Origin of the sequence: Streptomyces melanosporofaciens (genome assembly GCF_900105695.1) — a bacterium.
GTDB lineage: Bacteria > Actinomycetota > Actinomycetes > Streptomycetales > Streptomycetaceae > Streptomyces > Streptomyces antimycoticus.
The window spans coordinates 1,604,386-1,660,164 of record NZ_FNST01000002.1 but is presented as its reverse complement, the minus strand read 5'-3'; the positions used below and the strand labels follow the sequence as shown (position 1 = coordinate 1,660,164).

Below are 55,779 nucleotides of genomic sequence, written 5' to 3'. Positions count from 1 at the left end.
TCCGGCCAGTCGATCCCGCTGCACCAGCGCGGCGTCACCCATCTGCGGGGCGGCGGCCGTGGCGACCTGATCGTGCATGTCGAGGTGACCACCCCGACCAAGCTCGACCCGGAGCAGGAGGAGCTGCTGCGGCGGCTGTCCAAGCTGCGCGGCGAGGAGCGCCCGGTCGGCGAATTCAAGCCTGGACAGCAAGGGCTGTTCTCGCGGCTGAAGGACGCGTTCAACGGGCGGTGATCCGGTGGTGAGCCCGTGTGGAGGGCATGGCACGATGTGGCCATGTCCTCCGCGCTGACCGATCTTTACCGGTACCCGATCGTGCAGGCGCCGATGGCGGGTGGAGCCTCCTGCCCGCAGCTCGCCGCCACTGTCTCCGAGGCCGGTGGCCTCGGTTTCCTCGCTGCCGGCTACAAGACGCCGGAAGCGATGTATGAGGAGATCAAACAGCTCCGAGGGCTGACCGGACGGCACTTCGGTGTCAATCTGTTCATGCCGCAGCCGTCCAACGCCGACACGGCAGCCGTCGGGGCCTACCGGGCGCGCCTCACGGGCGAGGCGGCCTGGTACGAGACTCCGCTGGGCGACCCGGACGCGGGTACGGACGACGCGTACGACGCCAAGCTCGCCGTGCTCCTCGACAACCCGGTTCCGGTCGTCTCGTTCACCTTCGGCTGCCCGACCCGTGCCGTCCTCGACGCCTTCGCCCAGGCCGGTACCCGCACGATCGTGACCGTGACCTCGCCCGTCGAGGCGCAGACCGCCCAGTGGGCGGGCGCCGACGCCGTCTGTGTGCAGGGCGTGGAGGCCGGCGGCCACCAGGGCACGTACAGCAATGACCCGGCCGTCGACGGAATGGGCGCCGGACTCGGTCTGCTGTCGCTGATCACGCTGGTCCGTGAGTACGTCCAGATCCCGATCATCGCGGCGGGCGGGATAATGCGTGGTTCGCAGATCGCCTCGGCGCTGGCCGCGGGCGCGGCCGCGGCCCAGCTGGGGACCGCGTTCCTGGTGTGCCCCGAGTCCGGGGCGAACGCCCTGCACAAGCAGGCGATGACGGATCCGCTGTTCGGCCGGACCGAGCTGACCCGCGCTTTCTCCGGCCGCCCGGCCCGGGGCCTGGTCAACCGCTTCATGCGCGAGCACGGCCCGCATGCGCCCGCGGCCTACCCCCAGCTGCACCACATGACGTCCGGCCTCCGTAAGGCGGCCGCCAAGGCGGGCGATCCGCAGGGGATGGCGCTGTGGGCCGGACAGGGGCACCGGCTGGCGCGCGAGCTGCCCGCCGCCCGGCTGGTGGAGACGCTCGCGGTGGAACTCGACGCCACGCGGTCCGAGTTGGGCCTTCAGGCCCAGCGGGGTGCGGTGTCGTGACCGCCCCGGTGTTCGTGGCCGACTCCCTGGCGGGTGCGGCCGCGGGGGGCCGGGTCCGGCTGGAGGGCCCGGAGGGGCGCCACGCGGTGTCCGTAAGGCGGCTGCGGGTCGGTGAGACCGTGGTGCTGACGGACGGCCACGGCAGGGGCGTCCAGGGCACCGTGGCGGCCGTCGAGGGCAAGGACCGGCTGCAGATCGCGGTGGACGAGGTGCGCCGGGAGCCGGCCCCGGACCCGAGGATCACCGTCGTCCAGGCGCTGCCCAAGGGCGACCGGGGCGAGCTGGCGGTGGAGACCATGACGGAGACCGGTGTGGACGCGGTCGTTCCGTGGTCGGCGTCCCGCTGCATCACCCAGTGGAAGGGCGAGCGCGGCCTCAAGGCGCTCGGCAAGTGGCGGTCGACCGCGCGCGAGGCGGGCAAGCAGTCCCGTCGGCTGACCTTCCCCGAGGTCGCTGACGCGATGACGACCAAGCAGGTGGCCCGGCTTCTCGCCGAAGCCGCGTTCGCGGCCGTGCTCCACGAGGAGGGAGCCGAACCCCTCGCGACGGCCCAACTGCCTGCGAGTGGCGAGATCGTGCTGGTCGTCGGGCCCGAAGGGGGCGTGTCCCCCGAGGAGTTGGCGGCCTTCGCCGAGGCGGGCGCGCGGCCGTACCGGCTGGGCCCGAGCGTGCTGCGCACCTCCACGGCCGGAACGGCGGCCGCCGCGCTGCTGCTCGGCCGCACCGGCCGCTGGGGATGAGAGGGCCCGTCTGAGGCCCTCTGGGATGAGTAGACCCTCTGGGGACTCTTCGCGCTTCTGTGCCCCCGTACCTGGCCGAGGACGGCCTTCCGATACGCGACGGCCGATGGGAACCTATCCCCTATGGGGGTATTGAGTCAGGCACGACGGGGACGGGCGCTCTTGTCCGTCGTGGCGGTCGGCGCGGCGGTCGCGGTGACGGCGTGTGAGCCGACGGGCGGCGGCGTCAGCTCGGTGACGGTCGCGATCACCACGGACCAGGTCGTCACGGAGGCGCTGGAGCGGGGCGGTGTCGGCGTGCGCTGGATGAGCTGTAACGCCGAGTTCAAGAACGGCCATACGGCCGGTGCTTCGCCCTCGCGGAGCGAGCGGTCCGGGGAGACCGACGCGCGCGTGGACTGCCACGGCAGGACCGACAGCGACAAGGACATCAGGATCAAGGGCCGGGTGACCTACGTACGGGCGGACCACTGCGTCCGGGGCGATGTGACCGGCGAGGTGGACGGCCGGAAGGTCTTCGAGGCGCAGGTGATCGGGGAGTGCCAGGGCGGCGGCCCGGACGCCGACAGCCCCCGGCCGACCTTCAGTCATTCGTGGGACCGCCCGAGCACCAAGAGCCCGCAGCCGACGCGTAGTCACCCGTGGGACCACCGGACCACCGAGGCCCCCCAGCCGACCCGGAGTCACCCGTGGGACCGCCCGGGCACCGAGGCCCCGCAGCCGACCCGCAGCCACCCCTGGGACCAGCCGACCATCGAGGGCGGCGCCGGTCAGGCCGGCACCGGGGACGGCGCAGGCAAGGGCGGTACCGAGGGCGGCGGTCAGGGCCAATAGGCCGCGATCTCTCCCGCCGGCAGGGGCTCCCGGTACCATCCGGACCGTATGTGCCGACGATCCGTAAGGAGCCACCGGTGGCGGGAGAACCGCAGGCCGACTGCCTGTTCTGCAAGATTGTCTCGGGGGAGGTGCCGGCCACCGTCGTCCGCGAGACGGACACCACCGTCGCCTTCCGCGACATAAACCCCCAGGCACCCACGCACATCCTGGTGATCCCCAAGGTGCACTACCCGGACGCGGCCTCCCTCGCGGCGGCCGAACCGCAGGTCGCCGCGGATGTGCTGGGCGGGGCGGGCGCGGTCGCCGTCGATGAGAAGCTCGTCGAGACGGGCTACCGCGTGGTGTTCAACACCGGCTCCGGCGCCGGCCAGACCGTCTTCCACGCCCATGCCCACGTCCTGGGCGGCCGCGGGCTCAACTGGCCCCCCGGATAACCCTTGTCCGCACGGGAACTGATCGTCCTCGGCACCGCCAGCCAGGTGCCGACCCGGCACCGCAACCACAACGGCTATCTGCTGCGCTGGGACGGTGACGGCCTGCTGTTCGACCCCGGCGAGGGCACCCAGCGCCAGATGCTGCGGGCCGGGGTCGCCGCCCATGACATCAACCGGATCTGCGTCACGCACTTCCACGGGGATCACTCGCTGGGCCTGGCCGGGGTGATCCAGCGGATCAACCTCGACCGGGTGCCGCACCGGGTGACCGCCCACTACCCGGCGAGCGGACAGCGGTTCTTCGAGCGGCTGCGGTACGCGACCGCCTACCGCGAGACGGTGGCGCTCACCGAAGAGCCGGTCGCCGGTGACGGCGCGGTGCTGGCCCGCACCCCCGCGTACACCCTGGAGGCGGCCCGGCTCTCGCACCCCGTCGAGTCCTACGGCTATCGCCTGATCGAACCGGACGGGCGCAGGATGCTGCCCGGGCGGCTCGCCGCGCTCGGCGTCCGCGGCCCGGACATCGGCCGGCTGCAGCGGGAGCGGGCGCTGGAGATCGAGGGGCGTACGGTCACGCTCGAAGAGGTCAGCGAGGTGCGCCGGGGGCAGCGCTTCGCGTTCATCATGGACACCCGGCTGTGCGACGGCGTCTCCGAGCTGGCGCAGGGGTGCGATCTGCTGGTCATCGAGTCGACCTTCCTGGACGAGGAGGAGGCGCTGGCCGTCGAGTACGGGCATCTGACCGCCGGGCAGGCGGCCCGGGTCGCGGCCGGGGCGGGGGTGCGGCATCTGGTGCTGACGCACTTCTCGCAGCGCTACGGCGATCCGTCCGACTTCGAGCGCCAGGCGCGGGCCGCGGGGTTCGAGGGGGAGCTCACGGTCGCCGAGGACCTGATGACGGTGGCGCTGCCCAAACGGCGCTGAGGGCGCCGGGGCGGGGCGTACGGGCCCCGCGGGGACGGTGATTCCCGCGCCGCGGCTCGTGGAGACGGCGGACGCCCCGAGAGGGTGACGCCTGCCGGTCCCCGGCCCGTTGTCCGTCCCATCGTGCACACTGTCCGCACCCGCATCCGACGACGGAGGCGGACCGGTCAGACCTGGGAGAGCGCGGTGACGACACACAACGGCGACAAGCTCACAGCGGGTTACCCCCTGCTCGACCCGCTCGAGGCCGTTCGCCGGCCCGGTGACCCGGCGTGCGACGTCTATCTCACCGGCACCGTCTTCCTCGACATCATCTTCACCGGTCTGGACACCGCCCCCGTCCGCGGCACCGAGTCCTGGGCCCGCGGCATGGGGTCGAGCCCCGGCGGCGTCGCCAATATGGCCACCGCCCTGGCCCGGCTCGGCCTGCGCACCTCGCTCGCCGCCGCCTTCGGCGACGACCACTACGGGGACTACTGCCAGGACGCCCTGGACCGCGGCGAGGGCATCGATCTCTCGCTCTCCCGCACGATCCCCGGCTGGCACTCCCCGGTGACCGTCTCGATGGCCTACGAGGGCGAGCGGACCATGGTCTCCCACGGCCATGAGGCCCCGCCGCCCGAGGAGCCCGCGCCGAGCTGCCCGCCCCCGGCCCGCGCCGCCGTGGCCTCCCTGGTGCCCGGCCGCGGCCAGGAGTGGGTCGCCGAGGCCGCCCGCCGTGGCAGCAGGGTCTTCGCGGACGTCGGCTGGGACGACACCGGCCGCTGGGATCCGGCCGACCTCGCCGAGCTGGAGCACTGCGAGGCGTTCCTGCCCAATGCCGAGGAGGCGATGCGCTACACCCGCACCGACTGCCCGCGCGCCGCCGCCCGGGCCCTCGCCGACCTGGTCCCGCTCGCCGTCGTCACGCTCGGCTCCGAGGGGGCGTACGCGGTCGACGGCCGCACCGGCGAGACCGCCGAGGTGCCCGCGATCTCCGTGGAGGCCCTGGACCCGACCGGCGCCGGGGACGTGTTCGTCGCCGGGTTCGTCACCGGCACGCTCGCCGACTGGCCGCTCGCCGACCGGCTGGCCTTCGCCGGGCTGACCGCCGCGCTGTCGGTGCAGGAGTTCGGCGGCTCGCTGTCCGCGCCCGGCTGGGTCGAGATCGCCGCCTGGTGGCAGCACGCCCGCTCCTACGACGACCAGCCCGGCCGCGCGCTGCGCCGCTACGCCTTCCTCGACCGTCTGCTCCCGGCCGCCGCCCGCCCCTGGCCGCTGCGCCGGGCCGTTCCGACGATCGGTTTCCGCCAGGCGTAGCGCCGGAGCCCCGACCGAGGCCCCGGGCCCTGGAGCGGCCGGGGCGTGGGAGCCCCAGGTGGGTGAGGTGATGAGTGGATGAGGAGTAAAAGGGCTCGGGTCTTGTCGGTGCTCCGTCGTACCCTTGTAGCCAAGGTTGTCGAGCGGCGAGAACCCTTGTGCCAGGAGGTAGAAGCAGGCCAGAGAGCCGGCCCATGACGCAACCAACCACAGCACCGCAGGCGCATGCGCAGTTCACGGTCCCGAACAAGCACCCCATGGTCATGGTCCTGGGATCCGGTGACGCGTTGCTGCGTGTGATCGAGAACGCGTTCCCGGCGACCGATATCCACGTACGGGGCAACCAAGTCAGCGCCACCGGGGATCCGAAGGAAGTCGCCCTGGTCCAGCGTCTGTTCGATGAGATGATGCTGGTGCTCCGCACCGGTCAACCGATGACGGAGGATGCGGTGGAGCGCTCGATCTCCATGTTGCGCGCGGCCGAAAATGGAGAGGGCGGAGGACAGGAAACTCCTGCCGAGGTGCTCACCCAGAACATCCTCTCCAACCGTGGCCGCACCATCCGTCCCAAGACGCTCAACCAGAAGCGCTATGTCGATGCCATCGACAAGCACACGGTCGTCTTCGGCATCGGCCCGGCGGGCACCGGCAAGACCTATCTGGCCATGGCCAAGGCGGTCCAGGCGCTGCAGTCCAAGCAGGTCACCCGGATCATCCTCACCCGGCCGGCGGTCGAGGCGGGGGAGCGGCTCGGCTTCCTGCCCGGCACCCTCTACGAGAAGATCGACCCGTATCTGCGGCCGCTCTACGACGCGCTGCACGACATGCTCGACCCCGACTCCATCCCGCGCCTGATGGCCGCGGGCACGATCGAGGTCGCGCCGCTGGCGTATATGCGCGGCCGGACGCTCAATGACGCGTTCATCATCCTCGACGAGGCCCAGAACACGAACCCCGAGCAGATGAAGATGTTCCTCACCCGGCTCGGCTTCGACTCCAAGATAGTGATCACGGGCGACATCACCCAGATCGACCTCCCCGGCGGGACCAAGAGCGGTCTGCGCCAGGTGCGGGAGATCCTGGACGGCGTCGAGGACGTGCACTTCTCCATGCTCACCAGCACCGACGTGGTCCGTCACAAGCTGGTCGGCCGTATCGTCGACGCATACGACCAGTACGACAGTCGCAACGGAAAGTAATCACAAACCCCCATGGCGATCGACGTCAACAATGAGTCCGGTACCGATATCGACGAGCGGGCTGTGCTCGACGTCGCCCGCTACGCGCTGGCCCGGATGCGTATCCACCCGCTCTCCGAGCTCTCGGTGATCGTCGTCGACGCCGACGCCATGGAGCAGCTGCACATCCAGTGGATGGACCTGCCGGGGCCGACCGATGTCATGTCCTTCCCGATGGACGAGCTGCGCCCGCCGGCCAAGGACGACGAGGAGCCCCCGCAGGGCCTCCTCGGGGACATCGTGCTCTGCCCCGAAGTGGCCAAGAAGCAGGGGGAGGAGGCGCCGACCGGGCACTCCATGGACGAGGAGCTGCAGCTGCTCACCGTCCACGGCGTCCTCCACCTCCTCGGCTATGACCATGAGGAGGCGGACGAGCGCGCCGAGATGTTCGGCCTGCAGGCCGCCATCATCGACGGCTGGCGCGCGGAGCAGGGCGTGACCGGCCCCTCCCCGGCCCCCACCGTCCGATGAGCGCTCAGCTCGTCACCGCGACCGTCCTGCTGGTCGTGGTGGCCTGGCTGGCGGCCTGCGCGGAGGCCGGTCTCGCCCGCACCACCCGGTTCCGGGCCGAGGAGGCCGTGCGCTCCGGGCGGCGCGGCAGCGCCAAGCTGATGCTCGTCGCCGAGGACCCCACCCGCTATCTCAATGTGGCGCTGCTGGTCAGGGTCGCCTGCGAGGTCGCGGCGGGCGCGGTCGTCACGTTCGCGAGTCTGCGCGAGTTCGACGAGACCTGGAAGGCGCTGACCGTCGCGATCGGCGTGATGGTCCTGGTGTCGTATGTGGCCGTCGGCGTCTCCCCGCGCACCATCGGCGCCCAGCATCCGCTCAACACCGCGACCGTCGCCGCCTATGTGCTGATCCCGCTGGCCCGGGTCATGGGCCCCATCCCGCCGCTGCTGATCCTCCTCGGTAACGCGCTCACGCCCGGCAAGGGCTTCCGTAAGGGCCCGTTCGCCTCCGAGGCCGAGCTGCGCGCCCTGGTGGACCTCGCCGAGCAGGAGTCGCTGATCGAGGACGAGGAGCGGCGCATGGTCCACTCCGTCTTCGAGCTCGGCGACACCCTGGTGCGCGAGGTGATGGTGCCGCGCACCGACCTCGTGGTCATCGAGCGCTTCAAGACCATCCGGCAGGCCCTCACCCTCGCGCTGCGCTCCGGCTTCTCCCGGATCCCGGTCACCGGGGAGAACGAGGACGACATCGTCGGAGTCGTCTACCTCAAGGATCTTGTCCGTAAGACGCATATCAACCGCGAGGCCGAGACCGAGCTGGTCTCCACCGCGATGCGGCCCGCCACCTTCGTCCCGGACACCAAGAACGCGGGCGATCTGCTGCGCGAGATGCAGCAGGAGCGCAACCATGTCGCCGTCGTGATCGACGAATACGGCGGCACGGCCGGCATCGTCACCATCGAGGACATCCTCGAGGAGATCGTCGGCGAGATCACCGATGAGTACGACCGCGAGCTGCCGCCTATCGAGGACCTCGGCGACGGCACCCACCGGGTGACCGCCCGGCTCGCCCTCGGCGACCTGGGCGAGCTGTACGGCACGGATCTGGAGGACGAGGACGTCGAGACGGTGGGCGGGCTGCTCGCCAAGGCGCTGGGCCGGGTGCCGATCGCGGGCGCCGCGGCCCAGGTCGACGTCCCCGAGGGCGGCATCGACCCCGCGCTCAAGGCGCTGCGGCTGACCGCCGAGTCCCCGGCGGGCCGCCGCAACCGCATTGTCACGGTGCTGGTCGAGCCGGTCCGCGAGACCGCCGCGGCCGAGCCGGAGTAGCCCGGCGACAGCCCTCACGCGCCCGTGATACGGCCCCGTCCACACCCCGTGGGCGGGGCCGCGCCGTCATGCCGCGAAACCGGAGCCGCGCCGTCATGCCGCGCAGCCCGCCGCGCCGCGCTCCCGCGGCACGCGCCGGGGCGCGGCACCGTCTGCGCGACAGCGGGCCGTCGCGCCAGCGCATCGGCAACGCGCGGGCCGCGCTGCGCCATACGAGTGGAATAGCCGTCCGCTCCCTGGCCCATCTGGCGTAGGCACCCGCTTACTTGCAGATACCGACTGGTGGGTCGCCCATACCTCTGTCGGGGGACAGCCGACTTGTCTCGCCTGACGTAGACAGGTCGGCCGTATGGGCACCCCCGCGCAGAGGCCATGGCTCCGCGTGGCACGCGCCGCGCGGAGCCGGGCGGCTCATCCCCCTGAGCTCAGGAAAGGGCGGCCGCTTCCATGTCCACCACCACGGTGACCTCCACGCCGAATCCCTCCGTCTTCGGTCAATCCGTCACCTACACCGCCACCGTCACCGGCATCACCGCCGGGACTCCTCCGTTCGGAGACGTGACCTTCACCATCGCCGGTGGCCCGACCATCGGCCCCGTGCCGCTCACCCCCACCGGGCCCGACTCCGGCACGGCCAGCGTGACCGACTCGTCCCTCGTCGCCGTCGGCTCCCACCTGGTCACGGCGACCTTCGTCAACTCCACCGACCCGAGCGACAATTCGTCCGGCACGACCATCCAGCAGATCAACCAGGCGGCGACCACCACCACCGTCACCTTCGTCCCGCCCGCGCCCGTCTGCGGCGAGACCGTGACGCTGACCGCCAATGTGGCGGCGGTGCCCCCGGGCAACGGCACCCCCACCGGTACGGTCACCTTCATCATCAGCGCGGACGGGCCCACGGTGACCGGGACCCTCGACGCGTCGGGGAACGCCTCCGTCACCGTCCCCGCCCTGAGCGTGGGCACGCACCAGGTCGCCGCGTTCTACAACGGCGACACCAACTTCGCCCCGTCCAACTCGACCTTGACGCCGCTCACCGTCAACCCGGCCGACTCGACCACGACCCTCACCGTGTCCCCGGCCGCGCCGGTCTGCGGTGAGGAGGTGACCCTGTGCGCCCAGGTCACCACGACGCCACCCGGCACCTGTACCCCGACGGGCACGGTGACGTTCGCCGTCGACGGTGTTCCGTTCGTCGTCGGCGCGCTCGACGCGAGTGGCCAGGTGTGCGTGACAAACGCGAACATCCCGGTGGGGACACACACCGTGACGGCCACCTACAACGGCAACGGGGATGTCGCGGGCTCGACCGACACCGGCTCGGTCACGGTCGGTCAGGGAGCGTCGACCACAACGGTCACGGTGTCACCGGCCGCACCGGTGTGCGGCGAGCTGGTGACCTTGTGTGCGCAGGTGACTACGACGCCGCCCGGCACGTGTACTCCGACGGGGACGGTGACGTTCACGATCGCGGGTGGTCCGACCCTGACCGGGACGCTCGACGCGGCCGGTCAGGCGTGTGTGACGACCAATGCCATTCCGGTGGGCACGCACGCGGTGACGGCTTCGTACGCGGGCGACGCGGGCGTGGCGGGTTCGTCGGGGTCCGGGTCCGTCACCGTCGGGCAGGCCGCGTCCACGACCGCTTTGACCATCACGCCCGTCTCTCCGTCGTGCGGCGAGCTGGTGACCTTGTGTGCGCAGGTGACTACGACGCCGCCCGGCACGTGTACTCCGACGGGGACGGTGACGTTCACGATCGCGGGTGGTCCGACCCTGACCGGGACGCTGAACGCCAGTGGCCAGGCGTGTGTGACGACCAGTGCCATTCCGGTGGGCACCCACGCGGTGACGGCCACCTACTCCGGCGACACCGGCGTGGCGGGCTCGTCCGCCTCCGGGTCCGTCACGGTCAACCAGGGCGTCTCCACCACGACGCTGAGCTTCCTGCCCGGCTCTCCGGTGTGCGGCCAGCCGGTGACCCTGTGCGCGCAGGTGACCACGACGCCGCCCGGCACGTGCACGCCGACCGGGACGGTGACGTTCACGATCGCGGGTGGTCCGACCCTGACCGGAACGCTCGACGCGACCGGTCAGGCGTGTGTGACGACCAGCGCCATTCCGGTCGGCACCCACGCGGTGACGGCCACCTACGCGGGCAACACGGGAGTCGCGGGCTCCTCGGTCTCCGGATCCATCACCGTCGGCCAGGCCGCGTCCACGACCGCATTGACCATCACGCCCGTCTCTCCGGTGTGCGGCCAGCCGGTGACCCTGTGCGCGCAGGTGACCACGACATCGCCCGGCACCTGTACTCCGACCGGGACGGTGACGTTCACGATCGCGGGTGGTCCGACCCTGACCGGGACGCTGAACGCCAGTGGCCAGGCGTGTGTGACGACCAGTGCCATTCCGGTGGGCACCCACGCGGTGACGGCTTCGTACGCGGGCGACACGGGCGTGGCGGGCTCCTCGGCCTCCGGCTCCGTCACCGTCGGCCAGGCGACCACCACGACCACGCTCACCTCCTCGCCGAACCCGTCCGCCCCCGGCCAGAACGTGACGTTCACCGCCACCGTGACCGCGGTGCCGCCGGCGACGGGCACCCCGACCGGGACCGTCACCTTCGTGATCAGCGGCGGGCCCACCCTCACCGGCACGCTCAACGGCGCGGGACAGGCCACCGTCAGCACCAACAGCCTCACCACCGGGGCGCACACGGTCACCGCCACCTACGGCGGCGACACCTGCTTCGCCGGTTCCAACTCACCGACGATCACCCAGAACGTGGTCGCGGCGCCGACCGGGACCACCGTGACCGCCACCCCGGCCACCATCCGGCTGCGGATCAACGGCACGTTCGTCATCCCGACCCTGAGCGCGACACTGAGGGACGCGTCGAACAACCCGATCCCCGGCCAGACCCTCACCTTCGTCGCCGACTCCGTACTGGGCCCGATCGCGCTGGGCAGCGCGGTCACCAACGCCAGCGGCACGGCGACGCTCAGCAACGTCGCCGTCCCGCCGACGGTGATCACCGCCTCGACGTACACCGCCTCCTTCGCGGGCGCACCGGGTTTGAGCCCGTCGTCCGGTTCGGCCTCGCTGACCTTCCAGCCGACGCCGATCCTGCCGTAAGGAGCTGAGCACAACCGCACAACCGCACAACCGCGTATCGCCCGCGCCGGGCCGCCGCACCGCGGCCCGGCGCGGGCCGCCGTGTGCCCACCGGCGTCACCGCCGGTCAACGCCCCGCATATGCTCATCCGCATGAGCGAAGCAGCGCAGCTGGACCCCGAAGACCGCAAGATCATCACGCTGGCCCGCTCCGCGCGGGCCCGTAACTCCGTGGCGGAGGGCGCCGCCGTCCGCGATGAGACGGGCCGTACGTATGTCGCCGGGACCGTGGCCCTCGACTCGCTGAAACTGAGCGCCCTGCGGACCGCCGTCGCCATGGCCGTGGCGAGCGGTGCCACGTCCCTGGAGGCCGCGGCCGTGGTGACCGAGGCGGAGAGCGCGTCCGACGAGGACCGTGCGGCCGTCCGGGACCTCGGCGGGGCCGGGACGCCGGTGCTGCTGGCGGGCCTTGACGGCACCCTGCGGGCCACGCTGCCGGCCTGACCGACCCATCGGCCACCGGCGGTCGTACGGGGCCGGGACGGCTGGTTGTACGGGGCGCGGGATGACGGGTCGTACGAGGCCGGGACGGCCGGTCGCACGCCGCCGGGACCACCGGCCGTAAGAGGCCCGGGACGACTGGTCCGAGCGGGCCGGGGCATCGGGGAGAATGGGGTCCATGACTGCCGGTACCTCCCCGTCCCCGACCGAGCAGCGGGAGACCCCGCACCGCTCGGGCTTCGCCTGCTTCGTCGGCCGCCCCAACGCGGGCAAGTCGACCCTGACCAACGCGCTGGTGGGGACGAAGGTCGCGATCACCTCGAACCGCCCGCAGACCACCCGCCACACCGTCCGCGGCATCGTGCACCGCCCCGAGGCCCAGCTCGTGCTCGTCGACACCCCCGGTCTGCACAAGCCGCGCACCCTGCTCGGCGAGCGGCTCAACGATGTCGTGCGCACGACCTGGGCCGAGGTCGACGTCATCGGCTTCTGCCTGCCCGCCGACCAGAAGCTCGGCCCCGGCGACCGTTACATCGCCACCGAACTCGCCGGGATCAAGAAGACCCCCAAGGTCGCGATCGTCACCAAGACCGACCTGGTCGAGTCCAAGCAGCTGGCCGAGCAACTGATCGCCATCGACCGGCTCGGCACGGAGCTGGGCATCGAATGGGCCGAGATCGTCCCGGTGTCGGCCGTGGGCGACAAGCAGGTGGGCCTGCTGGCGGATCTGCTGGTCCCGCTGCTGCCCGAGGGCCCGGCGCTCTACCCCGAGGGCGACCTCACCGATGAGCCCGAGCAGGTCATGGTCGCCGAGCTGATCCGGGAGGCCGCGCTGGAGGGCGTACGGGACGAACTGCCGCACTCCATCGCGGTGGTCGTGGAGGAGATGCTGCCCCGCGAGGACCGCCCCGCGGACCGGCCGCTCCTCGACATCCACGCCAACCTCTACATCGAGCGGCCCAGCCAGAAGGGCATCATCATCGGCCCCAAGGGACGCCGCCTCAAGGAGGTCGGCACCAAGTCCCGCAAGCACATCGAGGCGCTGCTCGGTACGCCGGTCTTCCTCGACCTTCATGTCAAGGTGGCCAAGGATTGGCAGCGCGACCCGAAGCAGCTGCGGAAGCTGGGGTTCTGAGCCGGGCCCACGCCGCTGTGGAAGCCACGCCGGTCGGAGGCCGGCGCGGCCGTGCGTGGCCCGGGAGGCCCCCTGGGGCCGAGCGGTGCGAGGGCGGCAGAGGGAGGGGGTTCGAGGCGCTGCTCGGTACGCCGGTCTTCCTCGACCTTCATGTCAAGGTGGCCAAGGATTGGCAGCGCGACCCGAAGCAGCTGCGGAAGCTGGGGTTCTGAGCCGGGCCCACGCCGCTGTGGAAACGGGAGTCCTGAGCCCCCGTTGAGCGTCCCTACGCGCCTTCCTTCAGCACCGTGCGGATCAGTTCCCGCTGGGCGTCGCTCAGATGGGGGTCCGCGGCGTGGACGGTGCGGCCGTCGACGGTGATCTCGTACTGGAACCCGTCGGGGACGCCGCGGGCGGCCGTGATGTGGCCGGTCTCGACGGCCTGATGGGCCAGGGCGTCCAGATGCGTGGCGTCGGGCCGGCCGGTGGTGTCCAGCTCGGCCCGGCGCTCGATTCCGGCGAAACCGCCGGTGCGGGTGACGGAGATGCGCATGACTCCATCACTACCCGATGGCGTGCTCTACCGCGCGCCCACGCGGGCCCGCAGATCGGTGATGCCCACCCCGGCCCATGCCTCCTGCACCGCCGTCTGCTCCTCGCCCTCGCCGTAGCGGGCGTGCGCCGCGGCGACCGTAAGGTGGGCGAAGTCGGCGAACTCCGCGTCGGAGGCCAGATCGCCGCCGGTCAGCACGTCGAACCAGATCTGCCCGGCGCGCTCCCAGGCGTTGCCGCCCAGGGCGGTGGCGGCCAGGTAGAAGGCGTGGTTGGGGATGCCGGAGTTGATGTGGACGCCGCCGTTGTCGCGTGAGGTGCGGACGTAGTCGTCCATCGTGCCCGGCTGCGGGTCCTTGCCCAGCACATCGTCGTCGTAGGCCGTGCCCGGGGCCTTCATCGAGCGCAGGGCCACCCCGGTGACCCGGTCCGTCAGCAGCCCCGCGCCGATCAGCCAGTCGGCCTCCTCGGCGCTGTGGCCGAGCACATGCTGCTTGACCAGTGAGCCGAAGACGTCGGACATCGACTCGTTGAGCGCCCCGGACTGGCCGAAGTACTCGAGGTTGGCGGTGTACTGCGTGACCCCGTGGGTGAGCTCATGGGCCATGACGTCGACCGGGATGGTGAAGTCCAGGAAGACCTCGCCGTCCCCGTCGCCGAAGACCATCTGCTCGCCGTCCCAGAAGGCGTTGTTGTAGTCCTCGCTGTAGTGGACGCTCGCGTTCAGCGGCAGGCCGGAGTCGTCGATCGAGCGCCTGCCGTACGCCTTGAGGAAGAGCTCGAAGGTCGCGCCGAGCCCGTCGTAGGCGCGGTTCACCGAGTCGTCCCCGCTCGCCTGGTCGCCCTCGCCGCGCACCTTCTTCCCCGGCAGCGAGGTCTTGCGGTGGGCGTCGTAGATGGTGCGCTCGGGCTTGTCGGAGGGCGCGGCGGCCCGCGCGGCGGGGACCCCGCGCACGGTGGTGATCCGGCGGCGGGTGCGCTGCAGGGCGTCGTGCTCCAGGGTGCGGCGGGCGAGACCGGCCAGCGAGGCGTCCTCGGCATGGGACAGCTTGTCGAGGACATGCGGCGGCACGATCGTGCAGAAGGTGTCACGGCGGTGACTGCGGGCCCGCGCGGGGGCATTGGCGTTGGCGTCCATGGCTGGCAATGTCGCACCACGTGGGGTGCGTGTCACGCCTTGCGGTCATGATTGCTGAAATCGAGTGGAAGATGTGTATTCCTCCGCAGACCATGTTTCCGTCCGCATGGTGATACGGGTTCCGCCGCGTGGACGTGTCTCGGTTAGGCTGCTCCGCATCATGCGTTTCGGGCTGCTTCTTCTTAGCTGCCGCGGCGAGGGCCTGTAGTCGAAGGCCGACCCCCTCCCCGCGGAGTTCGGCGTTGCAGTGATCACGCCCTGTCGGCCGCCCCAGGATCTCCGCGACAGCGGATTGGTCCTGTGGACAGCGGATTACCCAAGGAGCCCCGCGCACCATGACGACTCACTCCGATACGCCCGGCCATTCCGCGACCTCCGGCAGCGCCGTCGGCCGTCCGACGCCCCTCACGGCCGCGACCGTCACCCAGCGCCCCTCCGGTATGCCGATCCACAAGTACGGCCCGTACGAGGCCGTCGACATCCCGGACCGCACCTGGCCGGACAACCGCATCACCGTCGCCCCGCGCTGGCTGTCCACCGATCTGCGGGACGGCAACCAGGCGCTGATCGACCCGATGTCCCCGGCCCGCAAGCGCGAGATGTTCGACCTGCTGGTGCGCATGGGCTACAAGGAGATCGAGGTCGGCTTCCCCTCCTCCGGTCAGACCGACTTCGACTTCGTACGGTCGATCATCGAGGAGGGCGCGATCCCGGAGGACGTGACGATCTCCGTCCTCACCCAGGCGCGCGAGGAGCTGATCGAGCGCACCGTGGATTCGCTGCGCGGGGCGCACAGGGCCACCGTGCATCTGTACAACGCCACCGCGCCCACCTTCCGCCGCGTCGTCTTCCGCGGCACCCGGGAGCAGGTCAAGCAGATCGCGGTGGACGGCACCCGGCTGGTGGTGGAGTACGCCGACAAGATCCTCGGCGATGAGACGGTCTTCGGCTACCAGTACAGCCCGGAGATCTTCACCGACACCGAGCTGGACTTCGCGCTGGAGGTCTGCGAGGGCGTCATGGACGTCTGGCAGCCCGAAGAGGGCCGCGAGATCATCCTCAATCTGCCGGCCACCGTCGAGCGCTCGACCCCCTCCACCCACGCGGACCGCTTCGAGTGGATGTCGCGCCGGCTGTCCCGGCGCGAGCACATCTGCCTGTCGGTGCATCCGCACAACGACCGCGGCACCGCCGTCGCCGCCGCCGAGCTGGCGATCATGGCCGGGGCGGACCGGATCGAGGGCTGTCTGTTCGGGCAGGGCGAGCGCACCGGCAATGTCGACCTGGTGACGCTGGGCATGAACCTGTTCTCCCAGGGTGTCGACCCGCAGATCGACTTCTCGCAGATCGACGAGATCCGTCGCACCGCCGAGTACTGCAACCAGATGGAGATCCACCCGCGCCACCCCTACGCGGGCGATCTGGTCTACACCTCCTTCTCCGGCTCCCACCAGGACGCCATCAAGAAGGGATTCGAGGCGCTGGAGGCGAGCGCCGCCGAGCAGGGCAAGACGGTGGACGAGATCGAGTGGGCGGTCCCGTACCTGCCCATCGACCCCAAGGACGTCGGCCGCTCCTACGAGGCCGTGATCCGGGTGAATTCGCAGTCCGGCAAGGGCGGCATCGCCTATGTCCTGAAGAACGACCACAACCTGGACCTGCCGCGCAGGATGCAGATCGAGTTCTCCAAGACGATTCAGGCCAAGACCGATGCCGAGGGCGGCGAGGTCACCCCGGGCCAGATCTGGGCGGCCTTCCAGGACGAGTACCTGCCGACCGAGGACAACCGGTGGGGCCGGATCGCGCTGCGCAGCGCGCAGACGTCCACCACCAGCGAGGGCACCGACGCGCTCACCGTCGAGACGGTCGTGGACGGTGCCGAGACGGTGCTGACCGGCACCGGCAACGGCCCGCTGGCGGCCTTCTTCGACGCCCTGGCCTCGATCGATGTGGACGTACGGCTGCTGGACTACTCCGAGCACACGCTGAGCGAGGGCGCCGCGTCCCAGGCCGCCGCGTACATCGAATGCGCGATCGACGGGCAGGTGCTGTGGGGTGTCGGGATCGACGCCAACATCGTGCGGGCCTCGCTCAAGGCGGTCGTCTCCGCGGTGAACCGGGCGCGCCGGTAATTTTTTCGGCGCGTAGATGATCTCTCGACCGACGGATCCGACGGGCTCATCACCCCGTTGACCTTGTCACCCACACGGGCCCCGTTCACCATGCGAGGTGGGCGGGGCCTCGGGTTTGGCCTGTTGTCTCCGTTCGGGGTACTGACGTCACATCATGGATGTGGCTAGCATCACGTCAACGCGGCAACGTGGCCGAAGCGTTATGGAGGTGTGACGTGGTGCACCGGCGAGCCCGCCGTGACCGGGACCTGTGTGTGGTAGGCGTGCGCACTCTGTGGCGGACTGTCGGCGATGGTGAGTTCTTCTGCCCCGAATGCGGAGGTGACCGCAACTTCCGCCGCCGTACCGGCCGCCGTCGCATCGTGGTGCTCGGCTTGCCCGTGCTGCCACGCGGACCGGTCGCGCCCATCGTGGAATGCGCGGCCTGCGGCAGCCGCTACGGCACCGAGGTGCTCGACCACCCCACGACCATCCGCTTCTCCGCGATGCTCCGCGACGCGGTGCACACCGTGGCCCTCGCGGTCCTCGCCGCGGGCGGCACCGAGGCGACGGCGGTCCGGCAGGTCGCGGTCGGCGCGGTGCGCGCAGCCGGGTTCGCCGACTGCAGCGAGGAGCAGCTGCTCGCGCTCATCGAGGCGCTCGCCGCCGACACCGGGCGGCTCCCGGGCGCGTGCGGCGAGCGCGACGGCCTGGACCCGTGCGGTACGGCGCTGGCCATCGAGCTGCATGAGGCCCTGGAGCCGCTGGCCCCGCATCTGGCCCCCACCGGCCGGGAGGCCATCCTCCTCCAGGGCGCCCGGATCGCCGTGGCCGACGGGCCGTACCGCCCGGCCGAGCGCGCGGTCCTGGAAACCGTCGGCCGGGCCCTGATGATCTGCCCGGACGACACGGCCCGGCTGCTGGCCGCGACAAGGGCGGCGTTCTGAAGCCACAAGGGTGGCGCTCTGAAACGGAAATTCCGGTTCGCCTCCGTACTCCCCCGGGAGTAATCGGCCCCGTCCCGCCCCCGGCGCAGTAGCCGCCATCTCCGTCGCCGGCGCGACGTATCGGCGCCCCCGCGCCGGAAGCCTGGGGGCATGCAGACGACATCGTCAGGGATCCCGAGCGATCCCCATCAATCGGACGCGGCACCGCGCTCCGCGGCCGGGCCGCCCTCCGGGCCCGGCGGCAAGCGACACCGCTCACTGCCCTGGGCGCTGATCGCGGGCTGGGTGCTGCTGCTCCTCGTCGCCGTCCCCTTCGCGGGCAAGCTCGAGGGCGTCAAGCGGGACACGGCCGTCGACTACCTCCCGGCGGGCGCCGACTCCACCCAGGTGGCCCGGCTCCAGGAGCGGCTGCCCGGTGGCGACACCATCGACCTCGTCCTCGTCTACCACCGTGACGGCGGGCTGACCGACGCCGACCGTAAGGCGGCCGGCGAGAAGGTCGCCGAGGTCGCGGGGCGCCACGACATCGTCGGTGGGCAGGCGCCGCGCGCCGTACCGTCCAAGGACGGCACGACCGTGATGTACCCCATGGCGCTCACCGGCGTGACGGACGAGAAGGAGCGGGCCGACGCCGTCAAGGACGTCCGCGCCGAGCTCGCCTCCCACCCCGAGGGCCTGAGCGTCCAGGTCGGCGGTCCCGGGGCGCTCAGCGCCGATTCGCAGGAGGTCTTCGCCTCCACCGACGGCACGCTGATGTTCGCCACCGCCGGGGTGGTCGCCCTGCTGCTGATCATCACCTATCGCAGCCCCCTGCTGTGGCTGGTTCCGCTGGGGGTGGTCGGGGTCGCCGCCATGGCCGCGATGGCGATCGTCTACGGCCTCGTCCAGGGCTTCGACCTCGTCGTCACCAGCATGAGCTCCTCGATCATGACGGTGCTGGTCTTCGGCGCGGGCACCGACTACGCCCTGCTGATCGTCTCCCGCTACCGCGAGGAGCTCCGCCGCCACCGCGCCCCGTACGACGCGATGCGCGAGGCCCTGCGCGGCTGCGGTCCGGCCGTGCTCGCCTCCAGCGGCACCGTCGCCGCCGGGCTGCTGTGCCTGCTCGCCGCCGACCTCAACAGCAGCAGCGGACTGGGCCCGGTCGGCGCGGTCGGGGTCGTCTGCGCGCTGGCGGCCATGATGACGCTGCTGCCCGCGGTGCTCGTGTTGCTGGGGCGGCGGGTGTTCTGGCCGCTGATCCCGGCCTACGGCAGTGAACCGCGGGCGACCCGGCGCGGGTTCTTCGAGGCCATGGGCGCCTCGGCCCGCCATCGGCCCGGAGCCGTCCTGCTCGGCGGTGCCGCGCTGCTGGGCGCTCTCGCCATCGGCGTGCTCAATCTGCCCGGCGACCTCAAGCAGGACGACACCTTCACCGACAAGCCCGAGTCGGTGGCCGCGACCCGGACCCTCGCCCACGCCTATCCGGACAGCAGCAGCCAGCCCATCAGCGTGATGACGCGCACCACGGGGGCGGACGAGGTGCTGCGGCGGGCGCGTGACACGGAGGGGGTCGCGCGGGCGGACCGCGGACGCAGCGGCGGCGGCTGGACGGAGATCGACGTCTTCCCCCACGGCGCCCCGCAGTCGGCGGGGGAGACCGCCACCCTGCACGCCCTGCGCTCCGGTCTCGTACGGGTCGAGGACGCCGACGCGGTGGTCGGCGGGCCCAGCGCCCAGCAGCTCGATCTGAAGGACACCAACGCCCGCGACCGGATGCTGGTCATCCCGCTGGTGCTGATCGCCGTGCTGCTGATCCTCGCGGCCCTGCTGCGCAGCCTCGTGGCGCCGCTGGTCCTGGTCGTCGCCGTGGTCGCCGTATGGGGCGCCGCGATGGGAGTCGGCGGGCTCGTCTTCGACCCGGTCTTCGGCTTCGCCGGAGTGGACCCCGGGCTCCCGCTGCTCTCCTTCGTCTTCCTGGTCGCCCTCGGTGTCGACTACGGCATCTTCCTGATGCACCGGATGCGGGAGGAGTCGCTGCGCGGGGCGGACGTCCCGGACGCGGCCGTGACCGCGCTGCGCACGACGGGCGGGGTGATCGCCTCGGCCGGTCTGGTGCTGGCGGCGACCTTCGCGGTGCTGGCCACGCTGCCGATGGTGATGCTGGTCGAGATGGGGTTCGTGGTGGCGGTCGGCGTGCTGCTCGACACCTTCCTCGTGCGGACGTATCTGGTGACGTCGGCGAGCCTGCTGCTGAAGCGGTGGGTGTGGTGGCCGGGTGCCCTTTTCCGCCGTACGCCCGCCCCGCCCTCCTCGTCGCCTTCGTCGGGCTCCTCGGCGTCGGGAGGCCAGGGCGGGCCCTTTGGCCCCGAGGGCCGTCCCGAACCGGCCGTACGCGGCGGCTGAGGCCGTCCCTGAGCCCGGACCGGCCGCACAGGGGACGGCCGGTCCGGAATCCCCTTCGCACCGCCCGCTGCGTACCGCCTGTTCATACCGCCCCGTTCGTACCGCCCTATGGATCGGCCCGAGGCGGATCCCCGAGGATGGAGCCCGTGCCCGCACCTTCCGCGACCCAGGCCGCGACCACCCCACCGGCGCACCCCGCCGCGCGCTCCACGGCGCACTTCACCGCCCACCGCGCGCTCGCCTCCGTGCTGCGCGCCCTGCACAGCGGCCCCCGCCCCGCAGAGACCCGGGACGAGGCCCGCAGGCGGCGGCGGGTGGACGCCGGGATCGCCGGTGCGGTGCTGGTCCTGCAGATCACGCTGGCCCTGCTCAACCTCGACCGGAACGGCCATCGCCCCGACGCGTTCGGCTGGGCACTGCTCACCGTCAGCGCCGTGGCGCTCGTGGGGCGGCGGCACAGCCCGATGGTGGTCACCGCGGCCGTGGTGCTCATGGTCGGGCCGTACCACGCCATGGACAACGTCCATATCGCGGTCGTCCCGGCCGGGCTCCTCGCCGTCTACACCCTGGCCGTGATCGGCCCGCCGCTGCGGTCCTTCCTCACGGTCGGCATCCTGCTCGCGGGCATGGTGACGATGATGACCCTGGGCAGCAACGTGCAGGCCGGCGCCAACATGCTGCGCAGCTCCGGCTGGGTGCTGTCGGTCGTGGTGATCGGCGAGGCGGTCCGCATCCACCGTAAGTACATCGCCGCGATCCTGGAGCGGGCCGAACGCGCCGAGCGGACGCGTGAGGAGGAGGCGGCCCGGCGGGTCGCCGAGGAACGGCTGCGCATCGCGCGCGATCTGCATGATCTGCTCGCGCACAGCATCACCCTCATCGGCGTCCAGACCTCCGTCGCGGCGCATGTCCTGATCGCCGACCCCGAGCGGCTGGACCGCGAGGCGATGGCCAAGGCGCTCGACGCGATGGCCGACACCTGCCGGGACGCCCGCGCCGAGCTGCGGGCCACCCTCCAGGTGCTCCGCGGTGGCGCGGACGGCGAGACCGGCCACGCGGACGAGGAGGACATCGGCCCGCTGCCGGGGCTCGCCGGGCTCTCCGACCTGGCCGCGGCGGCGGAGGCGGCGGGCGTACGCGTGGACCTTACGGTCGGCGTGGAGGCGGCCGAACTGTCGCCCGCCGTGGGCGCCGCCGCGTACCGGATCGTGCAGGAGGCCCTGACCAACGCCGTACGCCACGCACCCGGCACACGGGTGCGGATCACGCTCGTACGGGACGAGGGGGAGCTGTGCGTCGCCGCCGTGGACGACGGCCCCGACGGCGACGGTGAGCCCCTTACCGCGCCCGCCGAACCGGGCTATGGCATCGTCGGCATGCGCGAGCGGGCCCGCAGCGTCGCGGGCAGCCTGACCGCCGGACCGCGCGAGGACGGCCCGGGCTTCGCGATCAGGGCCGCGCTGCCGTGGGGCCGGGGCGGCCCGCCCGGCGGCCGTACGGGCACCGCACAGACCGCCGCAGCGCCCAGGGAGGCCACCGCATGACGACCGCACCGGACCCGGCACCGGGGACCAGCCCAGCGGAGCCGACGTCAGATACTGCCCCCGTGGAGCCCGCCCCCGGGGCCACCTCGCCGGATCCCGCCTCGCGAACTACCCCACCGGACCCTGCGTCCGGCACCGCCGCGCCGATCAGGGTGCTGCTCGCCGACGACCAGAGGCTGGTCCGTTCCGCCTTCGCCATGCTGGTCTCCTCGGCCCGCGACATGGACGTGGTCGGGCAGGCGGGCACCGGCCGTGAGGCCGTCGAACTGGCCCGCGCCGCCCGCGCCGACCTCGTGGTCATGGACATCCGGATGCCCGACCTCGACGGTATCGAGGCGACGCGCCGCATCGCCGCCGACGAGGACCTCGCCGGTGTCCGGGTCCTCGTCCTGACGACCTACGACACCGATGAGCACATCGTCGAGGCGCTGCGCGCGGGCGCGTCCGGCTTCCTGGTGAAGGACACCCGGCCCGCCGAACTCCTGGACGCCATACGGACGGTGGCGGCGGGGGAGTCCCTGCTCTCGCCCGGCCCCACCGCCCGCCTCATCGCCCGCGTCCTGCGGCTCCCGGACGCCCCGCCGCCCGGCGCCCCGGCCCCCGCCGCTCTGGCCGCGCTCTCCGAGCGCGAGCGCCAGGTGCTCGCCCTCGTCGCCCGCGGCCTCAACAACGCCGAGGCCGCCCAGACCCTCGGCCTCTCACCGCTCACCACCAAGACCCATGTCAGCCGCATCATGGGCAAGCTGGGCGCCCGCGACCGCGCCCAACTGGTCATCGCGGCCTACGAATCCGGCCTGGTCACCCCGTCCCGCTCCTGACCGGGCGCCCCGAGCCGGACGCCGACGCCCCGCCCAGAGCCCTGTCAGTCCGCCTCGCGCCGACCCCAGCCGTCCCGGTACGCCGCCCAGTCGTCGTCCGTCGCCGCGTAGTCCACGTACAGCGCCATCCCGAAGCGCGCACGCCGCCGGTCCTCGCGGCCGAGGCCGAGGCGGGCGCCGCGCACCGCCGCCGGGACGGTCTCCGCCCAGGCGTGACGGCCGAAGTTGTCGGTGTGGTAGCCGGGGAGGCCCATCAGCAGATCCGTGGTCGGCGGGGTGACCTCGAGCGCGAGTTCCGTCTGCTGGGCCACATAGCCGCCGTAGAGGCTCTCCAGCGGCATCGAGGTGTCGTACGACATCACCGCGATCTGGTCGACCCGCCGTGCCACCTGCCCGAAGTACGACTGCGACCACCACTTGGGGTGGCCGGTGAGGAACCCCGCGACCGAGTGCAGGGCGGGCAGCGGGTCGATCTGGTGGGCCGCGACCGACAGCGGGACGTGGCGGGGACGGGTGAGGGCGTGCAGCGCGTCGAGGAGCGCGAGGTAGGTGCGGTCCTCGGAGTGCAGCGGCTCCAGGTCGAAGTGGACGCCGTCGAACCCCGCGTCCAGCACCTGCCGCGCCGAGGCCACGATCCGCGTGTGGTTGTCGCCGTCGGCGAGGCTGAGCCCGGTCGGGCTCTCGGTGTCCAGCACGTCGCCGAGCCACGCCTGGACGCGGACGCCGGGCAGTTCGTGATGGACCGCCTTCAGCAGCCACCCCGCTTTCGGGTAGCGCCCTCGGGGCAGGCTGCCGTCATGCTCCAACGGGCCCGCGTGGACGTACAGATCGCGGATCCCGGTGCCGCGCACCCGCCGCACCAGCCCTTGGAGTTCGGCCTCGCCCTTGCGGCCGTCCACCCACGCGTGTCCGATCCATACGGCGTCCCGGCCCCGGGTCTGTGTACCGGGCCCGGGATCGCCCGCGTACAGCAGCCGCAGCGAGATCCCGGCGGCGAGTACGGCCAGCACCAGGCAGCCGACGAAGGCGGCCACGATCCGCTTGGGCCATTTCAGCCGCGGATGGCGCCAGCGGCGCAGGAACGCCTTGCGCAGACGCCCGAGCGAGGCGCGCCCCTTGGCCAGAGGCTTCGATATATGAGGTTTGACCACGGAAGGGAGGGTAACCAGCGCTGTGCGAACGCGGCTGCCCGCACGAGGGCGCGGCTACCTGACGTGCCCGCCATGGACGCCACCTCCATGAGCCGCACCGGCCCCCTCAAACCACCGTAGAGCGGGCGATGCGGCGTACTCTCGCGTCAGGGCGCCCATCACGGGGCGCCGAACAGCGGCCGGCACGGCTCCAGTCCGGCCATCTCGACCGGGGTGGTGCGGTGTTCCTCCCAGGCCGCGCGGTCCAGCCGCAGCCGCTGAATGGTGCGTGCCTCGCCCCTTACGGCGACCACGGACAGCCCGTCGGGGCGGTAGCCGAGCCGCCGGGAGACCCCCATCGAGCGGCCGTTCTCCACCATCGCGCCCGAGGTCAGCGACAGCGCGCCCAGCCCCTCGAAGGCCAGGTGCGCCACCGCCGCCCGCATCTCCGTGCCCAGGCCCTTGCCCTGATGGGCCGCGCCCAGCCAGGAGCCCGTCTCGGCTTCCCGCGTGACCGCGAATTCGGTCGCGAAGAGGTCCTGTCGCCCGATCACCGCGCCCTCGTGCAGCACCGCGAGGCTCAGCGCCCACTTCTCCGGCCGCCACTCGGCGATCGTGCCCAGCACATGCTGGAAGGTGCCGCGTCCGCGCTCCTCCGGGGGCGCGTCGGTCCAGGGGATGCTGAAGGGCATCTCGGCCGGGTCGTGCACCCCGTCCGCCGCGACCGCGGCGAGTCCGTCGAGCAGGGGGATGTCGGGAAGCCGCAGTTCCAGGCGTGGCGTACGAAGGCGAAGCCCGTACAGGGGCCAGTAATGGGGGTCCATGACGGGAGGCTGCCGGACGTACGGCCGCCGCGTCGAACCAATTACGGCCCCATTCGTCAACCCATGTTGACGGCAGCGAGGCGTCAACCTACATTGACACCATGACCGAAGCAACGGATCTCGCCGAGCGCGCGGGCGACCGGGACCCCCGGGTCGGACTGCGTGCCGTCGCCGCGCTGCGCCGGCTGCTGGAGCAACTGGAGGCCGTCCAGGTGCGCAGCGCCCGTGCCCAGGGCTGGTCGTGGCAGGAGATCGCCGCCGAACTGGGCGTCAGCAGGCAGGCGGTCCACAAGAAGCACGGGAGGCGTTGATGTTCGAGAGGTTCACCACCAGTGCCCGCCAGGTCGTACGCGGCGCCGTCCGCCACGCGGAGGACGCCGGGGCCGACACGGTCGGCGAGGCCGAGCTGCTGCTCGCGCTCCTGGACCGAACGGACGGCGACCGTACGGGCGGCAGCGGTACGGAGGACGGCGGCAGCCATACGGAGGCGAGCGGCGGCCGTAAGGACCGCACCCGTACCCGCGGCGACCGTAAGGGCAGCCCCGCCGCCGAGGTTCTCGCCGCCCTCGGCGCGCACGGCCGCCGCGCCTCGATCGAGCGGGCCCTGGCCGAGGTCCGCCGGCGCGGGGGCATCACCGGCGCCGATGCGGAGGCGCTGGCCGGGCTCGGCATCGATGTGGACGAGATCGTGGCGCGGGTGGAGGAGGCCCATGGCGTGGGGGCCCTCGCCACGGCCGGACCGACCCCTGGAGCCACGTCCGAATCCGCTCCCGGATCCGCCTCCGCACGCGCTCCCCGCCGCGGCAGGCGCCCCCTGCGCCGCCCGTTCTCCCGGGAGGCCAAGTCGGTGCTGGAGCGCTCGCTGCGGATCGCCCTCGCCCGCGGCGACAAGTACATCGGCGATGAGCATCTGCTGCTCGCCCTCACCGCCCGCCCCGGTGTCGCCGCGCATGTCCTGGCCGACCACGACGTGACGTACATCCAGGTCGAACGGGCCCTCACCGCCCGCGCCGCGAAGGGCTGACCCCGGGGCCCGTCCCGCGCGACGGCGCACAATTGGTTTGCTCCCGCACCGCGTTGGGACGCATCCTGACCCGATGTTGATCCGACGAGAGACCCGCTCCGACATCGACGCCATCAGGGCCGTCACCTCGGCCGCGTTCGCGAAGCCGGATACCTCGGACACCATGGGCACCACGGACACCCCGGTCCCGGTCGAGGCCACGCTGCTGGACGAACTCCGGATCAGCGACGGCTGGTTGCCCGCGCTGTCGTTCGTCGCCACCGGCGACCGGGACGAGGTGATCGGACATGTCGTCTGCACCCGCGGCCATGTCGGCGCCGACCTGGCCCTCGCCCTCGGTCTCGGCCCGCTCAGCGTGCACCCCGCCCATCAGCGCCGCGGCGTCGGCCAGGCGCTCGTCCACGCGGTGCTGGGCGCCGCGGACGCCTTCGGTGAATCACTGGTGGCCCTGCTGGGCAGCCCCGCCTATTACGGCCGGTTCGGCTTCCGCCCGTCAACCGATTACGGCATCACGGCCCCGGACCCGGCCTGGGGCGACTACTTCCAGGTCCGGACCCTGACCGCCTATCAGCCCACCCTCAAGGGGGCCTTCGCGTACGCCGAGCCGTTCAACCACGTCTGAGCCCGCAGCCCAAAACGCTGACCCCGGGACCCGGACCCCGGACCCCGGACCCCGGACCCGGACCCCGAATCCCGGACCCCGTGCCCCGGACCGCCGAGCCCCAGGCCGCGAGCCGGAGCTCACTGGATCGGCGCGTCGGGCGGCGGCAGCCGGACGATCTGTTCCCGGTCCACCGCCTCGACGCCGTCCACCGCCTCCAGAACCGGGATCCGGTCCTCGGCGATGGTCCCGGACAGCGACCCGAGGATCTGCTGCTCCCCGGTGACCGTCAGCCCGATCCGCCGCGCGGCCTCCACGACCTGGGCGAACCGGTCCGGGTCGACCGAGAGGATGACCCCGACCGGCCCGGACCGCGCCGCCTGCCCCATCGCGTCCCCGCTCACGGGGCCTGGAGCAGACCCGAGCCGACGTCCGTGGCCGGTTGCGCCAGCGGATGGGCCCCGGACCGCAGACGGGTGCCGAGGTCGGCCGCCGAGGCCTCCGGATGCGCCTGAGCCAGCAGCGTGACGACACCGGCGGCATGCGGCGCCGCCATACTCGTGCCGCTCATCGTCTGGTACGTCCCGCCGGGCGCGGCCGAGAAGATGTCGACCCCGGGCGCCGCGATATTGATCTCCCCGCCCTCGCCGTTGATGGCGCCGCAGGAGAAGAACGCGGTCCCCAGGTCCTTGCCGAGCGCCGCCACCGCCAGGACGGACGGGCAGTTGGCGGGCCGCCCCACCGGCGCCACGAAGCCGGGCCGCCGGCTCTCGTTCCCCGCCGCGGCCACGATCACGGTGCCGAGCCGCAGCGCGCGCCGCGCCACGTTCTCGTACGTCTGCGGGAACAGCTCCCCCGGCTCCACCGGAGCCCCGAGCGACATGGAGATCACCCGGGCGCCCTGGGAGACCGCCCAGGCCATCCCCGCCAGGATCTGGCCGTCGGAGCCCACGCCCTGGTCGCTGAGCACCTTGCCCACCAGCACCCCGGCCTCACCGGCCACGCCGTACCGCGGCGCGTGCCCGGGCTTGGCCGGACCGGCCACCGTGCCGACGCAGTGGGTGCCGTGACCATGGCCGTCCTCGACACTCGCCCCGGGCACGAAGGAGGCCGTCGCCTCGACGCATTCGGTCAGATCCGGATGGTCGGTGTCCACACCGGTGTCGAGCACGGCGACCTTCACCCCGCTGCCGGTCAGATGCGACCAGTTGGCGCGGATCCCCTGGAGCCCCCAGGTGGTGTTCTGCTCGTCCCACGCCGGTCCCAGCGAGGTGGCGAGCTCGGCCCGGGTGTGCCGGGTCACCTCGTCCTCGTCGCTGCGGTACGTCGGGAAGAAGCCGGTCAGCGTGTGGTGCGGCTCCGTGATCACCGACGCGTACACCACGCGCTCCGGCTCCGTCGCGATGATCGTCGGCTCCGCCTCCGCCGTGGTGACCAGCGCATGGCGCTGGTCGGGCTGCACATCGACGACGGCGACGCCGAGCTCGTCGAAGACCACCGACACATCGGGCCGCGCCAGCAGCTCCGCCGCCCCGGGTTCCGCCCCGCGGACGCGTTCCACGGACGCGATCCCGACGGACGAGCGCAGCGCCTCCATCCCGCGCTCGGGTTCCTGCTGATCGAGCAGGACCACATACCGCCCGGTGTACTCCGTCGGCTGCGTCCCCAGCGGCGTACCGGCCCGCTGCGGCCGCTCCCCGTTCGGGCCCCTGCCCATGGGCCCCGCGGGCCCAGGTCCGTTCGTCATTGCCTTCTCCGCTCGTGTGCGCGGTCGCGGTCAGTGCGTCCCCCGAAACGCGGACACGCGCCACTGCGCGGAAAGCCAGGCCCCAAGGACGACGGTCCGGTGCTCCCGTGTACCGGCGCGGTCCTGTGCGTCTTCTTCAGCCCCCACGTTCTCCCACGCCCCGTGTCCCCCCTTATGTCCACCGTCACCCCACGCGTGGGGGGCCGCAACTCGGGGCCCGGCCCGCGCTGCCGGTCGGCGACGACGGCAGAGCGCGTCGAGGTGAGTCCGTCACGGGTTCTGCGCCGCGCGCTGCTCCAATGCCCGCGAGACGGTGCGGGCGATGGATTCGTCGATGCACACGCGCTCGCTCGACACCTCGACGCCGAACCGCGCCAGCTGCTCCCGCGTGGCCCAGTGGGTCGCGGCCCGGTACCCGTCGAGCAGGCCCGCCGCGGCGAGCGCGAGCGAGCCGGTGCAGACCGAGGTGAGGTACGAGGCCGTACGGCCATGGTGCGTGAGGAAGTCGAGCTTGGCGCGATCGAGCAGCACCTCGTCGACGCGGCAGGTTGTGCACAGGCCGTGACATCGACCACGAGCGTTTCTGCCGAGCCTCCACGGATTCTCGCCAGTCGGCTGTCGGAGGGCTGGGCTACGGTGGGTTCGTTGTCGCACCCCTTGAGCCTTTTCGGCCGAGTACGTCGAGTACGAGGAGAATCCGGAGTGACCCCCGAACAACTGCGGTCCTTCTGCCTCTCCTTCAACGCGGTGGTGGAGGAGTCCCCGTTCTCCCGCCACCCGGAGGTCTCGACCTTCAAGGTGCTCGGCAAGATCTTCGCCCTGACGACGCTGGACGCGCGTCCCCTCACGGTGAACCTGAAGTGCGACCCGGCGGACGCGGGCCGGCTCCGTGAGGGGCATCCGGGGCTGATCATCCCGGGGTGGCATATGAACAAGCGCCACTGGAACACGGTGACGGTCGACGGCGACCTCCCGGACCGGCTGGTCCGGGAGCTCATCGAGGACTCCTACGACCTGGTGGTCGCGGGGCTGCCGAAGGCCGAGCGCCTCCGGCTCGACCGCCCTTGAGGGTCTTCAACGGCGGACGCCGGGCGGACGCCGGGCCGGGTCTCAGCCGAACTGGCCGGGCTGGTAGTCCCCGGCGGGCTGCTGGACGATGACGTTCAGGCGGTTGTACGTGTTGATGATGGCGATGATGGCCACCAGGGCGGCGAGCTGTTCCTCGTCGTAGTGCTTGGCCGCGTTCGCCCACGCCTCGTCCGTGACACCCCCGGCCGCGTCGGCGATGCGGGTGCCCTGCTCCGCCAGCTCCAGGGCGGCGCGCTCGGCATCGGTGAACACCGTGGCCTCCCGCCAGACCGCGACCAGGTGGAGGCGCGTCGAGGTCTCCCCGGCCTTCGCGGCCTCCTTGGTGTGCATGTCGGTGCAGAAGCCGCAGCCGTTGATCTGGCTGGCACGGAGCTTCACCAGCTCCTGCGTCGCGGTCGGCAGCGCCGATTCCGTGACCGCCTTGCCCGCGGAGTTGAGGTGCTTCAGGACCGTGCCGAGGAGCGGGTTGCCGAAGAGGTTCAAGCGAGCATCCATGATGGGCTCTCCTATGCCGTTGCCGTGCTGACACCTCCCTGACGGAGCGGCTCGGGCAGATGTGACAGGACCGGATGTGACCTGCGTCTCCCTCCCGGTGGCGAGGCGGCGAGGCGGTGAGGCGGCGGGTCAGCGGACGAGACGGGGGAAGAGCGCCTCGGCGTTGCCGCGGTCGATGGCCTCGGCCTGGCCGGCGGCGTAGTCGGGGTAGGTCTCCAGGTAGTGGTTGTAGTAGGTGCCGGCGTCCTGGGGCGCGAAGGGCCAGTCGCTGCCGTAGAGGACGTGACCGGGCTCGGCGAAGGCCAGCAGCGCGGGCAGGGCACTGGGGCTGGCCGACAGTGCGGTGTCGAAGTAGAACCGCTTCAGGTCGCGCAGGATGTCCTCGGCGTTGCGCTCACGGTCGACGACGGTGGAGGTCAGGCCGGAGAAGCGGTACGCGGCGTAGGGCAGGAAGCCGCCGCCGTGGGAGAGGATCACCCGCATGTTCGGGTAGCGGCCCATGACGCCGTTCAGCACCAGGTTGAGGGCGGTGCGCGTGGTGTCGAAGACGTAGTCGGCGAGCGGGGCGGGGGTGCCGGGCAGCAGCGGCATCGGCGGCTGGGCGGGGTGGACGAAGACCGTGGCGCCGCGGCGGTCGATTTCGGCCCACAGCGGTTCGAAGTCGGGGTCGCCGAGGTAGCGGCCCTGGGCGTTGGACATCAGGACGACGCCGTCGGCACCCAGGGTGTCCAGCGCGTGGGCGGTCTCGGTCAGGGCGGCGTCGACGTCGGGCAGCGGGACGCTGGCGAAGTGGCCGAAGCGGCCGGGGTGGTCCCTGACGACCTCGGCGCCGTACTCGTTGACCGCGCGGGCGAGGTCGCGCGCCTGTGCGTCGCTGCCCAGGTGGATGCCGGGGGAAGTGACCGACAGCACGCCGGTGGCGATGCCCTGCTGGTCCATCATCGCGAGGGCGCCGGTCGGGCTCCAGGCGGGGATGGCCCAGCCGCCGGAGTCGAGGCCGTGCGCGGCGAGGGTCTCGGCCCAGAGGGGCGGGACGATGTGCTGGTGGACGTCGATACGGGCGGGGAAGGTCATGGTGATGAGCCTCCTAGTACTTAGCTTGCTAACCAATCTTATTTAGTAAGCTAACAATCATGCGAGAGGCAGGCAACCAAGAGGCGGGCGAACCAGGGCCCGGTCCCGTGCCCGACCCCGCCCCCGAAGCGGGCGTGGAAGACCTGGCCCAGGCCGCCGACCGGCTCTTCTACGCCATGCGGCGCTCGCGGGCCGCCACCGTCGGCCAGTCCGCGGTCGGCCTGTCCATGTCGCAGGTGGCCCTGCTCGACCCCCTGGCGCAGGACGCCGAGGGGGAGGGCCTGCCGGTCGGCCGCCTCGCGGCCGGCGCCGAGGTCAGCGTGCCCACCGCGACCCGCATGCTCCAGCAACTGGAGGCCAAGGGCGTGATCACGCGCCGTCGCTCCCCGCAGGACGAGCGCCAGGTCCTCGTCCGCCTCACCGAAGAAGGCGCCGAACGCCTCACGGCGATGCAAACCGAGCTACGGGCGCGCCAGTACGAGGCGCTGTCGCAGTTCACCCCGCAGGAGCGCCGCGCCCTGGCCGCGCAGCTGCACCGCCTGACCGGCATGATCAGCGCAACCACCCCGGGCCCGGCGGGCGCTTGATGTGGCCTTAAGAGCCCCCTCGGGCAGCCGGCCTTCACGCCGTGAGGAGTGCTCAGTCCCGGAATGAACCGTCCGCCCTGCGCGAGTGCCGCGACAGCAGGTGCGTGCACTGCGGGCAGTGCCGCCTGAACCCCTTCTTGACCAGGTAGCTGATGCCGATCGTCACCACATGCATCAGCCCCACCGCCGCGTTCTGGAGCAGCCGCCCCAGCCACGACCTCGTACACGTCTCACAGTCCCGGCAACCGTCCGCCATGGCGCGTTCCCCCCACTCGTCGTCCGTTGTGCCCGTGCTGACCTGCTCGGTAGAACCAGTGTGCGTAAGGGAGATGGCCGCGCGGCCGCCAACTGCCGCCCCACCGCCAGGTTGTGACCGCCCCAGATCGCACCCAGCACATAGTTGTGACATCGCGGATCACGCGGACGAACGTAGCCCTTGAGGTGATGTAGGGGTGGCCGGAGGAGTCCTCTCCGGCCACCCCTCATTCGTTCACCGGGTCGCGCAGCTCGAACCAGATGTGCTTGCTGGTGGGGCGCAGCCCGTATTCCCAGGTCACTCCCCATGCGTAGGCCAGCTCCTGCATCAGGAACAGCCCCCGGCCGCCCTCCTCGTCGGGTGCCGCGTCGCGGGGGTACGGGTGGCGGTCCGGGGAGCCGTCGCGTACGGCGATCGTCGCGATGCGGTCGCGGACGAGGGTGTCGATGTGGATGAGCTGGGTGTTCGTGTGCCGGTTGACGTTCGTCACGGCCTCGGAGACCAGGAGTTTCGCCGTGTCCGCGAGGTCGTGCAGGTCGTTGGCCTGGAGGAGGGCGGCGATGGCATCCCGGCAGACCCTGGGGCTCTTGGGGGAGTTGGGGGCGCTGAGACGGTATGCGTACGGGGGTTCGGCGGCTTCGGGCATGTTGGTGCTCCCAACGCGGTGCGTAGTTGATTCCTCACGCTGTGATGAGGACCATAGAGCATGCCGGGTAACTAGTTCCACTCCCATAGTGGAACCAGTTTTTATCTGAAAGAGTGACAGGGTCGCCCGGGTGCGTAGGGAGGAGTCCGTATGGGGCAGAGGGTCGCCACGACCGCGAGGCAGCGGCGCATCGGAACAGAGCTGCGCAAGATGCGCGAGCGAGCCGGGATGAGCGTGGCGGAGGCCGGTGAGCACCTCGGTGTGAACCGGACCCGGATCAGCAACATCGAGGCCGCGCGGTTCGGGGTGAGTGAGGAGCGGATCAGGACGCTCGCGACCATCTACTCCTGCATGGATCGGGCCTACGTCGACGCCCTCGTGGCCATGAACGAGGAGCGCGGCCGGGGCTGGTGGGAGGACTACCGAGGCAGGACACCCGCGAGCGCACTCGATCTGGCCGAACTCGAGCACCACGCGGTTGCCATGCGTTCAGCGCAGATCATGCATGTGCCGGGCCTGCTTCAGACGGAGGACTACGCGAAAGCTGTGTTCGCCACGGCCACGTCCAGTCCCACCGCGGCGCAGTTGCGGGCGAGCGTTTCGTATCGACTGAGGCGCCGGGATGTGCTGGACCGTGATGATCCGCCGCACTGCACCTTCTTCATCCATGAGGCCGTGCTGAGGATGAGGTTCGGCGGTCCGAAGGTGATGCGAGGGCAGTTGGAGCATCTGATCGAGTCATCGGAGCGGGGCAACCTGACCGTGCAAGTGGTCCCGTTCTCGGCTGGCGGGTTTTCCAACCCGGGCATCAGCATGCTCTATGTGTCCGGACCCGTCCGGCGGCTGGACACCGTCCAGGCCGATACGCCCTCGGGTTCGGCCTTCCTCGACTCGGAGGCTCACCTGGAGCGCTACGGCCGTATCTTGGACCAAATGGAAGCCCTGGCGCTCACGCCAGAGGACACGGTCGGCTTCGTTCATGAGATAGCGCAGCAACTTTGACCCGACGGAGATGCCCTGACATGTACTGGCGCAAGTCCTCGTACTCGGGGAGGACGCCGAGCACAACTGCGTCGAGCTGGCTCGAACCCCGGACACCGTCCTCCTGCGCGAGAGCGACGAACCCCAGACCGTGATCGCCACCACCCCCGCCGCCCTCCGGGCGATGACCCGGGCCGTGAAGGCGGGGCGGTTCGATCAGCTGTCCCGCTAGGGGACAATGGGCGCCATGAGTCTGTTCCGCGACGACGGCATCGTGCTGCGCACCCAGAAGCTGGGTGAGGCGGACCGGATCATCAGCCTGCTCACCCGCAACAACGGCCGCGTCCGCGCCGTGGCGCGGGGGGTGCGGCGTACGAAGTCGAAGTTCGGGGCGCGGCTCGAACCGTTCAGCCACGTTGACGTGCAGTTCTTCTCGCGCGGCGGTGGTGAGCTGATCGGGCGCGGGCTGCCGCTGTGCACGCAGAGTGAGACGATCGCGCCGTACGGTGGGTCGATCGTCACCGATTACGCTCGCTACACCGCCGGTACGGCCATGCTGGAGACGGCCGAGCGGTTCACCGACCACGAGGGCGAGCCCGCCGTACAGCAGTATCTGCTCCTCGTCGGCGCCCTGCGCACCCTGGCCGCCGGGGAGCACGAGCCGCATCTCGTGCTGGACGCGTTTCTGCTCCGCTCCCTCGCGGTCAACGGTTACGCACCGAGTTTCAACGACTGCGCCAAGTGCGGGATGCCCGGTCCGAACCGGTTCTTCTCGGTCGGTGCGGGCGGGGTCATCTGCGGCGAGTGCCGGGTGCCCGGAAGCGTCGTACCCTCGGCGGAGTCGCTGACGCTGCTGGGCGCGCTGCTGACGGGGGACTGGGAGACGGCGGACGCGTGTGAGCTGCGGCACGCCCGGGAGGGCAGCGGGCTCGTGGCGGCGTATTTGAGCTGGCACCTGGAGCGGGGGCTTCGGTCGCTGCGGTACGTAGAGAAGTAGCAGCACAGGCAGTAGCACAGAGAGCAAGAGCTGAGGGAGACGTGGCAGGCATGGCAGGACGCGGGTTTCTGGGCCGACAGCGGCGCGAGTACCGGACCCCGGAGCCGCACCCGTCCGGCGCCCGGCCGCCGAAGATCCCCGGCGAGCTGGTGCCGACCCACGTGGCGTGCGTGATGGACGGCAACGGCCGCTGGGCCAAGGAGCGCGGGCTGCCGCGCACCGAGGGGCACAAGGTCGGCGAGGGCGTCGTGCTGGACGTGCTCAAGGGCTGCCTCGAGATGGGCGTCAAGAACCTCTCCCTCTACGCCTTCTCGACCGAGAACTGGAAGCGCTCGCCCGACGAGGTGCGCTTCCTGATGAACTTCAACCGCGATGTCATCCGCCGCCGCCGCGACGAGATGGACGCGATGGGCGTACGGATCCGCTGGGCGGGCCGGATGCCGAAGCTGTGGAAGTCGGTGGCGCAGGAGCTCCAGGTCGCTCAGGAGCAGACCAAGGACAACGACGCCATGACCATGTACTTCTGCATGAACTACGGCGGTCGGGCGGAGATCGCGGACGCGGCGAAGGCGCTGGCGGAGGACGTCCGGTCGGGTCGGCTCGATCCGTCGAAGGTGAACGAGAAGACGTTCGCGAAGTACCTCTACTACCCGGACATGCCGGATGTGGATCTCTTCCTGCGCCCGTCGGGCGAGCAGCGGACGTCCAACTACCTGATCTGGCAGAGCGCGTACGCCGAGATGGTGTACCAGGACGTGCTGTGGCCCGACTTCGACCGCCGCGATCTGTGGCGGGCGTGCCTGGAGTACGCCTCGCGGGACCGCCGCTTCGGTGGGGCGATCCCGAACGAGGAGCAGCGGAAGGACGACTCGCCGTCCGCGTAAGCGCCCAGGTATCAGCGGCGGGATTCGAGCTTCAGGTCACCTGCGGTCACGTTGCGGATGTGGTCACTGGCGAGCATGTCGTGCGGGAAGCCGAGTCCTATCGCACTGGCCTCGTCGAGGCGGGCCAGGTGGGCGGCGGTGAGGTCGACCGACAGGGCGCCCAGGTTGTCCTCCAGCTGTGCGGGGGTGCGGGCGCCGATGACCGGTGCCGTCACGGCCGGGTTCCGCAGGGTCCAGGCCAGTCCGACCTGGGCGGGTGTGACGCCCAGCTCCGTGGCGACCTCCTTCACGACATCGGCGATGGCGAGGTTACGCTCGGTGAGCGTGCCCAGGGCGAGGTTGAAGCTCTTGCGGGTGCCGTCCTCGGATGCGGCGTTCGCCGCGGTCAGGTCGTCGCGGCTGTACTTGCCGGTGAGCACTCCGCCGGCCAGGGGTGAATACGGGAGCACGCCCAGCCCCATCTCGCGTGCCATGGGGATCAGGTCACGCTCCCCGGTGCGCTCGATCAGGTTGTATTCGATCTGCAGCGCGACCAGTGGCGACCAGTCGCGCAGGTCGGCGATCGTCTGCATGCGCGAAACCTGCCAGGCCGGGGCGTTGCAGATCGCCACGTACAAGACCTTGCCCTGCCGGACCAGATCGTCCATGCCGCGCAGGATCTCCTCGACCGGTGTCGAGAAATCCCAGACGTGCAGGTAGAGCAGATCGATGTAGTCCGTATTGAGCTGTCGCAGACTCGCTTCTACCGAGGTGAACAGGCTCTTGCGGTGACTGCCCGCGGAATTCGGGTCGCCGGGCCGGCGCAGCGTCGTGTATTTCGTCGCGAGCACCAGGCTTTCGCGGTTGTCGCGGGTGAATTCACCCAGCATGCGCTCGGAAGTGCCATTGCTGTAGGTGTTGGCGGTGTCGATGAGATTGCCGCCTCGTTCGACGTAGAGGTCGAACAGCTTGCGCGCCTCGTCCCGCTCGGCTCCCCAGCCCGACTCGGTGCCGAAGGTCGCCGCGCCCAGTGCCAGCGGTGAGACCCGCAGCCCGGAGCGGCCCAGCAGCCGGTAGGTGTCGAGGGTGAGCGACATGGTGTCCTCCTGTGCTCGTGATCGGTTGTCGAGCACCAGCCTGTGACCGCCGCGAACCGGAGGTAAGGGAAAGAGGTTCCTGGGAAGGCCAGTCCTACCCTGGCTGTTGGAACGAATATGACGACCCCCACCGTGGACACCACACAGGAGCTGGCCGCGTTCCTGCGGGCCCGGCGCGAACGGCTGGACCCGCGCGATCTCGGTCTGCCGCCGCGTCGGCAGGCCCGGCGGACCCCGGGGCTGCGCCGCGAAGAGGTCGCCGAGCTGGCCGGGGTCAGCGTCGACTACATCGTGCGGCTGGAACAGGGGCGCGGGCTGCGGCCCTCGGCGGACGTGGTGGAGGCGCTGGCCCGGGCGCTGCGCCTGGCCCCCGTCGAACGCGCCTACCTCTTCAACCTGACCCAGCAGCGCCCCCGCGACGCCGACCAGCCCGCCACCACCGCGGCGCCGCCGCTGGCCGGGCTGGTCGCCGACCTGTCGCCGCTGCCGGCCATGCTGATGAACCACCGCTACGACATCCTGGCCTGGAACCACGAAATGACCAGGGTGCTCCTGGATTTCGACACCCTGTCTCCGGCGCAGCGCAATGCGATGTGGCTGTGCCTGATGCATCCGGAAATACGCGAGTTCTACGTCGACCGGGAACGTGTCGTGCGGGAGGGGATCGCCCATCTGCGCGCCGCGTGGGCCACGCATCCGGAGGATCGGGCGTTGACCGACCGCATTGCCGAATTCATCGCTCGTGACGAGGAATTCGCGCGCTTGTGGGCCGAGCGGGACATCAAGGTCAACGGCCGCGGGCACAAGGTGATGCGGCATCCTGACGTCGGTGTGATCGCGGTGGATTTCGAAGTGCTGATACCGCTTGAAGATCCGGAGCAGCGGTTGGTGATCTTCCGTCCCGCGGACGAGGAGAGCCAGTCGGCAATGGCCCGGTTGTGCGCACGGTGAGGTCGCACCGTCCGCAACAGACCCCGCACAGAACCTGAGCGGGCGGGCGCGCAGGTGGGATGAGCGGGGCCCGGGTGGGATGGGTGGGGCCCGCCTGCCCCGCCGCCCCGCCTACTCCGCCGCCACGATGCGTTCCACCGCGGCCGCCACCAGCCGGTCACGCTCCGCCTCCGTGAAGACGTCCGGCAAAGTGAGCTGCTCGACGATCAGCCAGTTCAGAGCCAGTATCAGCAGCTTGACGGCCATGGCGTCACCGGGGAGCCCCGACGCCTCGTGGTAGGCGACGTTGGCATCGACGTCGGCCCGCACCCGCTCGGTGAGGACCGTACGCAGCGCGGGGCGGCGGGTGGCCTCGAGACGGAGCTCCAGCAGTGCCAGATAGCCGGTGCGGAACGAGGCGACGCGGCCGACGAGTTCACGCATCAGCTCCACGTAGGTTTCCCGGTCGCGGCCTGCCGCCCGCTGGCGGGCGATCGTGGCCTCGTCGGGCTGGAGCCGCTCATAGACACGGGCGCCGGCCTGGGTGAGCAGATCGTCGCGGTTGGCGAAGTAGTTGGATGCCGTACCGGCGGGGACGGTGGCCTCGGTGTCCACCGCCCGGAAGGTCAGGCCGCGTGCGCCGTCCCTGGCCAACACCTCGATCGCCGCGTCGACGAGTGCGGCGCGCCGCTCGTCGTTCCGTCGCACCATTGACACCACTCCATCTGTAGTACTACGTTCACACCACTTCAGTCAGAGTACTACGGATGGAGCCACCACCGATGCGAAAGCTCGTGTACTACGTCGCCGTCACGCTCGATGGCCGCATCGCGGGCCCCGGCGGCGAGTACGACTTCTTCCCCGGCGGCGACGAACGGCAGTCCGCCGCCTACTCGGCCTGGACCAACACACTGTTTCCCGAGACGGTCCCGACCGCCTACCGTGCCGCGGTCGGCCTGGTCGACGCGCCCAACCGCCACTTCGACACCGTCGTCATGGGCCTCGGCTCCTACCGCCCCGCCCTGGACGCGGGTGTCGGCAGTCCGTACGCGCATCTGCGTCAGTACGTGGTGTCCAGCACCCTCGAGCCCGATATCGACCCGGCCGTCACCGTCGTCCCGGGCGACCCGCTCGCCCTCGTAGGCGAGCTCAAGCGGGAGGAGGACACGGAGCTGGACGTGTGGCTCTGCGGCGGCGGCAAGCTGGCGGGTGCCCTCCTGCCCGAGGTCGACGAGCTGGTGATCAAGAACTACCCGGTCGTCGCGGGTGCCGGAGTCCCGGTCTTCGACGGGGCCTTCGACCCCACCGTCTTCGATGTCGCCGAGCGCACGGCCTTCCCCAACGGCGTCACCCTCACCCACCTCACCCGCCGCTGACGTGCGCCTCGGGTCGGGCGACACCGCGGTTGAGATCAGGGGAGTGGAGTCGATCGTCGCCGGGAGTGCCGCTACTATGTTTGACACTGGTGTCAAACATTGAATCGAGTAGGTGGTGTCCCGATGGCGTATGCGAGTTCCGTTGAGATCGTGGAGGCGTTCTGGGAGGAAGTGTGGAACGGCCGCGCCCCGGAGAAGATTGACGACTTCGTGGTCGAGGACTTCGTGATCACCAATGCTGGTAAGAGCATCGAGGGGCGGGAGAACTTCAAGGCGTGGGTCCGGGCTTTCCTGGACACAGTCAACGACTTGAGGCTGGAGGCCGTCGAGACCTTCCAGAACCACGACGGGAGCCGGGTCGCCTCGCGCTGGGTGGTGCACGGCAAGAACAACGGCATCATGGGCACCGAACCCGACCAGCAGCCGATCTCCTTCACCGGGACAGCCGTCTGGGAGGTGCGCTCGGATGGCAAGCTGGTGCACAACTGGGTGGAGCGTGCCTCCTGGGAACTGTTCCAGCGTCTGACCGGGCAGTCGGCCGCCGCCTGACACCGTCGCCGGACACCGCCCCCGGAGAGAAAGGGCGCCTTCGCCCACCGCCGGGAGACTTCCCATCCCGGCGGCTTCGACAGTGCGGCACCGGCACAGCTATGTTGGACATCGCTGTCAAAGACCGCAGGTTCCGCTGCCGGTCGATCGGCGATCGGCCGGGGCGGGGCGGCAGAGGGAGTCAGGTGGCCGGGGTACGCCAATTCGACGAACAGGCGACGCTCGGCCGCGCCCTGGAGGTGTTCGCCGTCCGCGGGTACCGCGCGACCACGATGCTGCACCTGGCCGTCGGCACCGGCGTTCAGCGCGGCTCGCTCTACCACGCCTACGGTGGCAAGGAACAGATCTTCCTGCGGGTGTTCGGCGACCACACCCGGGCATTCCTCGTCGGCGCGGCCCAGGCGCTGGGCCAGGACGACCGGCACTCGGCACTGCTGGCCTTCTTCGACCACTGCATCCGGTCGATCACGGCGGGAACGCCCTCCCGAGGCTGCCTGTCCACCCGGACGGTGATCGAAGCCAGCTCGGAGATACCGCAGGTCGAAACCGTGGTGCGCACGTTCCTCGACGACCTCGAAGACACCGTCCACAACGGGCTGGCCGCGATCGACGATGACGACCTCGCGGTCGATCTCCGTTCCGCGGCCCGCCTCGTGGTCACCACGACCCGGGGCCTGGCGGTCATGGAACGCGCACACCACGAACCCGACCGGCTTCGCGACATCGCCGCAGCACTCGTTACGTCCCTGACCGGGCACGGCCGGCCCGGCTAGATCACGGCCCCACCTCGGACAGCTCCCCACCCGAGAACCATCGGCGGCGCGTCAGCATCCTTCACTCGCTGTAGGGGCCATATTGAACGGTCCGTGATGGTCGCCGCCCTAGCCTGAGGGTTTTGTACGACAAGCGCTCAACGGGGGAGTGCGAAAGTCCAGCTCCCGCAGCGCGGATCGACGTCACTATCCGGCTTCCTCGACCCCCACGCCGGCACCCCATCCCCGCGAAGCGGCAACAGCACCCACCGCCATCGCGGCCAGCGCGGCGCTGACCCACACCGCGCCCCGGTAGTCGCCCGTCGTCTCCGTCACGACGCCCGCGACCAACGGGCCCAAGAAGGCACCCGCGTTCAGCGCGACCGTGGCGAACGAGCCGCCCAGCGAAGGAGCCTGGGAGGCCGTACGCATGACGCGGGTGACGAGGGCCGAGCCGATGCCGAACGACAGGCCGCCCTGGAGGATCGTCACGATGAAGAGCGGAGCCGCGTAGGGGCCGGCCGCGGCCAATACTGCCCAGCCGACCGGCAAAGCACAGACGGCCAGGAGCAGGCCCCTCCCGAACTCGCCGTCGGCCCTACGGCCGGCCGTGGTCACCCCGACGAACGCACCCACCCCGAAGGCGGCGAGAAGGGCGGGGACGGCGGCGTCGGGGAGGTGGGTGATGTCCGTGGCGATGACGGCAAGGTAGGCGAAGGTCGCGAACGTCGCCCCGTTGACGACCGCCGCCAGGACCATGGCCCACTGCACCGGGCGCGACGCCACCACACGCGCTTCCCGCCTGATCGACACGTCCTCCCGACCAGTCGCGTCGGCGGGCGCCCGACGGAAGACCAGAGCCAGCGCGGGCAGGCACAGGGCCGCCACGGCCCAGAACGCGGAGCGCCAGCCCCACCACTCCCCGAGCAATGCCCCCGCGGGAACACCCGCGACGCACGACAGGGTGACCCCGGACAGCAGAACGGCGGTGGCCCTGGCGTGCTGCGCCGCCGGGACGAGAGCCGTCGCGACGGACATCGCGACCGCCAGGAAACCGGCATTGACGATGGCGGCGACGATCCGAGTACCGAAGAGCACGGCGAAGTCCGTCGTCACCGCGCCGATCACATGCACGACCACGAACGCCGTCAGAAACCCCGCCAGCGCCATCCGCCGTGGCCACCGCGCGCTCAGCGCGGCCATCACCGGGGCGCCGACGATCATCCCGATCGCGTACGCGGACGTCAGGCTCGCCGCGGCTCCCACCGACACGGAGAGGTCTTGGGCAATGCCCGGTACGAGACCGGACAGCATGAACTCGGACGTTCCTTGCGCGAAGACAGCGAGCGCGAGGACGTAAAGGAAAACAGGCAAGAGGTCGACTCCAGCGAAGAGCGGATGCGGGCAAGAACAGCCGCGTGCTGGATGTCGGACTACGCCATGACGAGCCATGAATACGTCATGACGACGCCATGGATACGGCGAGCCCGGAACGGGACCAGACACACGGAGTCGTGTCCGGTCGCTGGAAGCGAGATCGACCCAAAACTCAGGTCAGCGGTTCAGACAACTGCTCGCCGCCGAACGACCGGCGGCTCCGCTCTGTCTGATTCAGGGCTCGTCACGTCAGGCACCGTACCCACAACCCCGACGGAGATCAATCCCGCGCAGCCTTCACCGCCGCGCAATCGCCGCAGGTGCCGAAGATCTCGATCGTGTGGGCCACGTCCACGAAGCCGTGCTCGGCGGCGATCGCGTCGGCCCACTTCTCGACGGCGGGGCCCTCCACCTCCACCGCCTTGCCGCAGGCGCGGCAGACCAGGTGGTGGTGGTGCTCCTCGCTGTTGCAGCGGCGGTAGACCGCCTCGCCCTCGGTGGTGCGGAGGACGTCGACCTCGCCGGCGTCGGCGAGGGACTGGAGGGTGCGGTAGACGGTGGTCAGGCCCACCGAGTCGCCGCGGTGCTTGAGCATGTCGTGGAGCTCTTGCGCACTGCGGAACTCGTCCACCTCGTCCAGCGCTGCCGCCACCGCGGCGCGCTGCCTGGTGGACCGGCCGCGTACTGGGGGACCCGCGGTCACCACAGCTGCCTCCTCAACCTCACATGCTCCGTCGCTCTCGGGGCTCTCTCCGCGCCCACTGCGTCTTCTGCCCGGCCATTGTGCCAGTTATCGCTCGGGTGACGGACGAGAGCGACAGACAGGGTGGTCGAGCGTGCGAGTGCGTGGACTATACGAGTACATCGTCGGTAGTCGTTGTACGAGAGTCGTTATACGAGTACATCGTCCCTCACCGTGCACCCTTCCCCGACCGCGGCCACCCGTCGAGCGCGTCTTTTCGCCAGGGGCGCGGCCAGCGCCGTGATCGCGGCGAAGACGCCGATGGCGAGGACGACGATGCTCGCGCCGGGCGGGACGTTCTTGTAGAAGGAGAAGACCGTGCCGGACAGGGTCACCACGACACCGATGGTGATCGCCAGCGCGAGCGTCATCGCGAAGCCCCGGGTGGCCTGCTGGGCGGCGGCGACCGGGACCACCATCAGGGCGCTGACCAGGAGCAGGCCGACGACGCGCATGGCGACGGTGACCGTGACGGCCGCGGTGATGGCCAGCAGCAGGTTGAGCGTGCGCACCGGGAGGCCGGTCACCCGGGCGAACTCCTCGTCCTGGCACACCGCGAACAACTGGCGGCGCAGCCCCAAGGTGATCAGGACGACGAAGGCGGCGAGGAGGGAGATCGCGACGACGTCCTCGGGGGAGACCGTGGTGATCGAGCCGAAGAGATAGGTGGTGAGGTTGGCGTTGGAGCCGGTCGGCGAGAGGTTGATCAGCAGCACACCGCCCGCCATCCCGCCGTAGAAGAGCATCGCGAGCGCGAGATCGCCACGGGTCTTGCCGTACCAGCGGATCAGCTCCATGACGATCGCGCCGAGGGCGGAGACGGCGACGGCGGTCCACACGGGGTTGGCGCCGGTCAGGAAGCCGAGGGCGACGCCGGTAAGGGCGACATGGCCGATCCCGTCGCCCATGATCGCCTGGCGGCGCTGGACGAGGTAGATGCCGACGGCGGGCGCGGTGATGCCCACCAGGACTGCGGCGAGCAGGGCCCGCTGCATGAAGGCGTAGTCGAGGATCTCGAGCATCTCAGGTCAGCAACCCTGTCCGGATCGGTTCGGCGTCGGGCGCCGCATGGGGATGGACGTGGTCATGGCCGGGCAGCGCGTGCTGGCCCACGGCCTTGGGCGGCGGTCCGTCGTGGACCACACAGCCGTCGCGCAGCACCACCGCGCGGTCGATCAGCGGCTCCAGTGGGCCGAGCTCATGGAGGACGAGGAGGACCGTGGCGCCGGTGGCGACCTGCTCGCGGAGGGTGCCCGCGAGGATCTCCTGGCTGGCGAGGTCCACCCCGGCCATCGGCTCGTCCATGATCAGCAGTTCCGGTTCGCCCGCGAGGGCGCGGGCTATCAGCACGCGCTGGTGCTGACCGCCGGAGAGGGCGCTCACCGGGTCCCGGGCGCGGTCGGCCATGCCGACGAGCTCCAGGGCCCGCTGAACGGCCGCCCGGTCCGCCTTGCGCGGCGGGCCGAACCGGCGGCGCGCCAGCCGGCCCGCCGAGACGACCTCGCGCACGGTCGCGGGGACACCGCTGGCGGCGGTGGTGCGCTGCGGTACGTAACCGATCCGGGCCCAGTCGCGGAAGCGGCGGCGGGGCGTGCCGAAGAGGGCCAGCTCACCGCCGCTGAGCGGCACCTGGCCGACGATGGACCGTACGGCGGTGGACTTGCCCGAGCCGTTGGCGCCGAGCAGCGCCACGACCTCGCCGCGGCGGACGGTCAGATCGATGCCGCGCAGCACGGGGCGGCCACCGAGGGTGGCGGTGGCGCCGCGCAGGGATATGGGGTCCGCGGTGGGAGCCGGATGGGTGGCCGGTGCCGGATGCGTGGGTGCGCCCGTGGCCGGTCCCGGGTGCGGGGGCGCGGTCGGGGCTATGTCCGGCTCCTCGGCTTCCATGGGTTCCTCGGTCGCCATCGTTTCCTCGACCTCCGTGGGGTGGTCCGTCACTTGGTGCCCAGCGCCTTCTGCAGGGCCTTCAGATTGGATCGCATGACCTGGATGTAGTCGTCACCCTTGGACTTGTCGCCGATGCCCTCGATGGGATCGAGCACATCGGTCCGCAGATGGAGATCGCCCGCCAGCGTCTTCGCCGTTCGGTCGCTCACGAGGGTTTCGAAGAAGACGGTGTTGACCTTCTCCTTCTTGGCGACGCTGTGCAGCCCCTTGATCCGGGCCGGGCTGGGCTCGGACTCGGGGTCGAGCCCCGAGATCGCCTCCTGCCGCAGGCCGTAGCGCTCGGCGAGGTAGCCGAAGGCGGCGTGGGTCGTGATGAAGGTGTCCGAAGAACGGTCCTTCAAACCGCTCCGGAAGTCCTGATCGAGCGTGGTCAGCTCCTTGACCAGGGCGGTGGTGTTCTTCTTGTACGTCGTGGCGTGATCGGGGTCGGCCTTCTCCAGCGCCTTGCCGACGCCCTTGGCGACCTGGGCGTAGCGCACCGGGTCCAGCCAGATGTGGGGGTCGGCGGCGGCGTCGCCGGAGTGGGCGTGGCCCTCGTGCCCTTCCTCGCCCTCGCCCCCGTGATCGCCCTCGCCCCCGTGATCGCCTTCGGCCCCGTGGTCGCCTTCGCCCCCGTGATCGCCTTCGCCCCCGTGGTCGTGGTCGCCCTCGACATCGGTGCCGTGGTCCTCCAGCGTGGTGTACGCGGCGGCGTCGGCCACGTGCCTCGGCTCGGCCTGTCCGATGGCCCGGTCGACGGAGGGCTGGAGCCCCTTGAGATAGACCACCAGACCGGCCTCGCTGAGGTCGGCGGTCTGCCGGGGGCTGATCTCCAGATCGTGCGGTTCGACGCCGGGCTTGGTCAGGGAGGACACATGGATGGCGTCCCCGCCGATCCGCTGGGCGAGGAACTGCAGGGGATAGAACGACGCCACCACATCCAGCTTGCCGTCCGTCCTTCCGTCTCCGCTGTTGGAGGAGCAGGCTGTGAGGGTGGTCAGACCCAGCGCGGCGGCTCCGACGAGGGCGGTTATGGGCCTGAGGCGACGTATGTTCATGACTCTCATTTTCAACAAAGATGGAAACGATTGTCAACAACTGTCCTCTTGTTGATCGCTTCGACTACCGATTTGATCCGGGGGGTGCCGCCGCCGGTAACCTGAAGCATTCGCTTCGTCGTCAATGTCGTCATCAATGAAGAGAGCACCGTGGCCGCCGACAAGATCGACACCATCGTCAGCCTCAGCAAGCGCCGTGGCTTCGTCTACCCGTGCAGCGAAATCTACGGCGGCCAGCGAGCCGCCTGGGACTACGGACCGCTCGGTGTGGAGCTGAAGGAGAACATCAAGCGGCAGTGGTGGCGTTCGATGGTCACCTCTCGTGACGACGTCGTCGGACTCGACTCGTCCGTGATCCTGGCCCGTGAGGTGTGGGAGGCGTCCGGCCACGTCGCCACCTTCACGGACCCGCTCACCGAGTGCACCTCCTGTCACAAGCGGTTCCGCGCGGACCACCTGGAGGAGGCGTACGAGGCCAAGCACGGCCGCCTCCCCGAGAACGGCCTGGCCGACGTGAACTGCCCGCACTGCGGCAACAAGGGCAGCTTCACCGAGCCCAAGCAGTTCTCCGGGCTGCTCGCCACCCACCTCGGCCCGACCCAGGACTCCGGCTCGATCGCGTATCTGCGCCCCGAGACCGCCCAGGGCATCTTCACCAACTTCCTCGCCGTCCAGCAGACCTCGCGCCGGAAGCCGCCGTTCGGTATCGCCCAGGTCGGCAAGTCGTTCCGCAACGAGATCACGCCGGGAAACTTCATCTTCCGTACGCGTGAATTCGAGCAGATGGAGATGGAGTTCTTCGTCAAGCCGGGCGAGGACGAGACGTGGCACGAGTACTGGATGGAGCAGCGCTGGAACTGGTACCGGGACCTCGGTCTCCAGGAGGCGAACATCCGGTGGTACGAGCACCCGAAGGAGAAGCTCTCCCACTACTCCAAGCGCACCGCTGACATCGAGTACCGCTTCAGCTTCGGCGGCTCGGAGTGGGGCGAGCTGGAGGGCCTGGCCAACCGCACCGACTTCGACCTGAAGGCGCACTCGGCCGCCTCCGGCCAGGACCTGTCGTACTTCGACCAGGAGGCCGGCGAGCGCTGGACCCCCTACGTCATCGAGCCGGCGGCGGGCGTGGGCCGCGCGATGCTGGCCTTCATGCTCGACGCGTACGTCGAGGACGAGGCGCCCAACGCCAAGGGCAAGATGGAGAAGCGCACCGTGATGCGGCTCGACCCGCGCCTGGCGCCGGTCAAGGTCGCGGTGCTGCCGCTGTCCCGCAACCCGCAGCTCTCGCCGAAGGCCAAGGGGCTCGCGGCGGACCTGCGCAAGCACTGGAACATCGAGTTCGACGACGCGGGCGCGATCGGCCGCCGCTACCGTCGCCAGGACGAGATCGGCACGCCCTTCTGCGTCACCGTGGACTTCGACACCCTCGACGACAACGCCGTGACCGTGCGTGAGCGCGACACGATGAAGCAGGAGCGGGTCTCCCTCGACCAGATCCAGTCCTACCTCGGCGGCCGCCTGATCGGCTGCTGACCTGGCCCGGGCCATCGCGCCCGGACCACGGGCACCGGATACATACCCGACGACGGGCTCCGGCGCCGCGGACGCCATGTCCGTGGCACCGGGGCCCGTCGGCTCGGCAGAACGGGGGGTTCACCAATCGTGCGAGGCGTGACACATCACATCACCGCCACCCGCGAGGACGGCACGGTCTTCGAGGTGAGCTACGGCTACGGTCCGGGGCAACGGCGGCTGCTCGGCTGCGAGCACTGCGACTGGCAGGAGCGGATCACCTCCGGCGGCGCCCGCCACAAGGGACTCGACCACCTTGCCCAGGCGCACGGAGCCCTCGGCTCGCCCCGAATGACCGCCGACGCGGCGGCGCGGCGGCAGGTCCTCCTGATCATGCTGGCCTGTTTCGCGGCGGCCGCGGTCATTCTGTGGTGGGCCGCCTCTCAGGGATGACCTGCCAGGGGTGACCGGCGGCCCTGTGCCCCCGGCGGTCTAGCGGGCTCGCAGGCCGTCGACGAGGAGTTCGCAGACGGCCGCGAAGGCCGGGTCCATGTCCGGGTCCGACCACCGGGGCGCGTAGACGGGGTCGTGGAATCGCGTCGTCGCGTCCCAGAGCGCGCGGGCCGTGGCGCGGGCGTCCCGCATGGTGAACTCGCCACTGGCGATGCCATTTTCGACGATCGTGGTGAGCTGGTCGAGCATCGTCTCGACATGGCGTGCCACGGTCTCGCTGTTCTCGGAGGCCAGCGCCAGGTACGTGGCGAAGAGCTCCGGATCGACGCCCGCCTTACGGCGCTTGGCGGCGAACAGGGTGAGCAGCCAGTTCTCCAGCCGCTCGGTCGCGGGGGTCTTGCCGCGGGCTATGCGGGACAGGGTGTCGTGCTCCTGGTCGAGCCACCGCGCGGTGACCGCCTCGCGCAGTGCCGTCTTCGAGCGGAAGTGGCGGTAGACGCTGCCGTGGCTGACCCCCAGCGCCCGGGCCACGTCCACCACCGTGGCCTTCGCGGGGCCGTAGCGGCGCAGCACGTCCTCGGTGGCTTCGAGGATGCGGGCGGGCGTCAGGGGGGTCTCGGACGGCGGCATCGGGTCCCTTACTTCTTCTCGCTGTCGAGGGTGGCCATCTGGGCCTCCGGGTAGCGGGTGCCCGCGGCGGCGTTCGCCGGCACGGCCTCCTCGACGGCGGCCATATCGTCGGCGTCGAGCGTAACGTCAAGCGCCCCCAGGGCCTCGGTCAGCTGGTCGCGGCGGCGGGATCCGATGAGCGGGACGATGGCGGTGGCGTGCCGGAGGCCCTGCGCCAGCACCCAGGCGATGGCGATCTGGGCGACGCTGACGCCCTTGCCGTCGGCGATCTTGCGGAGGGCTTCCACGAGGTCCAGGTTGCGGTCGAGGTTCTCGGCCCGGAACCGCGGGGCCACGCTGCGGAAGTCCTGTGCGTCGGTGGTGCGCTCGCGGCTCCAGTGGCCGCTGATCAGGCCGCGCGAGAGCACCCCGTACGGAGTGATCCCGATGCCCAGCTCACGGCAGACGGGCAGGATCTCGTCCTCGATGCCGCGCTCGAGCAGCGAGTACTCGATCTGCAGATCCGAGATCGGGGCGACGGCGGCGGCCCGCCGGATGGTCTCGGGGCCCACCTCCGAGAGGCCGATATGCCGTACGTGGCCCGCCTGTACGGCCTCGGCGATCGCCCCGACCGTCTCCTCGATCGGGACGGCCGGGTCGAGGCGGGCGATCCGGTAGATGTCGATGTGGTCGGTGCCCAGCCGCTGGAGCGAGTACGCGAGGAAGTTCTTGACGGCGGCGGGACGGCCGTCATGGCCCAGCCAGGCGCCGTCCGGGCCGCGCAGGGCGCCGAACTTCACGCTGGTCAGGGCGCGTTCGCGGTGGGCGGCGGGGGCGGTGCGCAGGGCCTCGTTGACGAGCAGTTCGTTGTGGCCCATGCCGTAGAAGTCGCCGGTGTCGAGCAGGGTGATCCCGGCGTCGAGCGCGGCGTGGAGGGTGGCGATGGACTCGGCGCGGTCGACGTGGGCGCCGTATCCGGGGGACATGCCCATACAGCCGAGGCCGATCGCGGAGACCTGGGGACCGGCGGTGCCGAGCTGACGTTTCTGCACGGGGGGTGCTCCTTGGGATAGCGAGGTGGGGGTGTTCCCAAGGAAAGCGTGGCATGTGCGATGACAGATTTCAATATCTGTCATCGCCTACCAGTCATCGTCCCCTCCCTGCGCCCCCTATGCCACCGCGCGCGGCAGGCGCAGGCTCAGCAGCAGGGTCAGGGCGATCGCCGCGAGCTGGGCCGCGAGCGTGATGACCAGCGCGTCACCCATGCCCATCGACGGCTCCAGGGACAGGAAGAGCGTGCCGAGCGTCGCCACGCCCAGCGCCAGCGCGGACTGCTGGGTGGTGACCATCACGCCGCTCCCGACCCCGGCCCGCTCGTTCGGCACATCGGCCAGCACGATCCGGATCAGCACCGGAAGCTGCAGCCCCTGCCCGAACCCGGCCAATGCGACCCCCGGCAGCAGCCCGGCCAGCGACAGACCCTGCCAGTCGCGCCATACGGCCACCATCAGCATCGCGATGCCCACGGCCTGGATCAGCCCGCCCGCGGTCACCACACGGCTGCCGTACCGGCCCACCAGGCGCGGACCCATCAGCGAGGCCACGAAGAACGTCGTGGCCATCGGCGCCAGCGCCAGTCCGGCCTCGACCGGCCCGTACCGCAGCCCCTGCTGCAGTGCGACCGCGATGACGAACATGAAGCCACCGAAGCCGATCGAGAACGGCACCACCATCGGCAGCCCGCGCCGCAGCCCGTTCAGCGCGAACAGGCTCGGCGGCAGCAGCGGTGTGCGTCCGGCCCGGTCGGCGCGCCGCTCCACGACGTAGAACGCGACGGCCACGAACGGGAACGCGCCCAGCGCCAGCCAGGTCCACAGCGGCCAGCCCGCGGCCCGCCCCTCGGTCAGCGGGACCATCAGCGTGATCAGCGACAGCGCGAGCAGCACGGTGCCCGGCACGTCCACCGGTGCGGGCCGGTTCGAACGGGTCTCGGGGACCGTACGGACCGCGAGGATCAGGCCGATCACCGCGACCGGCACATTGACCAGGAAGACCGCGCGCCACCCGGTGCCCGCGATGTCGGCGGCCACCAGCACACCGCCCAGGATCTGCCCCGCGACCATGGACAGACCGGCCGTCGCGCCGTACATGCTGAGCGCGCGGGCGCGGTGCGTCCCGCTGGTCGAGGAGTGGATCGTGGCCAGCACCTGGGGCAGCATCAGCGCGGCCGAGGCGCCCTGCGCCACCCGGGCGCCCACCAGGCTCCAGGCGTCCGGCGCGAGCCCGCAGGCAAGCGAGGTCAGCCCGAAGGCCGCCATCCCGGCGAGGAAGAGCCTGCGCCGTCCGAAGGTGTCGCCCAGCCGGCCGCCGAGGACCAGCAGCACCGCGTACGCCACGCCGTATCCGGCGACGACGAGCTCCAGTACGGCCGGACCGGCGTGGAGGTCGTGGTCCATGGTGGGCAGGGCCACGTTGACGATGAAGAAGTCGATCAGCGGCAGCGCCGCGCCCAGCAGCACGGTGAACAGCCCGAGGGGGCTCAGCGCGGGGCCGGAGGAGGTGTGGGTCGTCCGCCCGGTGGTCTTTCCGCCGGTGGTCTTCGTGCCTGCGGTCTTCGTGCCGGTGGTCTTCCCGGTCGTCTTCGCTGCGTCCGGGGCGGCGTTTCTCGTTCGTATCGTGGAAATCTGCGTTTCGGTCACGCTTACGAAGATCCTGGGTTGCTCAAGCTGGTACCAGAGTGTCTTTATCCTGGTACAAGAAGTACCTGGCAACCGGCTGAGCCCTTCAGGCACCCTGGAGCCATGACCACGATGGTGCAGGAAGCCACGGCCGGTGCCACGCCCGGTGCCACGGCCGGGAGCAGGAGTGCGGGGGCCGAGATACGACGGGGCGAGCTGGCCGCGTTCTTGCGGAGCCGGCGGGAGCGGATCACCCCTGAGCAGGTGGGGCTGCCCCGGGGCCGCCGTCGGCGCACCCCCGGTCTGCGCCGCGAGGAGGTCGCACAGCTCTCGACCGTCGGCGTGACCTGGTACACGTGGCTGGAGCAGGGCCGCGACATCCATGTCTCGGCGCAGGTCCTCGACGCCATCGCCCGTGCGCTGATCCTGGACCGCAGCGAGCGGGCCCATCTCTTCGCGCTCGCCGGGACCGTCGATCCGAGCCCGGCGAGCGAGTGCACGGGCGTTCCGCAGTCGCTGCGGCGCATGCTGGAGCAGTTGGAGCCGTTCCCCGCCTGCGTCCAGAACAGCCGCTTCGACCTGCTCGCCTACAACCGCACCTACCGGCTGATGATGTGCGACCTCGACAAGGTGCCGCCGGAGGACCGCAACTGCCTGTGGCTGGCCTTCACCCATGACGAGTGGCGTTCGAGCCTGGTGGACCGGGACGAGACGATCCGGCTCATGGCGGCCAAGTTCCGCGCCGTCATGGCCGAGCATGTCGCCGAGCCCGCCTGGAAGGCGATGGTGAAGCGGCTGGAGGACGCCTCGGCGGAGTTCCGGGAGATCTGGGCGCGGCATGAGGTGGTCCGGCCCGGCGACAAGATCAAGGTCTACCGCCAGTCGCAGGTCGGCATCCTCCGGCTGGCCTCCACGAGCCTGTGGACCGGCCCGAGGCAGGGCCCCAAGCTGCTCACCTACACCCCGGCGGACGCGGAGACGCATGAGCGCCTGGAGCGGCTGCATGCGCTGGCGCTCGCGGAGGGGGCCGGGGCGGGAGCGGACCCCGGGTCTACGGCGGAGGCCGCCCCGGCGGCAGTCTGACTCGCCGGGCCTCGGGCCCGCCGTGCTGCGGATCTTTCCCCTCCCCGCCCCTTCCCGTAACCAGGGGCTCCGCCCCTGGACCCCGTTTTCGGGGGCTCGGCTCCTGGACCCCCGTTTTCGGGGGCTCGGCCCCTAAACCCCGTTCGCTCCGCCCCTGGACCCCGTTGCCCGGGGCTCGGCCTCTGGGGCCCGTTCTCCGGGGCCCGCCCCTGGACCCCTCCGGGGCGTCCGGCCCGGGGGCTGGCGCGGAGCGCCACCACGCGGCGGAGCCGCATAGCGATGCCGCGGGAAGGGGCGGGGAGGGGAACAGCCCGCCGCAGGCGGCACCGTGCGCCGGACGCCCGCCCCCCTCGCGCCAACTACGCCTTCGCGTTCGCCGATGCCCGTCCCGCAGGCGCGCTCTCCTCGAGCAGCGCGGCCGCGCGCCGGGTCGTCTTCTCGGCCCAGCGGCCCGTGGTCACCATCCCCAGCAGCAGGATGACGGCACCGCATCCGGCGATGATCCACCAGGCCGGTCGGGCGGCGTCCACGAACGCGGCAGCGGCCGCGGGCGAGGCGGCGTGCCCCATCTGGCCCGCCGCCGCCGACGCGGCGCCCGCCGCCAGCACCGCGCCGATGACCGCGACGCCGAGCGACTGGCCCACCTGGCGGCTGGTGGAGGCCACGGCCGCGGCGACCCCGGCCTGGGAGCGGGGCATCCCGGAGACCGCCGTATTCGTGATGGGCGCGTTGACCATGCCGAAGCCGAGGCCGAACATCGCATAGCCGATCAGGAGTCCGAGATCGGTCGTCTGGACGTCGAAGACGGCGAACATCACCCCGCTGGCCGTTATGGCCACCCCTGCCACCAGCATCGACGGCCGGGGCCCGCGGGCGCCCACCAGCCGCCCGGACAGCGGCGCGCAGACGAAGCACATGAACGCCATGGGCAGCATCCACAGTCCGGCGTGGAGCGCGTCGAGCCCTCGCACGTCCTGCAGATAGAGCGTGTTCATGAAGAGATAGCCGCCGAGCGCCGCGAAGGCGCACACCGCGACCACCGTCGCCCCGCTGAATGGCGCGCTGTGGAAGAACCGCACATCGATCAGCGGTTCCTCACGCCGCAGCTCGTAGCGGATCAGCGCGAGGAGCCCCACGGCGGCGATGGCCGCGAAGGTCACGATCAGCGGCGAGTCCCAGCCGCGGTCCGGCGCCTCGATGATCGCGTACGTGATGGTGCCCAGCACCGCGACGACCAGTAGCTGGCCGACGGGGTCGGCCCGGCGCGGCTTGGGGGCACGCGACTCCGGTACGTAGCGGGCGGTGAGGAGCAGCGCCGCGATCCCGACCGGAAGGTTTATCCAGAAAATTGAGCGCCAGCCGACGGACTCCACCAGTACGCCGCCCACGATCGGCCCGGCGGCCATGCTGATGCCGACGACCCCGCCCCAGACTCCGATGGCGCGGGCCCGTTCCCTGGGCTCGGTGAAGACGTTGGTGATGATCGACATGGCGACGGGGTTCAGCATCGAACCGCCGATCGCCTGCACCATGCGGAAGATGACCAGCGTCTCCAGGTTGGGCGCGAGGCTGCACAGCCCCGACCCGAGGGTGAAGATCACCAGGCCGGTCTGGAAGGTGCGCTTGCGTCCCACCCGGTCGGCCGTCGACCCCGAGAGCATCAAAAGCGCGGCGAGGACCAGGGTGTACGCGTCGATCGTCCACTGCATCCCGGAGACGGAGGCGTGCAGATCGCTTCGGATCGAGGGCAGGGCGACGTTGAGGACGGTGTTGTCGAGGCTGACGAGCAGCAGGCTCATGCAGCAAATCGCCAGCACGAGCATGCGCCGCCGATGGCTGAGCTCACGCATGGTTGAACGCTACATCGATATCGCCGGTGCGGCGGTCATAACCGCCCCTGTCGGTCCCCGTGGCGGGTGCGGGAGAATAAGAGATCGGCCCGTCCTCTCCACCGTAGTACGCACAAGGAAGCTGACCCCATGACGCAGACGCCGCAGCCGCCGCAGACTCCGCATCAGCCGCGGGCGCGGCTGCGGATCGGACCGCATATGGTCCAGCCGCCGGTCGTGCTCGCACCGATGGCCGGGATCACCAACGCTCCGTTCCGCACTCTGTGCCGGGAGTTCTCGGGGGTAGGGGGCTGTTCGTCAGCGAGATGATCACCACCCGGGCGCTGGTGGAGCGGGACGCCAAGACGATGCGGCTGATCCACTTCGACGGCAGCGAGAAGCCGCGCTCCATCCAGCTCTACGGGGTGGACCCGATGACCGTGGGCAAGGCCGTCCAGATGATCGTGGACGAGGATCTCGCCGACCATATCGACCTCAACTTCGGCTGTCCGGTGCCCAAGGTGACCCGTAAGGGCGGCGGCTCTGCGCTTCCGTACAAGCGGCATCTGCTGCGCTCGATCCTGCGCGAGGCCGTGACCGCCGCGGGCCCGCTGCCGGTCACCATGAAGATGCGCAAGGGCATCGACGACGACCACATCACCTTTCTCGACGCGGGCCGGATCGCGGTCGAGGAGGGCGTGACCGCGATCGCCCTGCACGGCCGCACCGCGGCCCAGCACTACGGCGGCACCGCCGACTGGGACGCGATCGCCCGCCTGAAGGAGGCCGTCCCGGAGATCCCGGTGCTGGGCAACGGCGACATCTGGTCCGCCGACGACGCGGTCCGGATGATGCGCCAGACGGGCTGTGACGGCGTGGTCGTGGGGCGCGGCTGTCTCGGGCGGCCCTGGCTCTTCGGCGACCTGGTGGCCGCGTTCGAGCCCGGCCGGGAGGGGGCGGTGGACGGCTCCGAGGCGCCGGTGTCCGGCTCCGAGGCGCCCGGCTACGCGCGGCCGACGCTCAAGGAGGTCGCGGCCGTGATGCGCCGCCACGCCGAGCTGCTCGCCGAGTGGCTGGAGGACGAGGAGCGCGGCGTGATCGACTTCCGTAAGCATGTCGCCTGGTACACCAAGGGCTTCTCGGTCGGCTCGGAGATGCGCAAGCGGCTGGCGATCACCTCGTCCCTCGCCGAGCTGGACGCCCTGCTGGCCGAGCTGGACCTGGACCAGGAGTGGCCCACCGGCGCCGACGGCCCGCGCGGCCGCACCTCGGGCCGCAACCGCGTGGTGCTGCCCGACGGCTGGCTGGACGACCCGTACGACTGCGCGGGGATCGGCGCGGACGCGGAGCTGGACACCTCCGGCGGCTGAACCCCGTCAAACAGCAGCACAGCAGTCCCGGGGTCACACGGGGGCATCACGGGATAAAGTGATGGGCTCGTGGTCGCGGTGGGATCTGGACGATCTGGGGGGATCGGTGACAAGCGTCGTCTTCGTCCACGGCACGGGGGTCCGGGCCAAGTCGTACGAGAAGAGCTTCGCGCGGGTCGTGAGCGGCCTGGGGCGGGTGAGAGCCGATATCCGGGTCGTCCGCTGCCTCTGGGGCGAGCACCATGGAGCGTCGCTGGGGCTCGGCGGGGTGTCGATCCCGGTGCGGGCCAAGAGCCGCGGCGCCGGCGGTGATGAGCTGCTGGACGAGGACGATCCGCTGGCCGTATGGGCGCTGCTGGAGGTGGATCCGCTCGCCGAGCTGCGGGAGTTCACGGAGGCGGCGCACGACGACGGCGAGGAGACGGGCTTCGCGCCAGGCCGCGTCGACCCCTGGGAGGCCGTCGCCGACAAGGTGCGCGGGCTGACGCTGGAGCCGGTGGCGGCCGACACCGCGACGAACGGTGAGAGCTTGGCGCACCTCATCGCGGATCTCGCGCCGCATCTCGACGAGGCCGCCGACCGCGTGGCCGACGAGATCTCCGACGGCCTGGGCGGCGCCTCGCCCGTCGACGGCATCGAGGCGATCGTGGCCCGGGCCGTGTACGCCCTGGCCGTCCAGCGGGCCGAGGGACCGTACGGCGACGATGAGCCGCTCGCGGTGGACGGTGCCGACCGGGACACCGTCGTCGGCGCGCTCACTGATCAGCTCGGCGGCACCGACCGGGGAGGATTCGTCGTCGGCGCCGCGAAGACCGTAGCCGTACGGGCGCTCAACTCCTCTCTCTCGCCGCTGTCTTCGCTGGCCCACACGTTCCGTGGCGGCATCACCAAGAAGTCCGTCCCGGCCAGTGGCGACATCCTCCGCTACCAGGTGCGCGGCGCCGGGGTGCGGGCCGCGATCCGGGAGGCGGTGCGCGATGCGATCGCGGCAGGGGGCGGCCCGGTGGTGCTGCTCGCCCACAGCCTCGGCGGTATCGCCTGTGTCGATCTGCTCGCCGAGCCCGATCCGCCCGCCGGGGTGGACCTGCTGGTGACGGTCGGCTCGCAGGCGCCGTTCCTCTACGAGCTGGACGCGCTCACCGCGCTGCGCCGCGGCGAGCCGCTGCCCGGCGGCTTCCCCCGCTGGATCAACGTCTACGACGAGCAGGATCTGCTCGGTTTCGTCGGGGAGAAGGTCTTCCCCGACCGGGTCACCGATCTGCGCGTCAACACT

Annotated in this window: 58 protein-coding genes and 1 pseudogene (2 of these 59 cut by a window edge); 37 read left to right on the top strand and 22 right to left on the bottom strand. The window is 71.0% G+C overall.

The genetic code is table 11. From position 1 onward, the window contains the following. The 14 genes from dnaJ to era all read left to right on the top strand — a co-directional run. Positions 1–234 carry the 3' portion of a molecular chaperone DnaJ gene (gene dnaJ / locus BLV72_RS10170; RefSeq protein WP_093461711.1) on the top strand. Its footprint begins 900 nt before the window's first position, so only the last 234 of its 1,134 coding nucleotides appear in the window; its start codon lies off the left edge, out of view; the stop codon is at positions 232–234. A 42-nt stretch (positions 235–276) separates the two neighbouring features. Continuing rightward, a complete protein-coding gene (locus tag BLV72_RS10165; protein ID WP_093461709.1) occupies positions 277–1,368 on the top strand; it encodes a nitronate monooxygenase in 1,092 nt (363 codons plus the stop codon). Beyond that, positions 1,365–2,108 carry a 16S rRNA (uracil(1498)-N(3))-methyltransferase gene (locus BLV72_RS10160; RefSeq protein ID WP_093461708.1) on the top strand — a complete coding sequence of 248 codons (744 nt, stop codon included), beginning with the start codon at positions 1,365–1,367 and terminating at the stop codon, positions 2,106–2,108. Before BLV72_RS10165 ends, BLV72_RS10160 begins: the two co-directional genes overlap by 4 nt. Before the next feature lie 162 nt (positions 2,109–2,270). Continuing rightward, complete coding sequence (locus BLV72_RS10155; protein ID WP_208905603.1) at positions 2,271–2,942, top strand: hypothetical protein; 672 nt, start codon at positions 2,271–2,273, stop codon at positions 2,940–2,942. A gap of 77 nt (positions 2,943–3,019) precedes the next feature. Further along, positions 3,020–3,379, top strand: coding sequence for a histidine triad nucleotide-binding protein (locus BLV72_RS10150; RefSeq protein ID WP_093461706.1), 360 nt, complete (start codon positions 3,020–3,022; stop codon positions 3,377–3,379). A 3-nt stretch (positions 3,380–3,382) separates the two neighbouring features. After that, a complete protein-coding gene (locus BLV72_RS10145) occupies positions 3,383–4,303 on the top strand; it encodes a ribonuclease Z (RefSeq protein WP_093461705.1) in 921 nt (306 codons plus the stop codon). A 186-nt stretch (positions 4,304–4,489) separates the two neighbouring features. Further along, a complete protein-coding gene (locus tag BLV72_RS10140) occupies positions 4,490–5,602 on the top strand; it encodes a PfkB family carbohydrate kinase (RefSeq protein ID WP_093461703.1) in 1,113 nt (370 codons plus the stop codon). Between the two features lie 194 nt (positions 5,603–5,796). Further along, complete coding sequence (locus tag BLV72_RS10135; RefSeq protein ID WP_093461702.1) at positions 5,797–6,801, top strand: PhoH family protein; 1,005 nt, start codon at positions 5,797–5,799, stop codon at positions 6,799–6,801. Between the two features lie 12 nt (positions 6,802–6,813). Then, the gene (gene ybeY / locus BLV72_RS10130) at positions 6,814–7,311 is read left to right on the top strand and encodes an rRNA maturation RNase YbeY (protein ID WP_059147904.1); all 498 of its coding nucleotides are present in this window, start codon (positions 6,814–6,816) and stop codon (positions 7,309–7,311) included. Further along, positions 7,308–8,618 (top strand): hemolysin family protein, encoded by a 1,311-nt coding sequence (locus BLV72_RS10125; RefSeq protein WP_093461700.1) that lies wholly within the window; start codon positions 7,308–7,310, stop codon positions 8,616–8,618. Before ybeY ends, BLV72_RS10125 begins: the two co-directional genes overlap by 4 nt. A gap of 95 nt (positions 8,619–8,713) precedes the next feature. Further along, positions 8,714–8,872, top strand: coding sequence for a hypothetical protein (locus BLV72_RS47855; RefSeq protein ID WP_167746335.1), 159 nt, complete (start codon positions 8,714–8,716; stop codon positions 8,870–8,872). A gap of 193 nt (positions 8,873–9,065) precedes the next feature. Further along, positions 9,066–11,759: a beta strand repeat-containing protein gene (locus BLV72_RS10120; protein WP_093461698.1), complete on the top strand. Its 2,694-nt coding sequence runs from the start codon at positions 9,066–9,068 to the stop codon at positions 11,757–11,759. A gap of 132 nt (positions 11,760–11,891) precedes the next feature. Further along, positions 11,892–12,242 carry a cytidine deaminase gene (locus BLV72_RS10115; protein ID WP_078647413.1) on the top strand — a complete coding sequence of 117 codons (351 nt, stop codon included), beginning with the start codon at positions 11,892–11,894 and terminating at the stop codon, positions 12,240–12,242. Between the two features lie 175 nt (positions 12,243–12,417). Beyond that, a complete protein-coding gene (gene era, locus BLV72_RS10110; RefSeq protein ID WP_093461697.1) occupies positions 12,418–13,374 on the top strand; it encodes a GTPase Era in 957 nt (318 codons plus the stop codon). 265 nt (positions 13,375–13,639) lie between these two features. Here the strand turns inward: era and BLV72_RS10100 are convergent, their stop codons facing one another. After that, complete coding sequence (locus BLV72_RS10100; RefSeq protein ID WP_078641349.1) at positions 13,640–13,906, bottom strand: protealysin inhibitor emfourin; 267 nt, start codon at positions 13,904–13,906, stop codon at positions 13,640–13,642. 27 nt (positions 13,907–13,933) lie between these two features. Further along, complete coding sequence (locus BLV72_RS10095; protein WP_093461694.1) at positions 13,934–15,043, bottom strand: M4 family metallopeptidase; 1,110 nt, start codon at positions 15,041–15,043, stop codon at positions 13,934–13,936. A 335-nt stretch (positions 15,044–15,378) separates the two neighbouring features. On the opposite strand from BLV72_RS10095, the gene leuA reads away from it, so the two are divergent. From leuA to BLV72_RS10065, 5 genes are all read left to right on the top strand, one after another. Next, positions 15,379–17,175 carry a 2-isopropylmalate synthase gene (gene leuA / locus BLV72_RS10085; RefSeq protein WP_093461692.1) on the top strand — a complete coding sequence of 599 codons (1,797 nt, stop codon included), beginning with the start codon at positions 15,379–15,381 and terminating at the stop codon, positions 17,173–17,175. 215 nt (positions 17,176–17,390) lie between these two features. Then, positions 17,391–18,101, top strand: coding sequence for a TerB family tellurite resistance protein (locus BLV72_RS10080; protein WP_093461690.1), 711 nt, complete (start codon positions 17,391–17,393; stop codon positions 18,099–18,101). 150 nt (positions 18,102–18,251) lie between these two features. Further along, positions 18,252–20,486 (top strand): MMPL family transporter, encoded by a 2,235-nt coding sequence (locus BLV72_RS10075; RefSeq protein ID WP_093461688.1) that lies wholly within the window; start codon positions 18,252–18,254, stop codon positions 20,484–20,486. A 137-nt stretch (positions 20,487–20,623) separates the two neighbouring features. Then, positions 20,624–22,030: a sensor histidine kinase gene (locus BLV72_RS10070; RefSeq protein ID WP_093461687.1), complete on the top strand. Its 1,407-nt coding sequence runs from the start codon at positions 20,624–20,626 to the stop codon at positions 22,028–22,030. Next, positions 22,027–22,848 (top strand): response regulator transcription factor, encoded by an 822-nt coding sequence (locus tag BLV72_RS10065; protein WP_280143009.1) that lies wholly within the window; start codon positions 22,027–22,029, stop codon positions 22,846–22,848. The genes BLV72_RS10070 and BLV72_RS10065 overlap by 4 nt, the downstream gene beginning before the upstream one ends. A gap of 44 nt (positions 22,849–22,892) precedes the next feature. Here BLV72_RS10065 and BLV72_RS10060 read toward each other — a convergent pair whose 3' ends face one another. After that, positions 22,893–23,999, bottom strand: a complete 1,107-nt coding sequence (locus tag BLV72_RS10060) for a glycoside hydrolase family 18 protein (protein WP_093461685.1) — start codon at positions 23,997–23,999, stop codon at positions 22,893–22,895. A gap of 158 nt (positions 24,000–24,157) precedes the next feature. Beyond that, a complete protein-coding gene (locus BLV72_RS10055) occupies positions 24,158–24,802 on the bottom strand; it encodes a GNAT family N-acetyltransferase (RefSeq protein WP_093461684.1) in 645 nt (214 codons plus the stop codon). A 101-nt stretch (positions 24,803–24,903) separates the two neighbouring features. On the opposite strand from BLV72_RS10055, the gene BLV72_RS10050 reads away from it, so the two are divergent. The 3 genes from BLV72_RS10050 to BLV72_RS10040 all read left to right on the top strand — a co-directional run bounded on the left by BLV72_RS10050 (position 24,904) and on the right by BLV72_RS10040 (position 26,448). Then, positions 24,904–25,113, top strand: a complete 210-nt coding sequence (locus BLV72_RS10050) for a helix-turn-helix domain-containing protein (protein ID WP_018087470.1) — start codon at positions 24,904–24,906, stop codon at positions 25,111–25,113. Beyond that, a complete protein-coding gene (locus BLV72_RS10045; protein ID WP_093461682.1) occupies positions 25,113–25,826 on the top strand; it encodes a Clp protease N-terminal domain-containing protein in 714 nt (237 codons plus the stop codon). The genes BLV72_RS10050 and BLV72_RS10045 overlap by 1 nt, the downstream gene beginning before the upstream one ends. 73 nt (positions 25,827–25,899) lie before the next feature. Continuing rightward, on the top strand, positions 25,900–26,448 hold the full coding sequence (locus tag BLV72_RS10040; RefSeq protein ID WP_093461681.1) for a GNAT family N-acetyltransferase: 549 nt from the start codon (positions 25,900–25,902) through the stop codon (positions 26,446–26,448). Positions 26,449–26,567: 119 nt separating this feature from the next. Here BLV72_RS10040 and BLV72_RS10035 read toward each other — a convergent pair whose 3' ends face one another. From BLV72_RS10035 to BLV72_RS49745, 3 genes are all read right to left on the bottom strand, one after another. Next, positions 26,568–26,831, bottom strand: coding sequence for a hypothetical protein (locus tag BLV72_RS10035; protein WP_244320714.1), 264 nt, complete (start codon positions 26,829–26,831; stop codon positions 26,568–26,570). Next, positions 26,828–28,174 carry a S8 family peptidase gene (locus BLV72_RS10030; RefSeq protein ID WP_093461678.1) on the bottom strand — a complete coding sequence of 449 codons (1,347 nt, stop codon included), beginning with the start codon at positions 28,172–28,174 and terminating at the stop codon, positions 26,828–26,830. The genes BLV72_RS10035 and BLV72_RS10030 overlap by 4 nt, the downstream gene beginning before the upstream one ends. A 270-nt stretch (positions 28,175–28,444) precedes the next feature. After that, entirely contained in the window at positions 28,445–28,705 is a 261-nt protein-coding gene (locus BLV72_RS49745) for a DJ-1/PfpI family protein (protein WP_244320713.1), read from the bottom strand. Between the two features lie 171 nt (positions 28,706–28,876). On the opposite strand from BLV72_RS49745, the gene BLV72_RS10020 reads away from it, so the two are divergent. Next, positions 28,877–29,242, top strand: a complete 366-nt coding sequence (locus BLV72_RS10020) for an MmcQ/YjbR family DNA-binding protein (RefSeq protein WP_093461675.1) — start codon at positions 28,877–28,879, stop codon at positions 29,240–29,242. A gap of 42 nt (positions 29,243–29,284) precedes the next feature. On the opposite strand, the gene BLV72_RS10015 is transcribed toward BLV72_RS10020, so the two are convergent. Both BLV72_RS10015 and BLV72_RS10010 read right to left on the bottom strand, forming a co-directional pair. Further along, the gene (locus tag BLV72_RS10015; RefSeq protein WP_093461673.1) at positions 29,285–29,758 is read right to left on the bottom strand and encodes a carboxymuconolactone decarboxylase family protein; all 474 of its coding nucleotides are present in this window, start codon (positions 29,756–29,758) and stop codon (positions 29,285–29,287) included. Between the two features lie 129 nt (positions 29,759–29,887). Continuing rightward, entirely contained in the window at positions 29,888–30,832 is a 945-nt protein-coding gene (locus tag BLV72_RS10010) for an amidohydrolase family protein (protein ID WP_093461672.1), read from the bottom strand. Positions 30,833–30,891: 59 nt separating this feature from the next. Here BLV72_RS10010 and BLV72_RS10005 point away from each other — a divergent pair, with 59 nt between their 5' ends. Next, on the top strand, positions 30,892–31,419 hold the full coding sequence (locus tag BLV72_RS10005; protein WP_208905602.1) for a MarR family winged helix-turn-helix transcriptional regulator: 528 nt from the start codon (positions 30,892–30,894) through the stop codon (positions 31,417–31,419). 52 nt (positions 31,420–31,471) lie between these two features. Here BLV72_RS10005 and BLV72_RS10000 read toward each other — a convergent pair whose 3' ends face one another. After that, positions 31,472–31,675 (bottom strand): hypothetical protein, encoded by a 204-nt coding sequence (locus BLV72_RS10000; protein WP_093461669.1) that lies wholly within the window; start codon positions 31,673–31,675, stop codon positions 31,472–31,474. 226 nt (positions 31,676–31,901) lie between these two features. Then, positions 31,902–32,321: an ATP-binding protein gene (locus BLV72_RS09995; protein WP_093461667.1), complete on the bottom strand. Its 420-nt coding sequence runs from the start codon at positions 32,319–32,321 to the stop codon at positions 31,902–31,904. Between the two features lie 150 nt (positions 32,322–32,471). Between BLV72_RS09995 and BLV72_RS09990 the strand changes: the two genes are divergently transcribed. Genes BLV72_RS09990 through BLV72_RS09975 form a run of 4 tightly spaced genes read left to right on the top strand, consistent with a single transcriptional unit; the run spans position 32,472 to position 35,183 of the window. Then, the gene (locus BLV72_RS09990; protein ID WP_093461666.1) at positions 32,472–33,323 is read left to right on the top strand and encodes a helix-turn-helix domain-containing protein; all 852 of its coding nucleotides are present in this window, start codon (positions 32,472–32,474) and stop codon (positions 33,321–33,323) included. A gap of 25 nt (positions 33,324–33,348) precedes the next feature. Next, positions 33,349–33,534, top strand: coding sequence for a DUF397 domain-containing protein (locus tag BLV72_RS09985; protein WP_342030719.1), 186 nt, complete (start codon positions 33,349–33,351; stop codon positions 33,532–33,534). Between the two features lie 15 nt (positions 33,535–33,549). Continuing rightward, entirely contained in the window at positions 33,550–34,299 is a 750-nt protein-coding gene (gene recO / locus BLV72_RS09980) for a DNA repair protein RecO (protein WP_093461664.1), read from the top strand. Between the two features lie 50 nt (positions 34,300–34,349). Beyond that, positions 34,350–35,183 (top strand): isoprenyl transferase, encoded by an 834-nt coding sequence (locus BLV72_RS09975; protein WP_093461663.1) that lies wholly within the window; start codon positions 34,350–34,352, stop codon positions 35,181–35,183. An 11-nt stretch (positions 35,184–35,194) separates the two neighbouring features. Here BLV72_RS09975 and BLV72_RS09970 read toward each other — a convergent pair whose 3' ends face one another. Next, the gene (locus BLV72_RS09970; RefSeq protein WP_093461661.1) at positions 35,195–36,259 is read right to left on the bottom strand and encodes an aldo/keto reductase; all 1,065 of its coding nucleotides are present in this window, start codon (positions 36,257–36,259) and stop codon (positions 35,195–35,197) included. A 117-nt stretch (positions 36,260–36,376) separates the two neighbouring features. Between BLV72_RS09970 and BLV72_RS09965 the strand changes: the two genes are divergently transcribed. After that, positions 36,377–37,210, top strand: coding sequence for a helix-turn-helix transcriptional regulator (locus tag BLV72_RS09965; protein ID WP_093461660.1), 834 nt, complete (start codon positions 36,377–36,379; stop codon positions 37,208–37,210). A gap of 111 nt (positions 37,211–37,321) precedes the next feature. Here BLV72_RS09965 and BLV72_RS09960 read toward each other — a convergent pair whose 3' ends face one another. After that, complete coding sequence (locus tag BLV72_RS09960; RefSeq protein ID WP_093461658.1) at positions 37,322–37,900, bottom strand: TetR/AcrR family transcriptional regulator; 579 nt, start codon at positions 37,898–37,900, stop codon at positions 37,322–37,324. A gap of 71 nt (positions 37,901–37,971) precedes the next feature. Here BLV72_RS09960 and BLV72_RS09955 point away from each other — a divergent pair, with 71 nt between their 5' ends. The 3 genes from BLV72_RS09955 (at position 37,972) to BLV72_RS09945 (ending at position 39,887) form a co-directional block, all read left to right on the top strand. Further along, entirely contained in the window at positions 37,972–38,565 is a 594-nt protein-coding gene (locus BLV72_RS09955; protein WP_093461657.1) for a dihydrofolate reductase family protein, read from the top strand. A 123-nt stretch (positions 38,566–38,688) separates the two neighbouring features. Beyond that, on the top strand, positions 38,689–39,114 hold the full coding sequence (locus BLV72_RS09950) for an ester cyclase (protein ID WP_093461655.1): 426 nt from the start codon (positions 38,689–38,691) through the stop codon (positions 39,112–39,114). Between the two features lie 185 nt (positions 39,115–39,299). Beyond that, a complete protein-coding gene (locus BLV72_RS09945) occupies positions 39,300–39,887 on the top strand; it encodes a TetR/AcrR family transcriptional regulator (protein ID WP_093461654.1) in 588 nt (195 codons plus the stop codon). A gap of 186 nt (positions 39,888–40,073) precedes the next feature. Here BLV72_RS09945 and BLV72_RS09940 read toward each other — a convergent pair whose 3' ends face one another. The 5 genes from BLV72_RS09940 to BLV72_RS09920 all read right to left on the bottom strand — a co-directional run bounded on the left by BLV72_RS09940 (position 40,074) and on the right by BLV72_RS09920 (position 44,972). Next, complete coding sequence (locus tag BLV72_RS09940) at positions 40,074–41,240, bottom strand: Cmx/CmrA family chloramphenicol efflux MFS transporter (protein ID WP_093461652.1); 1,167 nt, start codon at positions 41,238–41,240, stop codon at positions 40,074–40,076. Between the two features lie 283 nt (positions 41,241–41,523). Next, positions 41,524–41,949 (bottom strand): Fur family transcriptional regulator, encoded by a 426-nt coding sequence (locus BLV72_RS09935; protein ID WP_093461651.1) that lies wholly within the window; start codon positions 41,947–41,949, stop codon positions 41,524–41,526. Positions 41,950–42,134: 185 nt separating this feature from the next. Beyond that, on the bottom strand, positions 42,135–43,007 hold the full coding sequence (locus BLV72_RS09930) for a metal ABC transporter permease (RefSeq protein ID WP_093461649.1): 873 nt from the start codon (positions 43,005–43,007) through the stop codon (positions 42,135–42,137). A 1-nt stretch (position 43,008) separates the two neighbouring features. Then, a complete protein-coding gene (locus tag BLV72_RS09925) occupies positions 43,009–43,875 on the bottom strand; it encodes a metal ABC transporter ATP-binding protein (RefSeq protein WP_425288510.1) in 867 nt (288 codons plus the stop codon). Between the two features lie 47 nt (positions 43,876–43,922). Continuing rightward, positions 43,923–44,972, bottom strand: a complete 1,050-nt coding sequence (locus BLV72_RS09920) for a metal ABC transporter substrate-binding protein (protein WP_093461648.1) — start codon at positions 44,970–44,972, stop codon at positions 43,923–43,925. 150 nt (positions 44,973–45,122) lie between these two features. On the opposite strand from BLV72_RS09920, the gene BLV72_RS09915 reads away from it, so the two are divergent. After that, positions 45,123–46,505 carry a glycine--tRNA ligase gene (locus BLV72_RS09915; RefSeq protein WP_014060587.1) on the top strand — a complete coding sequence of 461 codons (1,383 nt, stop codon included), beginning with the start codon at positions 45,123–45,125 and terminating at the stop codon, positions 46,503–46,505. A gap of 138 nt (positions 46,506–46,643) precedes the next feature. After that, the gene (locus BLV72_RS09910; protein WP_228052951.1) at positions 46,644–46,937 is read left to right on the top strand and encodes a hypothetical protein; all 294 of its coding nucleotides are present in this window, start codon (positions 46,644–46,646) and stop codon (positions 46,935–46,937) included. A 39-nt stretch (positions 46,938–46,976) separates the two neighbouring features. On the opposite strand, the gene BLV72_RS09905 is transcribed toward BLV72_RS09910, so the two are convergent. From BLV72_RS09905 to BLV72_RS09895, 3 genes are all read right to left on the bottom strand, one after another. Beyond that, a complete protein-coding gene (locus BLV72_RS09905) occupies positions 46,977–47,567 on the bottom strand; it encodes a TetR/AcrR family transcriptional regulator (protein ID WP_093461645.1) in 591 nt (196 codons plus the stop codon). 8 nt (positions 47,568–47,575) lie between these two features. Next, on the bottom strand, positions 47,576–48,598 hold the full coding sequence (locus tag BLV72_RS09900) for an aldo/keto reductase (RefSeq protein ID WP_093461643.1): 1,023 nt from the start codon (positions 48,596–48,598) through the stop codon (positions 47,576–47,578). A 117-nt stretch (positions 48,599–48,715) separates the two neighbouring features. After that, positions 48,716–50,245 (bottom strand): MFS transporter, encoded by a 1,530-nt coding sequence (locus tag BLV72_RS09895; protein ID WP_208905601.1) that lies wholly within the window; start codon positions 50,243–50,245, stop codon positions 48,716–48,718. A 102-nt stretch (positions 50,246–50,347) separates the two neighbouring features. Between BLV72_RS09895 and BLV72_RS09890 the strand changes: the two genes are divergently transcribed. After that, a complete protein-coding gene (locus BLV72_RS09890; RefSeq protein WP_466064510.1) occupies positions 50,348–51,307 on the top strand; it encodes a helix-turn-helix transcriptional regulator in 960 nt (319 codons plus the stop codon). A gap of 359 nt (positions 51,308–51,666) precedes the next feature. On the opposite strand, the gene BLV72_RS09885 is transcribed toward BLV72_RS09890, so the two are convergent. Then, the gene (locus BLV72_RS09885) at positions 51,667–53,157 is read right to left on the bottom strand and encodes an MFS transporter (RefSeq protein WP_093461642.1); all 1,491 of its coding nucleotides are present in this window, start codon (positions 53,155–53,157) and stop codon (positions 51,667–51,669) included. A gap of 129 nt (positions 53,158–53,286) precedes the next feature. On the opposite strand from BLV72_RS09885, the pseudogene dusB reads away from it, so the two are divergent. Together dusB and BLV72_RS09875 are read left to right on the top strand one after the other, a co-directional pair. Beyond that, positions 53,287–54,506 (top strand): annotated as a pseudogene (gene dusB, locus BLV72_RS09880) (tRNA dihydrouridine synthase DusB). A 106-nt stretch (positions 54,507–54,612) separates the two neighbouring features. After that, positions 54,613–55,779, top strand: partial view of a lipase family protein gene (locus BLV72_RS09875; protein ID WP_093470274.1) — the 5' portion only. 84 nt of this gene lie beyond the right edge of the window; 1,167 of the gene's 1,251 nt are visible here — the first part of the coding sequence; the start codon lies at positions 54,613–54,615; the stop codon falls past the right edge of the window.

Excerpts from the sequence above, each read along its gene's own strand:
- BLV72_RS10165 (WP_093461709.1), top strand. The coding sequence starts at position 277 with ATGTCCTCCGCGCTGACCGATCTTTACCGGTACCCGATCGTGCAGGCG.
- BLV72_RS10135 (WP_093461702.1), top strand. The coding sequence starts at position 5,797 with ATGACGCAACCAACCACAGCACCGCAGGCGCATGCGCAGTTCACGGTC.
- ybeY (WP_059147904.1), top strand. The coding sequence starts at position 6,814 with ATGGCGATCGACGTCAACAATGAGTCCGGTACCGATATCGACGAGCGG.
- BLV72_RS10125 (WP_093461700.1), top strand. The coding sequence starts at position 7,308 with ATGAGCGCTCAGCTCGTCACCGCGACCGTCCTGCTGGTCGTGGTGGCC.
- BLV72_RS47855 (WP_167746335.1), top strand. The coding sequence starts at position 8,714 with ATGCCGCGCAGCCCGCCGCGCCGCGCTCCCGCGGCACGCGCCGGGGCG.
- BLV72_RS10120 (WP_093461698.1), top strand. The coding sequence starts at position 9,066 with ATGTCCACCACCACGGTGACCTCCACGCCGAATCCCTCCGTCTTCGGT.
- BLV72_RS10115 (WP_078647413.1), top strand. The coding sequence starts at position 11,892 with ATGAGCGAAGCAGCGCAGCTGGACCCCGAAGACCGCAAGATCATCACG.
- era (WP_093461697.1), top strand. The coding sequence starts at position 12,418 with ATGACTGCCGGTACCTCCCCGTCCCCGACCGAGCAGCGGGAGACCCCG.
- BLV72_RS10100 (WP_078641349.1), bottom strand. The coding sequence starts at position 13,906 with ATGCGCATCTCCGTCACCCGCACCGGCGGTTTCGCCGGAATCGAGCGC.
- BLV72_RS10095 (WP_093461694.1), bottom strand. The coding sequence starts at position 15,043 with ATGGACGCCAACGCCAATGCCCCCGCGCGGGCCCGCAGTCACCGCCGT.
- leuA (WP_093461692.1), top strand. The coding sequence starts at position 15,379 with ATGACGACTCACTCCGATACGCCCGGCCATTCCGCGACCTCCGGCAGC.
- BLV72_RS10075 (WP_093461688.1), top strand. The coding sequence starts at position 18,252 with ATGCAGACGACATCGTCAGGGATCCCGAGCGATCCCCATCAATCGGAC.
- BLV72_RS10070 (WP_093461687.1), top strand. The coding sequence starts at position 20,624 with ATGGAGCCCGTGCCCGCACCTTCCGCGACCCAGGCCGCGACCACCCCA.
- BLV72_RS10065 (WP_280143009.1), top strand. The coding sequence starts at position 22,027 with ATGACGACCGCACCGGACCCGGCACCGGGGACCAGCCCAGCGGAGCCG.
- BLV72_RS10055 (WP_093461684.1), bottom strand. The coding sequence starts at position 24,802 with ATGGACCCCCATTACTGGCCCCTGTACGGGCTTCGCCTTCGTACGCCA.
- BLV72_RS10050 (WP_018087470.1), top strand. The coding sequence starts at position 24,904 with ATGACCGAAGCAACGGATCTCGCCGAGCGCGCGGGCGACCGGGACCCC.
- BLV72_RS10045 (WP_093461682.1), top strand. The coding sequence starts at position 25,113 with ATGTTCGAGAGGTTCACCACCAGTGCCCGCCAGGTCGTACGCGGCGCC.
- BLV72_RS10040 (WP_093461681.1), top strand. The coding sequence starts at position 25,900 with ATGTTGATCCGACGAGAGACCCGCTCCGACATCGACGCCATCAGGGCC.
- BLV72_RS10030 (WP_093461678.1), bottom strand. The coding sequence starts at position 28,174 with ATGACGAACGGACCTGGGCCCGCGGGGCCCATGGGCAGGGGCCCGAAC.
- BLV72_RS10015 (WP_093461673.1), bottom strand. The coding sequence starts at position 29,758 with ATGGATGCTCGCTTGAACCTCTTCGGCAACCCGCTCCTCGGCACGGTC.
- BLV72_RS10010 (WP_093461672.1), bottom strand. The coding sequence starts at position 30,832 with ATGACCTTCCCCGCCCGTATCGACGTCCACCAGCACATCGTCCCGCCC.
- BLV72_RS10005 (WP_208905602.1), top strand. The coding sequence starts at position 30,892 with ATGCGAGAGGCAGGCAACCAAGAGGCGGGCGAACCAGGGCCCGGTCCC.
- BLV72_RS10000 (WP_093461669.1), bottom strand. The coding sequence starts at position 31,675 with ATGGCGGACGGTTGCCGGGACTGTGAGACGTGTACGAGGTCGTGGCTG.
- BLV72_RS09995 (WP_093461667.1), bottom strand. The coding sequence starts at position 32,321 with ATGCCCGAAGCCGCCGAACCCCCGTACGCATACCGTCTCAGCGCCCCC.
- BLV72_RS09990 (WP_093461666.1), top strand. The coding sequence starts at position 32,472 with ATGGGGCAGAGGGTCGCCACGACCGCGAGGCAGCGGCGCATCGGAACA.
- recO (WP_093461664.1), top strand. The coding sequence starts at position 33,550 with ATGAGTCTGTTCCGCGACGACGGCATCGTGCTGCGCACCCAGAAGCTG.
- BLV72_RS09975 (WP_093461663.1), top strand. The coding sequence starts at position 34,350 with ATGGCAGGACGCGGGTTTCTGGGCCGACAGCGGCGCGAGTACCGGACC.
- BLV72_RS09970 (WP_093461661.1), bottom strand. The coding sequence starts at position 36,259 with ATGTCGCTCACCCTCGACACCTACCGGCTGCTGGGCCGCTCCGGGCTG.
- BLV72_RS09965 (WP_093461660.1), top strand. The coding sequence starts at position 36,377 with ATGACGACCCCCACCGTGGACACCACACAGGAGCTGGCCGCGTTCCTG.
- BLV72_RS09960 (WP_093461658.1), bottom strand. The coding sequence starts at position 37,900 with ATGGTGCGACGGAACGACGAGCGGCGCGCCGCACTCGTCGACGCGGCG.
- BLV72_RS09955 (WP_093461657.1), top strand. The coding sequence starts at position 37,972 with ATGCGAAAGCTCGTGTACTACGTCGCCGTCACGCTCGATGGCCGCATC.
- BLV72_RS09950 (WP_093461655.1), top strand. The coding sequence starts at position 38,689 with ATGGCGTATGCGAGTTCCGTTGAGATCGTGGAGGCGTTCTGGGAGGAA.
- BLV72_RS09930 (WP_093461649.1), bottom strand. The coding sequence starts at position 43,007 with ATGCTCGAGATCCTCGACTACGCCTTCATGCAGCGGGCCCTGCTCGCC.
- BLV72_RS09925 (WP_425288510.1), bottom strand. The coding sequence starts at position 43,875 with ATGGAAGCCGAGGAGCCGGACATAGCCCCGACCGCGCCCCCGCACCCG.
- BLV72_RS09920 (WP_093461648.1), bottom strand. The coding sequence starts at position 44,972 with ATGAACATACGTCGCCTCAGGCCCATAACCGCCCTCGTCGGAGCCGCC.
- BLV72_RS09905 (WP_093461645.1), bottom strand. The coding sequence starts at position 47,567 with ATGCCGCCGTCCGAGACCCCCCTGACGCCCGCCCGCATCCTCGAAGCC.
- BLV72_RS09890 (WP_466064510.1), top strand. The coding sequence starts at position 50,348 with ATGACCACGATGGTGCAGGAAGCCACGGCCGGTGCCACGCCCGGTGCC.
- BLV72_RS09885 (WP_093461642.1), bottom strand. The coding sequence starts at position 53,157 with ATGCGTGAGCTCAGCCATCGGCGGCGCATGCTCGTGCTGGCGATTTGC.